This window comes from Burkholderia sp. NFPP32 (assembly GCF_900119325.1).
GTDB lineage: Bacteria > Pseudomonadota > Gammaproteobacteria > Burkholderiales > Burkholderiaceae > Burkholderia > Burkholderia pyrrocinia_C.
Genome location: NZ_FPJP01000011.1, coordinates 172631 through 229280 on the forward strand (window position 1 = coordinate 172631; position 56650 = coordinate 229280).

The window sequence follows — 56650 nt, forward strand, 5'->3', positions numbered from 1 at the left end:
TGCAGCCGTCGGCCGACAACGACCGTGTGCAGGCTCGCCTGCGCGGCATTCACGACACGCTTGCCGCGCACGGGCTCGCGGTGCGCCCCGTGCATCAGCACGAAGGCGCGGCCACGATCGCGTTCGGGCGGGCGAGCCTGCGCGCGATCGCCGACAGCGACGCGGCGACGCGGCCGACGGCCGTGATCTGCGGCAACGACGCGCTCGCGCTCGGCGCGTTGCTCGAGGCGCAGGCGCTCGGCATCGACGTACCCGCGCAATTGTCGATCACCGGGTTCGACGACATCGCGCTCGCGCGCGAGATCCGGCCGCCGCTGACGACGATGTGGGTCGACACCGATGCGATCGGGCGGCAGGCCGCGCATGCGTTGCTCGATGCGCTCGAGCACGGCGCAACCGGGCCCGGTCGAGCCGTCGTGCCCGAGTTGCGGATACGGGAATCGGTTGCACCGCCGAAGCAGGCGCAAGCGGGCGCATCGCGCAAAGAATGAAGACGCGTCGAGCGGCTCCGGCCGCCCCGCCCGCTCACTGCATCACGTCGATCGGCAGCGTCCTGTCGAGATTGTCGTGCCACGCCTGGATGGTCTTCGGCACGGTTTTCTTCCACGCCTGCGCGTTCGAGTAATAACGCATCCGGACCTTGTTCTGCGCATCGAACACGAGCAGCCCGATCCACAGATCGGTGCCGCGGCTCATCACGATCGCCGCGTTCGTCGTCGCGATGCCGCGCACCCAGTACGACTTCACGCGCGCGTCGAGCCCGTCGAGATCCTTTTCGTCGGCGCTGTCATTGACCATGTCGACGAGCGTCGGGTAGTCGGCGCCGAGCAGCTTGTGCGCGGTCGCGTTCTGCGTCGCGTCGGTCACGACCTTGAGGCTCAGCAGGTCGGCCTGCGGTTTGGCCTGGAACTGCGACGCGGTCACGTAGTCGCCCGCGTAGACGACGCCCGCGCCGGCGCCGCAATCGAAATCTCCACCCTGTTGCGTGACGCGGATGCGCCCGCCCTTCCGGTCGAAATCGAGCCGGCATTTGTCGTTGCGGTAGGTACCGCTGTCGCCGTGCAGCACGATGTCGCCGTCGAGCCCGCCGGTATTCGCGCCGTTGTTGGCACCCAGCTCGAAATGCAGCCGCGGCGCCGTGCCGGTGAACGTCAGGACGCCGCCGACCGACGGGTTGTCGCTCGTCAGGTACCGGGTCTGCTGCCAGCGATCGGCGGCAAGCGGCGTGCCGTTCAGGCTCGCGAGCCGTTCGCGATAGCGGTCGCCGAGGCACGGCGCTTCGGTGCCGCACTGGTCGCGCTGCTTGAGCCACTTCAACTGCGCGGCTTTCAGCCCGGCCGTATCGCCGCCTTTCGCGAGCGCCTTCTTCCATGCCGCCGCCAGATCGCCGTCGAGCTTCGACAGCGCGGCGTCCGCGCAGATCGTCTTCTCGGTCGGCGAAGCGGCCTTCGCGCAGTCGAAGCCGGCTGCATGCGCGGCGATCGGCAACAGCGTCAGCAGCACGGCCGCCGCGATGAATCGCAGGTGCAAGTACCGCGTATCACATGCGGGAATCGCGGCTTGCCCGCGCGCGTTCGATCGGTTCTGGATGGTCATCGGCTTGGCTCGTCGCTGGGTCGCGCGCCTGTAGAAGCTACCTGCACGCGACATTCAAGGTAAAAAACGCCCGGCCCGACATGCGACGCATGCCGTCGCCCGCCGCAGCGTAACCCGAATGCGCGACGCCGATCAATCGACGTTCGATGTCATCGCAACCGTTCCGGCGGCCACGCTGCATTGCACGATGCCGGCGCGCAATACGGCTTCCACGACGGCATCGATGATCCCGATTAACACCATTACGCCATCGCGTTCGTGCGCGGGTGCGGCAGGCGGCGCCTGCGCGGCATCCAACGTCGAAGCCGGTTACGGTGCGAGCAAACGTCAGCCGTCGAACGGCACCAGCTCGTAACTCGTGCTCCGGCCGCCGGACGACGAGCGAAGCAGCACACCGTGCTCGACGAGTTCCGTGATGTCGCGCAGCGCCGTGTCTTGCGAACACGTTGCGAGAGCTGCCCACTTGGTGGTCGTCAACTTCCCTTCGAAGCCGTCGAGCAAGCGATTCATGACCTTGACCTGACGCTCGTTCATCGCGAAGCCCGCACATCGCTGCCAGAAGCGCGCCTTGACCAGGACCGCGTCGAGCGTCGTGTGAGCGTGATCGACGGCCCTGCCGAGTGCATTCAAAAACCACGCGAGCCATTCGGTGACGTCGAGCGAACCGCGCTGCGTACGCTCCAGCACGTCGTAATACACGTCACGCTCGCGCTGGATTTGCGCCGACAGGCTATAGAAGCGCTGCGGACTCCGATCGGCGCGCGCCAGGACCAGATCCCCGAGCGCTCGCGCGATACGGCCGTTGCCGTCGTCGAACGGGTGAAGCGTGACGAACCACAGATGGGCCAGGCCGGCGCGGATCAGTAAAGGCTCGACCGGCGCGGCATTGAGCCACGCGAGAAAGCGCCCGACCTCGTTCGCGAGACGCGCGGCGGGCGGTGCTTCGAAATGCGCGCGCTGTCGGCCGATCGGCCCGGACACGACCTGCATCGGCCCGCTCGCATCCGTACGCCATGCGCCGACCGCGATCCGCGACATCCCGGAATAGCCGGTCGGGAAAAGGGCTGCATGCCATCCGAACAGACGGCTTTCGGTGACCGGCGTCGCCGAATGGGTCGTCGCATCCAGCACCATGTCGACCACGCCCTCGACGTGGCGATCGACCGGCGCCAGTGCGCCGATATCGACCCCGAGCCGGCGTGCAATCGACGATCGGACCGATGCGACGCTCAGGTTTTCGCCCTCGATGGCGCTGGTCTTGACGACGTCCTCCGTCAGCGCGACCAGGCTGGCCTCATCGCGCAGCGCCAGGCCGATATCCGCCAGCCGCCCGGCCAGCATGCCTTGCGCACGGCTGACGTCGGCGAGTGACGTGGCGAGTGCCGGGAGGTCGAAGCGCCATGCGGGCCAGTCGGCCGCCTCCCAGATGAAGGTGCAATCTCCGCTCATGATGCGGAGATTATCCCACCGATTCACCGCAGGGCTCAATATTCTCCGCAATTCATGCGGAGAATAACGCCTCTATTCACCGCACCTCGCCCGCTACCGCCGCCTGCCCGCCCCGCCCTTCGCCGCCGGCGCAGCCTCGCCAAGCCGTTCCGCGAGAAACCCGATGAACGTGCGCAGCGTGACGAATCCTTCGCGGTGCTGCGGAAACACCGCATTGAGCGTGATCGGCGCCGGCGCATACGCTTCGAGCACCGGCACGAGCGCGCCGCTGTCGAGCGCCGCGCCGACGATGAAGTGCGGCAGCAGCACGATGCCGAGCCCCGCGATTGCCGCGTCGCGCACCACTTCGCCATTGTTCGCGACGAGCGGCCCCTGCACGTCGAACGTCCGCGCCGCGCCATCGACGCGGAATTCCCAGCCGACGCGCCGCTCGCGCCCGTACAGCAGGCACGTGTGGCCGGCGAGATCGGCCGGTGTTTCGGGCGTGCCCTGCCGCTTCAGATAGGCAGGGCTCGCGCACGCGATCATCCGCCACGCGCCGAGCGGGCGGGCGATCAACGTCGAATCCTCGAGCGAGCCGATCCGCAGCACGAGATCGAAGCCCTCGCCGATCAGGTCGACGCGCCGGTCGGTCAGGTCGAGGTTCAGCCGCACGGCCGGGTGCGCGGACAGGAATTCGGCGATCAGCGGCGACACGTGCGTGATCCCGAACGACAGCGGCGCGCTGATCTTCAGCGAACCGTGCAGCTCGGTGCTGCGCACCGACATTGCCTGCTCGGCGTCGGCGATCTCGGCAAGAATCCGCTGCGCCCGCGCATAAAACTCCTGCCCCGATTCGGTCACCGCGAGATTGCGCGTGTTGCGGTGCAGAAGCCGCACGCCGAGCGACGCCTCCAGCGCCATCGTGCGCCGGCTGACGAACTGCTTGGACAGCATCAGCTGGTCGGCCGCCGCCGTGAAGCTGCCCGCGTCGACCGTCGCGACGAAGATCCTCAGATCGTTGAGTTCCATATTGTCCACTCCATAGCGACAGTCATTATCTCTACAGCCATTTATTTGTCAAATCGATTGACCTAAGATTCATCTCAACGAACGGCCGGACCCACTTCCGAGGCCCGGCGACTTCAAGGACAGAAATCATGATCGAAATCCGTGCAGCAAACCAACGTGGCCGTGCGGAGCATGGCTGGCTCAGCTCCCGTCATACGTTTTCGTTCGCGAATTACTACGATCCGAAGCAAGTCGGCTTCTCCGACCTGCTCGTGATCAACGACGACCGCGTCGCACCGGGCCGCGGCTTCGGCACGCACCCGCACCGCGACATGGAGATCCTGTCGTACGTGCTCGACGGCGCGCTGGAACACAAGGACTCGATGGGCACCGGATCGGTGATCGTGCCGGGCGACGTGCAACTGATGAGCGCGGGCACGGGCGTGCGCCACAGCGAGTTCAACCACTCGCCGGACGCGGGGGTCCACTTCCTGCAGATCTGGGTCGGGCCGGCCGAAAAGGGTGCCGAGCCGCGTTATCAGCAGACGAACGTCGCGGCCGACGAAAAGCGCGGCAAGCTCACGCTGGTCGTGTCGCCGAACGGCGACGCCGGTTCGCTGAAGATCCGGCAGGACACGCGGATCTACGCGGGCCTGTTCGACGGCGATGAGCGCGCGACGCTGGAACTGGCACCGGACCGCTTTGCTTACGTGCACGTTGCACGCGGCAGCGTGACGGTCAACGGCGTGACGCTCGGCGAAGGCGACGGCGCGCGCATCCGCGGCGAACAGGCGCTGACGCTCGCCGACGGCAACGATGCCGAAGTGCTGGTGTTCGACCTGCGCCCGGTCGAAGTGACGGCCGAGTGGGCATAACACCCGTTCGGGAAACCGGGCCCCGCCGAACGCGGGGCCCTTTTAATCGGAGATTCGCATCATGGCCAAGGTACTCGTTCTTTACTACTCGTCCTACGGGCACGTCGAAACGATGGCGCAACACGTCGCGGAAGGCGCGAAATCGGTGCCCGGCGTCGAGGTCGCGCTCAAGCGCGTGCCGGAAACGATCCCCGTCGATCAGGCCAGGGCGATCGGCGTGAAGGTCGACCAGGCCGCACCGGTCGCCACCGTGGACGAACTCGCCGATTACGATGCGATCATCTTCGGCACGCCGACCCGCTTCGGCAACATGGCCGGCCAGATGCGCACGTTCCTCGACCAGACCGGCGGCCTGTGGATGAAGGGCGCACTCGTCGGCAAGATCGGCAGCGTGTTCGCGTCGACCGGCACGCAGCACGGCGGCCAGGAAACGACGATCACGTCGTTCCACACGACGCTGCTGCACCAGGGGATGGTGATCGTGGGCGTGCCGTATGCGTGCAGCGGGCTCGTCAACATGAACGAAATCACCGGCGGCACGCCGTACGGCGCGACGACGCTCGCAGGCGCGGACGGCAGCCGCCAGCCGAGCGCGAACGAACTCGAAATCGCGCGCTACCAGGGCAAGCACGTCGCGGAACTCGCGAGCAAGCTCGCGTCGTAACGCGTCGCGCCATCCGGGAATCCGCCGGCCGCACACGGTCCGGTATTCCCGGGAAACCGCACACGAACGGACGGCGCCGGGGCAACCCGGCGCCGTCCGTTCGTGCGTGTTTGCCGGCCGTTACTGCCCCGACGCCGGCGCGGCGGGCGCCGCCTTCGTCGCGGGCGCCTTCTGCACGGCGTTCTGCGGATAGTTGCTCTGGTCGTTGGTCAGCCGGTAGCCGCTGCCGGTGCCGATCGCCTTCAGGTCCGACGCGTGGCGCGCCCGGGCCGCCTTGCGTGCCGCCTTCTTCTGCGCCTTGTCGAGCTGCTTCTGCGTCGGCGCGGACGCCGGATCCTGCGCGTATGCCGCCGGCGCGGCGGTCAACAGCAGACCGAACGACGCCGTTACTGCTGCTGCCACTGAAACCACGCGAGATTTCTTCATGGCCGGATCTCCTTGTCGATTGTTGGTTGTGGGTCGAATATCAGCGCGCACGCGACGGCTTGCGACGACGGCGCCGATGCAACGTTAGCCGATCGCTGCGCAAATGTCCGTGTGCGTTCCTGAATTTTCCTGATAACGACAGCGATACATGCGCGCCGGGCACGCCGTCGTGTCGCCATGCCGTCCGCGCCCATCAGGGAAACCGATAACCCTGCGCTCAGACCCAGCGCGACAGCACCGGCAGCAGGATCGGCACGACGAACGCCGTCAGCACGCCGTTCAGCCCCATTCCGAGCCCGGCGAACGCGCCGGCCTCCTCGCTGACCTGGAACGCGCGCGCGGTGCCGATCCCGTGCGACGCGACGCCGAGCGCGAAGCCGCGCACGGCCGGCTCGTCGATCCGCAGCGCGTTGAGGATCCCGCGCGCGCACACCGCGCCGAAAATCCCGGTCGAGATCACGAGCACGGCGGTCAGCGACGGAATGCCGCCGATCTCCGCGGCGACGGCCATCGCGATCGGCGTCGTCGCCGATTTCGGCGCGAGCGACGCGATCGTCTGGTGCGATGCGCCGAACAGCGCGGCGATGCCGACCGCCGACACGATCGCTGTCAGCGAGCCCGCGAGCAGGCCGACGAGCAGCGGCAGCGCGCTGCGCCGCAGCTTCGACCACTGCCGGTACAGCGGCAGCGCGAGCGCGACGGTCGCGGGGCCGAGCAGGAAATGGACGAACTGCGCGCCTTCGAAATAGGTCGGATACGGCGTATGCGTGATCGTCAGCAGCACGACGATCAGCGCGACCGCGATCAGCACGGGGTTCGCGAGCGGGTTGAAGCGCGCCCGTGCATAGACGGCCTGCGCGAACAGATATGCGATCAACGTGATGGTCAGGCCCAGCAGCGGGGTCGCCGCGAGATAGACCCAGATCGCGCCGAGTTTCGGGAAGGCCGTCATTGCGTGCGCTCCGCGGTGCCGTCCGCGCGGCGCTGGCGCCGCAGCAGCGCACGCGTGACGAGCGCCGTCACCGCGATCGCGAGCGTGGTGCTCACCGCCAGCGCGACGACGACCGCCACCGCATCGCCGCGCACGCGGTCGGCCGACACCATGATGCCGACGCCGGCCGGCACGAACAGCAGCGACAGGTGGCGCAGCAGCTCGAGCGCGGTCGGTTCGATCGCGTCGGCCACCTGCGGACGCAGCATCACGAAGCCGAACAGCAGCAGCATGCCGATCACCGGGCCCGGCACCGGCAGGGCGAACAGATAGGACACGCCTTCCCCTAGACACTGGAAGACCAGCAAGACCGCGAACGCCTGCAGCATGAACCGCTTCTCCCGAAGTTGGCCGCGAGTCCGCGCGGCCGCCGGGCCGGCGGCTTGCGGCGCCGGCGTGAACGATATGCGCGATCGTATCAACAATGCATGCGGCTGGTCGCGACGGCGCAATCGCACGATTGCGAGATCCCGGTTCCGCCGTTTCAATCCGGTCGGATCAGCCAGGAGAGCGGGCGGAACCGGGCGAGACGAAGGAGCGATCGCGCGACGGTCCGGACGCGAGTGGCGTCGCCATTCACCACGCCCGTCGTCCGCATGCACAAACGGCGGGCATGAGCCCGCCGCTTCGTCGTTCGCATTCGAATGCATTCTTTCGAATTCGAATGCCACCCGCCACGTTACTTCAGCCGAGTCGCGATTTCATTCGCCAGCGCCTTCGTCGCGGCCTTCGTCGGTGCATCCGCAGCCAGCGCGTTCAGCAGACCGAAATCATGAATCGTGCCGTCGTAGCGCGTGGTCGTCGCGTCGACACCGGCCGCGTCGAGCTTGCGGCCGTATGCTTCGCCTTCGTCGCGCAGCACGTCGAACTGCGCGACCTGGATCAGCGCGGGCGGCAGGCCCTTCAACTGCGCGGTGCTCGCACGCAGCGGCGACGCGTAGATGTCGTTGCGTTGCGCTTCGTTCTTCGTGTAGGCGTCCCAGAACCACTTCATCATCGGCCGCGTCAGGAAGTGACCCTGCTGATACGCGTTGTACGAGCCCGTATTGAAGTCGTGGTCCGTGACGGGCCACATCAGGCCCTGGAAGCGGATCGCGGGGCCGCCCTTGTCCTTCGCCATCAGCGACACCACGGCCGCCATGTTCCCGCCGACGCTGTTGCCGACCACCGCGAGGCGGCTGCCGTCGACACCGATCTCCGCGCCGTGCGCGGCTACCCACTTCGTCGCCGCATACGCCTGGTTGATCGCGACCGGGTAATGCGCTTCCGGCGAGGGCGTGTAATTCACGAATACCGCGACGGCGCCCGACTGCACGACGAGATCGCGCACGAGGCGTTCATGCGTCGGGAAGTCGCCGAGAATCCAGCCGCCGCCGTGGAAGAACATGAACACCGGCAGCGTGCCGGTCGCGCCTTGCGGGCGAACGATCGTGATCGGCACCGACAAGCCGTCCTGCTCGATCGTGCGGTTCGACACGTCGATGCCCGACAGGTCGACCTTCGCGCCGTTCTGCGCGTCGACCAGCACCTGGCGTGCCTTCGCGGGGCTCAACGTTTCGAGGCCGGGGCCCTTCTGGCCGTTCAGCGCGGCGAGGAACCCGCTCGTCGCCGCGTCGGGCCGGACGGCTTCGGCGCCGGCGGCGAATGCGGCGGACGCGGTGGACAACGTGGCTGCAACAGCGGCGGCGATCAGCAGCGGCTTGACGATCTTCATGACGAAACTCCTTGGCATAACCGGTGAATGGCGATCAATGGTTCGTAGTACGTGCGATCAGACGAGCGTCAACGTGACGTCGATGTTGCCGCGCGTCGCGTTCGAGTACGGGCAGACGACGTGTGCACGGTCGATCAACGTTTGCGCGGCGTCGCGATCGAGGCCCGGCAGCGAGATCTTCAGTTCGACTTCAATGCCGAAACCGTTCGGGATCGCGCCGATGCCGACGCTGCCTTCGATGGCGGCATCCGCGGGGATCGCGATCTTGTCGCGGGCCGCGACGAACTTCATCGCACCGATGAAGCACGCGCTATAGCCGGCCGCGAACAGTTGCTCGGGGTTCGCGCCTGCGCCGCCCGCGCCGCCGAGTTCGCGCGGCGTGGCCAGCTTCAGGTCCAGGCCGCTTTCGGGCACCGTGGCACGGCCGTCGCGGCCGCCGGTGGCCTTTGCATGGGCGCGGTACAGCACTTTTTCGATCGACATGACAGACTCCTTTTCAATCAGTGAATGAAACAGCTTTCCAACCCGGGACCGCGCGCCGGCAGCTTGGCCGCCGGCGTCACGTTTGTTTATCTACTCATAGATAGATAAACATCCCCAAAAAATGCAGGCGGGTGGATCCACCTGCTCCGATCATCTATCTACCAAAAGATAGATAACAAAACCCAACAAAAGGCGGCGAACCGCCTGACCGCTTGCCCCGTCCGTCAGGACCGGGTTTTCCAGACGGCCTCGACATCCTCGAGACGCGCCCGTGTGTGAAACAGCCGGCTAGCCAGCACGCTGCCCTGGAACGCCGCGTACAACGCGCGCGCCGCCGTTTCGGGCTTGCCGCTGAACTGCAGCGTGCCTTCCTTCGCGCCCTGCGCCAGCAATTCCGCAAGCCAGTTCTCGTTGGCCTTGAAGAATGCCTGCACGGCCTGCCGCACGTTCTCCGGCAACGATTCGATGTCGGCCGCGAGCATCCCGCACAGGCAGATCTGGTTGCCGTCGCCGAGCGTCCGGCCGAACAGCTTCGTGTACAGGCTCAGCTTCACGTCGGCCGGCAACGCCGGATCGATCGCCCGCATGGCCGCGAGGACTTCGTCGCTGTAGGCCGCTACCGCTTCCAGCACGAGGTCGTCCTTCGACGGGAAATAGTAGTGGATGCTCGACGTCTTCACGCCCACCAGGTCGGACAGGTCTCGATAGCTGAAGCCGTTGTAACCGCGCAGCATCATCAGCGTGATCGCGTGGTCGAGAATCTGTTCGCGGACGGTCGGTTTCGTTTCCATGGATCGAACTTTATCTACTCATAGATAGACAGTCAAGGACTTTTTTTGGGGCGGGATGAAAAGTCGCGAAAGCCCGGCGGTGCGGGCACGCGCCGCCCCGCCCAGCCGCGGCTGCTTACAACCGGCCTGCAGCCCGATCGAATCGATGCGACACTCGCAGCCGGGCGACGCGACCACGACGCAATCGTCGGTCGGTACGGAGTGCGCGCCAGCACCCCGACATCGCGTCGCGCCCGGCACCTGCATCACCGGCCCGCCCGCTGCGTCGGACCGAATAAGGAGAACAGTCGATGTACTCGTGGTTTGAACGGCGCCTGCCGACTTTCCCGCTCGAAGATCCCGTCACGCCGCCGAAGGGATTCTTTTCGTTCGTCTGGGCGTGCACGAAAGGCGCCCGCGGCTGGATTCTGCTGATCGCGCTGACGTCGGCCGCGCTGGCCGCGTACGAAGCCGCACTGTTCGCGATGATGGGGCGCGTGGTCGACTGGCTGTCGTCGTCGGCGACGCCGGCGGAGTTCGGCGGCCGCCACTTCGGCACGCTTGCCGGCTTCGCGGCGATCCTCGTCGGCAGCGCGCTGCTGATCGCGCTGCACACGATGGTCAAGCACCAGGTGCTCGCGATCAACTTCCCGATGCGGCTGCGCTGGCTGTTTCACCGGCTGATGCTCGACCAGAGCCTGTCGTTCTATGCGAACGAGTTCGCCGGCCGCGTGACGACCAAGATCATGCAGACCGCGCTCGCCGTGCGCGATGCACTGTTCATGTCGGTCGACGTCGTGATCGGCGTCGCCGCTTACCTGATCGGCATCCTCGCGCTTGCGGCGAGCTTCGACTGGCGGCTGATGATTCCGCTCGCGCTGTGGGCGCTCGGCTATGGCGCGGCGTGCGCGTTTTTCGTGCCGCGCCTCGGCGCCGTCGGCAGCCGGCAGGCCGACGCGCGCGCGCTGATGACGGGCCGCATCACCGACGCGTATTCGAACATCACGACCGTGAAGCTGTTCTCGCATACGCGGCGCGAAGCCGACCACGCACGCCGCGCGATGGAAGCGTTCAAGGCGACCGGCGACGCGCAGATGCGGCTCGTCAGCGCGTTCGAGATCGTCAACCACCTGCTGTCGACGCTGCTGCTGGTCGGCTCGACCGGCCTCGCGCTGTATCTGTGGATGCATGGCGAAGCGAGCGCGGGCGTCGTCGCGGCCGTGATCGCGATGGCGCTGCGCCTGTCGAGCTATTCGCACTGGATCATGTGGGAGATGACCGAGCTGTTCGAGAACGTCGGCACGATCCAGGACGGCATCAACACGCTGACGAAGGTGCGCAGCGTGGTCGACGCGCCCGATGCGAAGCCGCTCGCGGTGCAGCGCGGCGGGATCGTGTTCGACAACGTGCAGTTCGCGCACGAGGACAACGACCGCGCGGTGTTCGACGGGCTGAACCTGACGATCCGGCCGGGCGAGCGGATCGGCCTGATCGGCCGCTCGGGCGCCGGCAAGTCGACGCTCGTGAACCTGCTGCTGCGCTTCTACGACGTGGGCGGCGGCACGATCCGGATCGACGGGCAGGACATCGCGCACGTGACGCAGGACAGCCTGCGCAGCGCGATCGGCATGGTCACGCAGGATACGTCGCTGCTGCACCGGACGATGCGCGAGAACCTGCTGTACGGTCGACCCGATGCAACCGAGCGCGAAATGCAGGACGCGGCCGCGCGCGCGGAGGCGGCCGAATTCATCGACCGGCTGCGCGACCGCCACGGGCGCAGCGGCTACGACGTCGAGGTCGGCGAGCGCGGCGTGAAGCTGTCGGGCGGCCAGCGGCAGCGTGTCGCGATCGCGCGCGTGATGCTCAAGGACGCGCCGATCCTGGTGCTCGACGAAGCGACCAGCGCGCTCGATTCCGAAGTCGAAGTCGCGATCCAGCGCAGCCTCGACACGCTGATGAGCGGCAAGACGGTGATCGCGATCGCGCACCGGCTGTCGACGATCGCGGCGATGGACCGGCTGATCGTGCTCGACGAAGGACGCATCGTCGAGGAAGGTACGCACCAGCAACTGCTGCAGGCGGGCGGCATCTACGCGGCGCTGTGGGCGCACCAGAGCGGCGGGTTCCTCGGCGAAACGGCGGAAGCGGAGGGGGCGGAGCAGTAGGCGCCGCGTCGAAACGCCAGGCGTCGTGCCCAATAGCGCAGACGCCTGAAAAGGCCCGCCTCTGCCGCATCGGTTGCCAACACAACCATACGGCGGCAGCCCGAGCGGCGCGCCGCCTCATAACGATTCGAAGATTTGTTGGTTCCCTCGACGATGCGCTGTCCGTATCGTTCACCGACTCGTCAGACAAATCGACCAACGGGGGAATCCGACCATGAAACGAATCCGCTCATTCGCACTGCTCGCGCTGCCGGCCGCGCTCTGCGCCGCCGGCGCGCATGCGCAAAGCAGCGTCACGCTGTACGGCATCGCCGACGCGGGCATCGCCTACGTGCACAACGCGCAGAACGCGAACGGCGGCAACGCGTCGAGCCTCGTCAAGTTCAGCAGCGGCAACCTGTCGGGCAGCCGCTGGGGGCTGCGCGGCATCGAGGATCTCGGCAGCGGGCTGTCCGCGCTGTTCCAGCTCGAGAACGGCTTCAACATCGGCACCGGTGCGCTCGGCCAGGGCCAGCGCGAATTCGGCCGCAAGGCCGTCGTCGGCCTCGCGAGCAGCACGTACGGTACCGTGACGCTCGGCCGCCAGTACGATCCGGTCGTCGATCTCGTGCAGGGCCTGACGCAGGACAACTACTTCGGCGGCGTATTCGCGACGCCGGGCGATCTCGACAACTACGACAACAGCCTGCGCGTCAGCAACTCGGTGAAATACACGAGCCCGCTGGTCTCGGGCTTCCAGTTCGCGGCGCTGTACGGCTTCGGCGGCGTCGCGGGCGCCACCGGCAACGGCCGCACGTACAGCTTCGGCGCGAGCTACGCGAACGGCCCGCTGTCGCTCGGCGCCGGATTCTTCTACGCGAACGGCGGCTCGACGGTCGCCAACGGCGTGCGCACGTGGTCGAGCAGCTCGGACACGCTGTTCAATACCGTGATCAACCAGGGCTTTTCGAGCGCGAAGTCGATCCAGATCGTGCGCGTGGCCGGCCAGTACGTAGCCGGGCCGGCGATCTTCGGCCTCGCGTATTCGAACACGCAGTACGGCGCAGACACGCTGTCGGCGTTCAGCCAGAACGCGAAGTTCAACAACGGCTCGGCGTTCTTCAACTGGCAGTTCTCGCCGGCGCTGCGCGCGGGCGTCGGCTACAACTACACGTCGCTGACGGGCCCGGCTTCCGCGCACTACAACCAGGTCAACCTCGGCGCGGACTACGCGCTGTCGAAGCGCACCGACCTGTACGCGCTGTTCGGCTACCAGAAGGCAAGCGGCAACACGCTCAGCGCGAGCGGCGCGACCGTGAAGGCCGCCGCGTCGGTCGGCTCGTACGGCGTGAACTCCGGCACCGATACGCAGGAACTCGCGATCATCGGGATTCGCCACAAGTTCTGATCGCGACGTCGCTTCGCGCGAACCACGCAGGCGCGCACCATGGTGCGCGCCTGCGCCATTTACGCTGACATCGCAGCCGGCACGCATCTGTATCGCTATTTCGAACTCGACGTCGCGCGGCCGAGTATCCCGCACGGAGAGGCGTGGTACGAACGGCTGAAGGCGCGGCCCGCGTATCGCACGCACGTGATGATTCCGTTCGACGAACTGCGCGGGCGGCTCGATTACCAGGTGGCGGGCAGGCATTGGAGCCGCTTGTTGGAAGGTTGTAAGAACAACGGCGTATTTTCCGACCGGTACGCCCACCGGATGCATGCGCATCGCCGCGACGATTCTCGTCCCGGTACGGGTCATCGCGGACCAACCACACAGGCAATGTGATGAGCGCTCAAGACGTCCCGGCCGACTTCGCGTTCGAGCCGGACAAGGCGGTTGCCGTACATCGAAACGCCGGTCTGGACGCGTTGCGGGCCTGCCTGACGTTACTGGTGGTATTTCACCACTGCGCGATCACGTACGGCGCGATCGGCGGGTGGTACTACCACGAGGTGGCAGCGGGCCCATCCGTGGAATCCGCGCTGCTGACGCTGTTCTGTGCGATCAACCAGGCGTTCTTCATGGGCCTGTTCTTTTTGCTGGCGGGTTACTACACGTCGGGGTCCATCGATCGCAAGGGCGCCGCCCGTTTCCTGGCGGACCGGTTTCTCAGGCTTGGCCTGCCTTTGCTGGTGTACGGCTTTCTGATCGGCCCCGCGACGATCGCACTTGCACGGTCGGGCGCGGGCCATCCGTTTGCCGATACGTTGGCCCGCCTGTGGCGGAAAGGCACGTTCGAGAACGGTCCCATGTGGTTCGCCGAGGCGTTGCTGATTTTCAGTGCGGCTGCAGCGCTCTGGCGCATCGCCTTCCCGCGCACCGCGGATCGCGACACGGGCCATACGGTCCGGCAACCCTTTCCGTCCGACAGGACCTTGGCCGCCGCGGCATTGCTGACGGGCAGCGCGGCACTGGCGTTGCGGTCCCGATGGCCGGTAGGTGTCAATGTATGGGGGCTTCAGCTCGGGTACTTCGCCAGCTATGTCGTGTTGTACGCAGCCGGTATCCGGACCGCCCGCGTGCACTGGATCGAGCATCTGCCGGCGCGACAGGTCGGCCGGTGGTGGCGCGTCGCGCTGCTGGCGCTACCTGTCTTGCCGCTCGCCTACCTGCTCGCGAAGCACGTTCCCGAATTGCGCGGCCGTCCGCAAGCGGTTGTCTACGCATTTTGGGAACCGCTGGTTGCGTGGGGAACGATACTGTTTCTCGCTGGATATTTTCAGCGACGTTTCGATCGACTGACGAGCGTGTGGCGGCCACTGTCGCGACGCGCGTACACCATTTACATCATCCATCCGCCCGTGCTGGTGGCAGTCGCCCTCGCGTGGAGAAACGTGCCGGCGGCCCCGCTCCTGAAGTTCGCCGTGACCGGCTGCGTCGCTTGCGTCGCGTGTTATCTGATTGCCGGCCTCCTGCTTCGATTGCCGAAGCTCGAGTCGATCCTGTAAAGACAGACATTCGCGACGCGTGCACAACAGGACGCGCGATCCCGCCGGAAACGCAGGCCTAATGGCGCCGCATTCCGCCAGCCCCGCTCATGCCACCGAACCGATGCATGCCGCCGAACCCATGCCCGCCGCCGCCGAGGAACGGGCCACGGTGAAAGCCTGCGCCCATCGGCACGCCGAAGCGGCGATGATCCATCTGATTGAAGTGATCGAAGTGGTGGAAATGACGGAAACGATCGACGAAGACGAAGCTCACGCCCGCGCCGATGAAAAGCGGCGGCCCCCAATACCACGGGTCGGGATACGGATAGGCCGCTGCCGGGTACCACAGCACGCTGCCGTCGTCACTTTGCACGATCCGCCATGTGCCATCGCTTTGCAGGCACGCCCGCCCCACGATTTGCTGTTCCGTGCCGTCGATGTCCGCTTGCGCGACGACCGCGCGGCAGCTTGTGCCGTAGTCCGGTAATTCGTCGTCCATTTGCGCAAGGACGGGCGCGGAAAGGCCAAGACAGACGATGCCAATCCCGAATCGAAACATGTTGCACATGATCGGCTCCTGCATTGTTGCCCCGACCACTTGCCCACCGGCGTCACGGGCGGCGCCCGGCACACTGGATTGCTTGCGCAAGATTCATCGCGCGGCGGTAACGGGCCACCGCTTCGTATCGGGTCTCCTGACGGCTAAACGAAGCAGCACGCCCGGTTATTCCAGGGGTCGGGATGCGAATGACGGAAGCGGGAGCCGTCGGCAATCGTTGCGGCGGTCGGCGTCAAACCGAGCGTTTGACGACGTGGTAGACAACCGCTGCCGTCACCCCGAATACCAGATGGGCCACCAGCGTGATCGCGCCGCGAACCGGGATGAACCATGGGAAGATCGCCGTGAAGGCGTGCAGGTTGACGCCGTACAGGATGAGCCCGAACGCGCCGCCTGCGAGAAGCGCGGACCCGAGCGACATGTTCCGGACCACCTTCGCCAGCACGGCTGCATAGGCAAGCGAGAGAGCGGCATGCACGAGTGTCGCGACACCCATGACCAGCGGATCGAAGCCGGCGGACGTGCCGACCACGCTGCGCCCCATCACGATGGCTGCCGTCAGGCGCGCGTCGCGAAGCAGGTTCCGAACGGCGTCATCGCCGGCGATCGACCAGAGCAGCAGCTCGATGACGGTCGACCCGACAGCCGCGCCAAACGCTGCCCAGAGAATCGGGACCGGACTGGTTTGTTTCAATTGGCGTCCCCATCACGACCGGCCGATGCATCGAAGCGGCGTGCGCCCCGTTCGCTCCGATTCCGATCGGGCAGCGTGTGCCCGCGATACCGAACCGGGCGGCCACGCAAAGTCAGGACACCCCTTCGCAGTCCGTCCAGTACGCAAACGGATCGCGATGTTTGGGATAGTGTTCGTCAAGCCATTTCAGCAATGTCGCGCGGGCATTGTCCATATCGGCTTTCAACGACGAGGTCGTCAATTCGTGCACTTCGATGGACTTTTCCCGATCGATCACGAAGCAGTTCCAGTCGGGACCGTCGAGATCCGGATCGTCGGACGCCTTCGACGACTTTCCCCAGCCGAATCCCTTGCGCGCGTCGATGTAGTACCGCGGGTTCACTTTCAGATACGACATCTCGCCGCCCTGCAGGCTGCTCTCCGCGCGCAGCACATCGTGTCCGTCGACGATCTGCGTGACTTCCGGAAGCCGGCGCGAGCGCCATCCGGCAGGCAGTTTTGCGATGGCCTGAACGCTGTCGTACGTCCCCCACTCGAGGCCCCACGCTTCGGCCATGCGCTTCATGAACGCGTCCGCGCCCGGATAGCCGCGCAACTGGATTCTGGTCGACAGCGTCACTTCAACCCGGCCGTCGGCGTCGGTGGACACCTCGTCTCCCGCCGCTTCGAACGGATTGCCCGGACGTGACGCACTCTTCGCGTCCGCGGGCGCCATGCCCGAGAACAGCTGATCAAACGCCGCACGCGCTTTCGACGACTTGTCTGGTCTGTTCATCGTGTACCTCCCGTGTATCCGTACGGCTGCAAAATTTCTCGATTTGCGTTCATCTCTCCAACCTCATCGTTTCCGCGGTCGCACTGTCGACGATCCCGCGGCCCATCTCCATGTATCCAGGCACGGGCCCCGAGCGCGCCGCCGAAGCAGGCCCCCTCGCCCCCACCACCTAACCCTGCTCCGCCAACGCCGCCCGCATCCGCTCCATCAACGCGAGCACCTCCGGCCGACTCTCCCCCTTCGCATGCACGAAGTGGTACGTGAGCAGCGAATCGACCTCGTGGCGGCTCACCCGAACGAGCTCGCTGCGCTTCAGATACGCGTCCGCGAGCGGCGTCCGCGCCAGCGCCACGCCGAGCCCTGCTTCGGCTGCCGCCAGCACCAGGTTGTAATCCTCGAAGCGGCGATCCTGCGCACGCGGCTTGAACGGAATGCCCAGCGCGTCGAACCAGGTGCGCCATCCGGTCACGTCGGAATCGTGCAGCAGCGGCATCTCGAGCAGCGCGGCATCGCCGTGCCGGCGGCGCGCCTTCGCCAGTTGCGCGGCGAGCCGCGGATGCGCGACCGGATAAAGCCGCTCCGGCATGAACGCGCGGGTTTCGAGCTGACGCCAGTTGCCGCGCCCATACCGAATCGACAGATCCGCTTCGCCGCCGGCGATATCCACGTTGCGAAGCTCGATGCCGAGTTCGATGCGCAACGCGGGGGCCTCGCTCTCGAGCGCATGCTGCCGCTCGAACAGCCAGAGCTGCGCGAATGCCGGCACCACGCTCATCCTGACCAGTCGCGGCGTACGCGGCGAGCGCCACTGGTCGGCCGCGCTGTCGATGATCGCGAACGCCTGTTCGATCCGGCCGACGAAGCGCTGCCCGTCCGGCGTCAGGCGCACGCCACGCGCATGACGTTCGAACAGCGCCATGCCCAGCCAGTTTTCCACGGCGGCCACCCTCCGGCTGATCGCGCCGTGCGTCACGCCGGAAACGTCGGCGGCCGCCAGGAACGAACCCTGACGTGCCACCGTGCAGACGGTCTCCAGGCTGGCAAGCGGCGGCCGCGGGCCAGGCGCCGACGCTGCAACCGGCAGTGCATCCGCAACCTGACGCGCACGCGCCGGACTATCGGCTCGCCGCCGAACCGAGCTGTGAGCCATGGTCATATCCGGATGTTGATCTGTGCGCTAGCTTAACATCTCGCAACATCGCACCATTGCCGCATGAATACCCTTTCCTCACCGTCGTCGCGCGGCGCGCGGCAACCGCTGGTCGCGGCAGGCGCGGTCGCGTTCACGATCGTGTCGTGGGCCTCCGCATTCCCGTTCATCCGGATCGGCCTGCACGGCCTCACGCCGCTGCAACTCGCGGCGGCGCGCTTTGCCACCGCCGCGTTGCTCGTGATCGCGTGGCTTGCGTGGCGGCGGCCTACGAGGCCCGCGAAACGCGACGCGTTGCGCTTCCTGGCCTGCGGTTTTCTCGGCATCGCACTCTATAACGCACTGCTCAATACCGGCGAGCAAACCGTGTCGGCCGGCGCGGCGAGTTTCATCGTGAACACGCTGCCGATCTTCACGGCGCTGCTTGCCGCCGTGTTTCTCGGCGAACGATTCAATCTCCGCGGATGGCTCGGTTCGCTGGTCAGTCTGGCCGGCATTGCGGTGATCGCGCATGGGCAGCCGGACGGGCTTGTCCTCGGTTCGGGGAGCACGCTGATTCTCGGCGCGGCCCTGTGTTCGGCCAGCTATTTCGTATTGCAGCGGCGGCTGATTCCCGTGTACGGCGCACTGCCCTGTGCCGCGTACACGCTGCTGGCCGGCGCGCTGCTGCTCACGCCCTGGCTGCCCGGCGCTCTCGCCACGCTCGGCGGCGCGTCACACGACGCGACGCTGGCGGTATTGATCCTCGGCGTATTTCCCGCGGCACTCGGTTACGCGACCTGGACCTTCGCACTCGGCTACTTCGGTGCGGCGCGCGCCGCCAACTTTCTCTATCTTACGCCAGCGGTAGCGACAGCCCTGTCGATGGTGCTGACGGGCGAACGGCCGGGCATCGAAACGCTGTGCGGCGGCCTGCTGGCGATTGCAGGCGTGGTCTTCGTCGCATTGCGCGGACGTTCGTAGGATCGCGGTTGCACCGGATGGCAATGCCGCCCCGACGATCCGAAAGCGTGGCGGTCCAGGCGAGCCCCGACATCTGCGGAGCCGGATGCACTGTCCGGGCAGTCGACCCGCGCCAATTCGTCGACACCGCCGGGCTTGACCGTTAGTTGCATATGAGAGGTGTCGCGCTCGATGAAACTTTTCCATGAACCCGAGTGCGCGATTGCGAGCGTCCAAACTGTGCAGACAAATCGACCGAACAGTTCCCGACTGACCGCGTATCAGTGTCCATGGCTTCACCCCTGCAACCGGCCGAATAATGGATGCGGCCGTAAGGCCATCGACAGCGAACCGCAGCCTGGCCAGCCACGTCGCGCGATTTCCCGGTATCCGGAACCTTCGAAATCCGGGCACCGAATCGGGCCGTGCCCGCCCCGTCACACGGTTCGCTGCAGCGCGCAAAATCGGCTTCGGATATATTCATACGAATTGCATGGCGCCGGGCGATAGCCCGCCCGCTCGCCCGGGCGGCCCGTCACACGGCCGGGCGCGATGCAAGTGAAGCCCATGATGGGTATGGAGACTCGTCCGATCGCCCCGGCCCGCAGCCGGCCGGTCGAGACGTCGAAGAAAGACATTCAATTCGGAGATGGCAGATGGAACGAAGCACTGTCGGCATGCGCTGCAAACCCCTGATCACCGTTGCACTGGCCGCCGCCGCATTCGCGGCCGCGTCGACCGCGATGGCCGACCAGGTCGTGAAGATCGGCAGCGTCGAACCGACGACGGGCGGCATTTCGCACCTCGGCAAGGACAACGAGAACGGCGCGCGCCTCGCGGTCGAGGAAATCAACGCGAAGGGGCTGACGATCGGCGGCAAGAAGGTCACGCTGCAGCTCGACGCGCAGGATGACGCGGCCGACCCGCGCCAGGCCACGCAGGTCGCGCAGAAGCTCGTCGACGACAAGGTCGTCGCCGTCATCGGCCACCTGAACTCGGGCACGTCGATCCCGGCGTCGAAGATCTACAGCGATGCCGGCATCGTGCAGATCTCGCCGTCGGCCACGAACCCGACCTACACGCAGCAAGGCTTCAAGACGACCTACCGCGTCGTCGCGACCGACGCGCAGCAGGGCCCGGCGCTCGCGAGCTACGCGCAGTCGAAGGGCGTGAAGAGCGTGGCGGTGATCGACGATTCGACCGCATACGGCCAGGGCCTCGCGAACGAGTTCGAGAAGAAGGCGAAGGCGCTCGGCCTGAAGGTGCTGTCGCACGATGCGACCAACGACAAGGCGGTCGACTTCCGCGCGATTCTCACGAAGATCAAGGGCGAGAACCCCGACGCGATCATGTACGGCGGCATGGACGCCACCGGCGGCCCGCTCGCGAAGCAGGCGAAGCAGCTCGGCCTGCGCGCGAAGATCCTGTCCGGCGACGGCGTGTGCACCGACTCGCTGGCCGAGCTGGCCGGCCCGGCAGCCGACAACGTGCTGTGCTCGCAAGCCGGCGCGGCGCTCGAGAAGATGCCGGGCGGTGCGGCGTTCGTCGCCAAGTACGAGAAGCGCTTCAACCAGGGCATCAAGTTCGATGCGCCGTTCGCGTACGACGCGGTCTACATCGCCGTCGACGCGATGAAGCGCGCGAACTCGACGGACCCGGCGAAGATCCTCGCGGCGATGCCGGCGACGAAGTACGACGGCGTGATCGGCACGACGACGTTCGACGCGAAGGGCGACCTGACGCACGGGATCATCTCGATCTACGGCTACAAGACCGGCAAGAAGACCTTCCTCGACCAGGTCAAGATGTAACCCGCCAGTGTGCCGGCACGACGGGAACGCCACCCGTCGGCGCCGGCGCCGCGCGGGCCGATTTCTGAAACACGGAGACGAAGCAACATGTGTGCAATGGCGTATACCGAATTTCAGCAGGAGTTGAGAAAAGCGCAACTGACGTCGCGCGAGTTCGCGCGTCTGATCCGGATGAACGAAAGCTCGATCACGAACTATTCGAGCAAGGGCACGGTGCCCTCCCACCTCGCGGTCATCGCGAAGCTGATCGGCGCGCTGGCCGCGCACGAGATCGACTTCCGGCGCGTGATCCGGCAAATGCGGATCGAACCGAAACGGCCGCGCGGCGTCGGCACGTTTCCCGCGGCCGGCAAGCCGCGTGCGCGGAAGGCCGCGAAAGCCAATTCCTGACTACCCTTTCGCATGTGCCGATGGTGGCACTGAGATTGCCGCGCGACGCCGTCACACGGGCAATGCAGCACGCACCGCCCGATCGTCACCCCGCCGCACGAACGTGATCGAGCAGCGCCTGCAACGGATGACGCAACTGCGTCGACGACATGCGCTTCACCTGGCTGCGGCACGAATACCCGGTCGCCAGCGCCTCTCCTTGGTCCTCCGGCGCATCGACGTGCGCGGCCCACGACTGCGAATAGATCGTCTTCGACGTCTGCAGGTTGCGCGCCTCGTGCCCATACGTACCGGACATCCCGCAGCACCCGGTCGCCTGAACCTGCAAACGCAGCCCGCGCCGCGCGAACACCTGCGCCCATTGCTTGCCGCTGTCGGGCGCATTGGTCTTCTCGGTACAGTGCGGCAGCAGCCGGTATGTACGGGACACGCCGTCCGCGCCGGCTTCCGGCAGCGCCTGCAGCAGCCATTCCTGCGGCAGCGCGACCTTCGGCACATCGGTGAGCCCCGTCACCTTCAGGTATTCCTGCCGATACGTGAGCGTCATCGCCGGATCGAGGCCGACCAGCGCGACACCCGACTGCGCGAGCGCGGCAAGCTGCACGGCATTGCGGATCGCCGCCTTCTCGAACGCCCGCAGAAAACCCTGCACATGCAGCGCCTTGCCGTTCGGCGCGAGCGGCGCGAGCCACACCTGAAAACCCACGCGCGCCGCCAGCTCGATCAGCGTCGCCAGTTGCTCGGTATCGAAATAGCGCGTGAACGTGTCCTGCACGATGACGACGCTGCGCGCGCGCTGCGCGTCGCTCAGCGCCGCGAGCGCATGCGGGTCGGCCGGCTTCACGCGCCATTGCCGGATCACGGCCGCGAGATCGAAGCGGCTCAGCAGCGGGCTGTCGACCATGCCGACCTGCCGCTCCAGCAGCGTGCGCACCCACCCCGCGCGCATCAGCCCGTTGTACAGCGCGGGCACCCGCGCCATCCACGGCATCGTGAATTCGAGCGAGCCGATCAGGTAGTCGCGCAGCGGCCGCCGATAACGACGGTGATACAGCTCGAGAAAACGCGAACGGAACTCGGGCACGTTGACCTTGACCGGACACTGTCCCGCGCACGACTTGCAGGCGAGGCACCCGGCCATCGCGTCGTACACCTCGTGCGAGAAATCGGCCGCGCCGCTGCGCGCGGCGCGGCTGTTGCGCCAGCGGGCGGCAACGCCGCTCAGGAACGGCTGCCGCGCGCGCGCCGCCGCGACGACGTCGACGCCGGCCTGTCCTTGCAGGCGCAACCATTCGCGCATCAGCGAAGCGCGCCCCTTCGGCGAATGCACGCGTTCGCGCGTCGCCTTCCACGACGGGCACATCGCGTCGTCCGGATCGAAGTTGTAGCACGCGCCGTTGCCGTTGCAGTGCACCGCGGTGCCGTAGCTCTGCCACACGCGCTCGTCGATCTGCCGGTCGTGGTCGCCGCGCGTCGGTACTTCGTCGATCTTCAGCAGCCGCATCGCGTGGTCCGGCGGCGTCGCGATCTTGCCCGGGTTGAACTGGTTGTGCGGATCGAACGCGGCCTTCAGTTGCTGCAGCGACGGATACAGCTCGCCGAAAAACGCCGGCGCATATTCGGAGCGCACGCCCTTGCCGTGCTCGCCCCACAGCAGGCCGCCATGCCGCTGCGTGAGTTCGGCCACCGCATCCGACACGGGCCGCACCAGCGCGGCCTGCCGCGAATCCTTCATGTCGAGCGCCGGACGCACGTGCAGCACCCCCGCGTCGACATGGCCGAACATTCCGTACTGCAGCCCGTGGCCGTCGAGCAGCGCGCGGAATTCGGCGATATACGCGGCGAGGTTCTCGGGCGGCACCGCGGTGTCCTCGACGAACGGCTGCGGACGCGCCTCGCCCTGCACGTTGCCGAGCAGGCCGACCGCGCGCTTGCGCATCGCATATACGCGCTTCACCGCATCGTCGCCGGCCGCGAGCGTATGGCCGAGGCGCTCCACGCTCGTATCGGTGCGCAGGTGGTCGACGAACGCACGCACGCGCGCATCGACGTCGTCAGCATCGTCGCCGCTGAATTCGATCAGGTTGATGCCGAGCGTCGGGCGCCGAGCGTCGTCCTGCGGAAAATACTCGGCCACGCTGCTCCACACGAAGTCCTTCATCGCGAGCATCAGCACCTTCGAGTCGACCGTCTCGATCGACAGCGGCTTGTGCTCGATCAGTGCGCGCGCATCGCGCAGCGCGTCCATGAAGCCCGCATAGCGCACGTTGACCAGCACCGAATACTTCGGGATCGGCAATACGTTGAGCTTCGCCTCGACGACGAAGCCGAGCGAACCCTCGGCGCCGCACAGCACGCTGTTCAGGTTGAAGCGGCCGTCGGGTTCGCGCAGGTGTGCGAGGTCATAGCCGGTCAGGCAGCGATTGAGCTTCGGAAACTTCGCTTCGATCAGCGCCGCCTTGTCGTCGCTGATGCGCCGCGCGGTGCGGTAGACCTTGCCGACACGGTCCTGCCGCGCACAGCGGCGCTCCAGTTCGTCGTCCGCAAGCGCGCCGCTGTGCAGGTGCTCGCCGCCCATCAGCACGATGTCCAGCTCGAGCACGTGATCGCGCGTCTTGCCGTACGTGCAGCTACCCTGCCCGCTCGCGTCGGTGTTGATCATCCCGCCGACGGTCGCACGGTTCGACGTCGACAGCTCCGGCGCGAAAAACAGCCCGTGCGGCTTCAGCGCCGCATTGAGCTGATCCTTGACGACGCCCGCCTGCACGCGCACCCAGCGCTGCTCGACGTCGATTTCCAGGATCCGGTTCATGTTGCGCGACAGGTCGACGACCACGCCGTCGGTCAGCGACTGCCCGTTGGTACCCGTGCCGCCGCCGCGCGCCGCCACCGCGACATCGCGATGCGCGGGTTCCGCGAGCAGCCGGGCCACCAGCCGGACGTCGTCGGCATGCGCGGGACAGATCACCGCTTGCGGCAGGCGCTGGTAGATCGAGTTGTCGGTGGCCTGCACCGTTCGGTTCGCGTGGTCCGCGCGGATTTCCCCGGCGAACCCGGCGGCCTGCAGCGCGGCGAGAAAGTCACGGTACGCGTTCGCGGGCGGGCTGGCGGGACGGGGCAACGGGGCGATCGACATGGGATAAAGGCGCAAGGTGGGTGAACCGGCGTGCTCACGTGCTTCGAAACATGAGTTTTGAGCAAGTTTCCACGCAACCGGGAATTCCAGTATCTTTGTAAATTCCGCGAGAAACAAACGAATTCTCGCCCGGCGAATATTGAATAAAACTCATGAATTATCGTCGCCTCACCCCGTCGATGTCGCTGCTGCTCGTGTTCGAGGCAGCCGCTCGGCACGAAAGCTACACGCGCGCAGCCGAGGAACTGTCGCTGAGCCAGAGCGCGATCAGCCGGCAGGTCCAGACGCTCGAGGATCAGCTCGGCGTGCCGCTGTTCCGGCGCGAAGGCCGCTCCGTGAAGTTGACCGAAGTCGGGCGCCGCTACTTTGTCGAGCTGAGCGGCGCACTGGGGCGCATCCGCGGCGCGACACTGCAGGCCATGTCCCACCAGGCAGGCGCCGGCACGCTGCGGCTCGCGACCTTGCCGACGTTCGGCTCGAAATGGCTGCTGCCGCACCTGCACGACTTCTACGCCGCGCATCCGGGCGTGACCGTGCATCTTCATTCGCGGATCGGCGCGATCGATTTCCTCAACGACGACCTCGACGCGGCCATCACCGTCGGCGCGGACGACTGGCCCGGCCTGCACGCGCATCGGCTGTACAACGAGTTCCTGATCGCGATCGCGAGCCCCGATGCGGGCAGCCGCAAGGCCGGCGCGCGCTCGCCGGCCTGGGCCGCGAAACAGACGCTGCTGGGCGTGACGAGCAACCAGCAGGCATGGGCCGAGTGGTTCTCGCACTATCGGCTCGATCATCGCCAGATGCGCATCGGCCCGAGCTTCGAGCTGACGTCGCACCTGATCCAGGCCGTGCGGGCCGGGATGGGAATCGGGCTGGTGCCGAAGGTGCTGGTGGAAGACGAGTTGAGCCGCGACGAGCTCGTGTCGATCGGCGACGCGATTACGAGCCAGCGCAGCTATTACCTCGTCTACCCGCCGGGAAACGAGACGCTGCCGTCACTCGTCGCGTTCCGCGAATGGTTGCTGAAATCGTGCTGAAATGCCGCCGGCAACGTGCCGGTCACGCGCGCCATTCGCCGAGAATCTGCTCGGCGAGGTAGTCGCATGGCGGGCGCGCGGACTGCGCGCTGCGCGCGAGTACGACCTCGAGCTCCCCCAGCGGCGGCAACCCGTGGCTCTCGGAAAGCTGGACGAGGTGATCGGGAATGCAGCAGCGCGCCAGCGGCGCGACGGCAAGCCCGGCCTCGACCATGCTGAGCAGCCCGAGGTAGCTCGGGCTTTCGTATGACATCCGGAACGGGATGCGCTTCCGGTTCAGCGCCTTGATCGCGTGATCGCGCGCCATGCTGCCGCCGTGCGTGAAAAACGCCACCGGCAGCGGCCGCTCTTCCCATACATTCCGCTTCGGCGACCCGGTCCAGACGATCGGCTCCATCCGGATCAGCTCGCCGGTCACGCCCTTGATCCGCGTGAGACACGCGAGGTCGACCGTGTTGTCCTTCAGCATCGGCACGAGCGCGCTGCTCGGCTGGCCGATCACGCGCACTTCCACGCGCGGATGCATCGCCGCGAATTTGCCGAGCACCTGCGGCAGCAGCGACGAAATGTAGTCGTCGGGCACGCCGATCGTCACGCGGCCGCGAATCTCCGGGCGCACGACCGATGCCCACGCCTCGTCGCGCATCGCCAGCATCCGGCGCCCGTATTCGGCGAGCGTCATGCCGTCGTCGGTGGCCGTCACGTTGCGCGTGTCGCGGATGAAAAGCGGCTTGCCGAGCGCGTCTTCCAGCGCCTTGATCTGCATGCTCACCGCCGACGGCGACCGATGCACGGCCTGCGCGCCGTGCGCGAACGATCCGGATTCCGCGACGGCCACCACCATCGCCAGCACATCGAGGTCGAGCTTCTTCATTTCATTCAGATAATCTGATCAATCGATTCAGTTTATCCCGTTTTACTGTTCGCCTCCACGGTCGGACAATGAATCCCGTCAGCACTCGTTGCAGGAAGCGGAAAACATGCATACGTCCGGATCGCTCTACGGATTTCTCGTCATCGGCGGCATGCTCGCGGTCACGCCGGGGCCGAACATGGTCTACGTGATGTCGCGCTCGATCGCGCAAGGGCGCGCGGCCGGGCTCATTTCGCTGGCCGGCGTGATGATCGGTTACCTGTTCTACATGTTCGGCGCCGCGTTCGGCATCACGACGCTGTTCATGAGCGTGCCCTATGCGGGCAGCGTGCTCGGTGCGGTCGGTGCGGCCTACCTGCTGTACCTCGCATGGCAGGCGGTCAGGCCCGGCGGGCGTTCGCCGTTCGAGGTGCGGGCGCTGCCGAACGAGCAGCCGCTGCGGCTGCTGGCGATGGGCGCGACGACCAGCGTGCTGAATCCGAAGCTCGCGATGCTGTTCGTGTCGCTGCTGCCGCAGTTCATCGACTACCGGCAAGGCAGCGTGTTCGGCCAGTCGCTGTTTCTCGGTTCACTGCTGATCGCCGCGTTCGCATCGGCAAACGGGCTGGTGGCGATCTGTTCGAGCAGCATCGCGAAATTCCTGCACGGGCGCCCGACGCTGCTGCTCGCGCAGCGCTGGGCAATGGGCCTCGTCCTCGGCAGCCTCGGCGTGCAGATGGTTGTCGATGCATCGAAGATGGCTGGCGTGGCGTGAGTGCCGCGCTGGGGCAGCGCGGGCTCCCGCATCCATCACACGGCCACCGCCTGCCGCTGCGCCTCGAGTTCGCGCACGAGCGGCAGCACGCGCCGGCCGAAGTACTCGACTTCCTCGATGAAATGCAGGAACCCGGCCAGCACGAGATCGACGCCGATCGCCTTCAGCGCGACGATCCGTTCCGCAATCTGCTGCGGCGTGCCGATCAGGTTCGTGCGGAAGCCGTCGTTGTACTGCACGAGATCCTCGAACGTGGATTTCGCCCAGTTGCCCTCGCCTTCCGGCGACGCCTTGCCGGCCTCTTTCACCGCATCGCCGAACGCATGCACGGCTTCGACGTGCGCGTGCCGGACGATGTCGTCGAGCACGGCCCGCGCCTCTTCCTCGGTGTCCCGTGCGATCACGAACGCGTTGACGCCGATGCGCACGCGATGATTGTTCGCGGCCGCCTTCGCGCGGATATCGTCGATCTGCGCCTTCAGGTTCTCCGGCGTATTGCCGTTCGTGAAATACCAGTCGGACACGCTCGCCGCGTTGTCGCGCGCCGCGCGCGAGCTGCCGCCCTGGAAGATTTCCGGATGCGGTTTCTGCACGGGTTTCGGGCTCAGCGTGTAGTCGTTGAAGCGGTAGAAATCGCCCTTGAACGTGAAGTTGTCCTGCGTCCAGATGCCCTTCAGCGCCTGAATGAATTCCTTCGAGCGCCGATAGCGCTCGTCGTGCTCGAGCCACGGCTCGCCGATCGCGGTGAATTCGCCCTTGAACCAGCCGCTCACGACGTTGATCGCGATGCGTCCGTTCGAGATGTGATCGATCGTCGCGAGCTGCTTCGCGACCACCGCCGGATGCCACGGCCCCGGCAGGATCGCGGCGAGCACCTTGAGCTTCGTCGTCGCATGCAGCAGCGCCTGGCTGAACGACACCGACTCGTGCTGGTATTCGGCGCCGTAGCCGGCCGTGAAGCGGATCTGGCTCAGCGCATAGTCGAAACCGGCCGCTTCGGCCGTGCGTGCGAGTTGCTGATTGTATTCGAGGCTCCAGTCGGTGCGCTGCTCGATCGTGCTGACGACGAGGCCGCCGCTGACGTTCGGTACCCAGTAGGCGAATTTGACGCCATCGGCGGAAGAGTCGGTAAGGCTCATGAAGGTGTCCTGGTCGAAGGGGAAACGGAAACGGCCTACGCAGCCGCGGCGGAAAGCGCATGCGGACGCAGTTGCGGCACGGCGCGTTCCACGGCGAGCGCGATGCGCGCGCGCAGCGCCGGATTCGCGATTTCGTATCGGTCGAAATCGCTTTCGGATGCGTACACGCCGATCGGCAGCGTGCGCGCCTGGAAGAAGCTGAACAGCGGCCGCAATTGATGATCGATCACGAGCGCATGACGCTCGCTGCCGCCGGTGGCGGCGAGCAGCACGGGCACGTCGACGAGCGCGTCGTGACGCACGAGGTCGAACAGGTGCTTGAAGAGGCCCGTGTATGACGCGCGATACACGGGGCTCGCGACGACGAGCGCATCGGCCGTCTCGATCGCGCGGATCCGCGCTTCGAGGTCAGCGGGCACCTGCGCGCGCGTCAGTGCACCGGCCAGCCGGCCGCCGATCTCGCCGAGTTCGATCAGCCGCGTATCGATCGGCAGCGCGACGCCGAGCGCCGCGACGATCGCGTCGGTCAGCGCCAGCGTGCGCGACGGCCGTTGCAGGCCGCCCGATATCGCGACCACGTTGATGGCATTGCTCATCGGTTGCATTCCCATTGTCGAGTCGGGCGCCAACGCACCCGTCACGACATGGGTCCGCAAGGAGCGTGCCAATGCGGAGATCGCCATGAAAAGCAATCGTCTGCATGACGAAATGCGTCGCGATCGACGGCCTGTCGCGGCATATTCGCCGATCGCCGCATGTCGATAAGCGTGCCAGCCGGCGCATCACAACCATATTCCGCAGCGAGATGAATCACGGAAAACAGCTGTGCTGATTCGCTGCTTCCTGATCAGCAGCACGGTGTATGTCGTGGGCGTCTTTCCATTTCGGCTTGGAATCCGCAACGCACGCGGCACCCGTTCGCAGCGATCGCGCGCCGCCGCAACGCGGCACATCGCTGCAGCAGTGTCGAAACCGATGCTTTATCAACGTCCGCGCGCCACAATTCGCTTCACCGAACGACATCGCATTGCGCAACTGCATCCAGCGCAGCAATCCGGCATTGGTTATCAGAAATCGATGTTTCCCGCGTGGCGCAAAACGTTGAACACTCTGCTGAATACGCAGCACCCGGGCAGCAATGTCCATCGTGGCCTGACCGATCCGTGCAGCGACCCGATGCCTACACAGCCATGACATCCCATTCCGTATCGCCTCGCGCGGCCGACCTGCGCGTCGTCACGCCGTCCAGCGACGAACCGGGCGCGTCTGACGCCCGGCAAACAGCCGAACGCCTCGCGCCCGTCCTCACGCTGCCCGACCGGCCTGCGCTCGCGACGTCGATCCGCACCCGCGCGCAGGTGTTCGTCGATCCGCGTTCGGTCGCGCTGCTCGAACGGATTCGCCTCGTCGCACCGAGCGACGCGAACGTGCTGATCGTCGGCGAGACGGGCACCGGCAAGGAACTGATCGCGCGCCACGTGCACAGCCTCAGCCGCCGCAACAACGGGCCGTTCATCGCCGTGAACTGCGGCGCGTTCTCCGAAACGCTGGTCGAGAGCGAACTGTTCGGCCACGAGAAAGGGGCGTTTACGGGCGCGTTCAGCGCGAAACCGGGCTGGTTCGAAGCCGCGAACGGCGGCACGCTGTTTCTCGACGAGATCGGCGACCTGCCGCTGTCGATGCAGGTCAAGCTGCTGCGCGTGCTGCAGGAGCGCGAGGTCGTGCGGCTCGGTTCGCGCACGAGCACGCCGATCGACGTGCGCGTGGTCGCCGCGACCAACGTCGACCTGCAGCAGGCGGTCGCGACCGGGCATTTTCGCGGCGACCTGTTCTACCGGCTCAACGTCGTGCAGCTCGCGGTGCCGACGCTGCGCGATCGGCCGGGCGACATCCTGCCGCTCGCGCGCCACTTCTTCGACGACTACCGCAGCCGCCTCGGCTACGGGCCGCGCAGCATCGATCCGCGCGCCGAGCGCAGGCTCGAGGCGCACGGCTGGCCCGGCAATATCCGCGAACTGGAGAACGTGATCCATCATGCGCTGCTCGTAAGCCGCCACGATTCGCTGCAGGACACCGACCTGCACATTGCATCGCCGTGCATGCCGGCGGCCGCCGCGCGCGCGCCGAATTCGTCCGCCGCCGCGCAGGACGCGCTCGAACGCGCGCTGCGCGACCTGTTCGACGACGGGCACGGCAACCTGTTCGAACGCATCGAGGACACCGTGATGCGCGTCGCGTTCGAGTTCAGCCACCGCAACCAGATCCAGGCGGCGCGGCTGCTCGGCATCAGCCGCAACGTGCTGCGCGCGCGGCTGATTCGCGCGAAGGAGATCGCGGCGGCGAAGTAGCGGCGTCCCCTGGGCGGACCATCGCTCGCCCCGGCACGGCACAATCGCGCCCGCGATCCGTGCAGCGACGTCCCGACCTGATGTATCGTGGCGCGAAGCGCGCGCCCGTCGCCGCATCCGGGCGGCGATGCCGACCCTGCCTGCGACAGGGCACCCGCACGAACATCCGCTGCACGAAAGCCGTCCGGCGCCCACGCGGCCCGACCGAGCCCCGTTCACCCGTCAGGAACCGTCGCCATGAAGAAGCTTGTGAACCGCCCGTCCGATGTCGTGCGAGAAATGCTGGAAGGCATCGCGCGGCAGTCGCCGCATCTCGCGATCCTCGGCGACGAGCTCGTGCTCGTCCGCCAGCCGCTGCCCGAGCCGGCGCAACGGCCCGTCGCGATCCTCTCCGGCGGCGGCAGCGGCCACGAGCCCGCGCATGGCGGCTACGTCGGCGAAGGGATGCTGAGCGCGGCCGTGTGCGGCGAAGTGTTCACGTCGCCGTCCACCGACGCCGTGCTCGCCGCGATCCGCGCGAGCGCCGGCCCGAACGGCGCGCTGCTGATCGTGAAGAACTACACGGGCGACCGGCTCAATTTCGGGCTCGCCGCCGAACTCGCGCGGGCGGAAGGCATTCCGGTCGAGACCGTCATCGTCGCCGACGACGTGTCGCTGCGCAGCCGTGTCGAGCGCGGCCAGCGGCGCGGGATCGCCGGCACCGTGCTGATCCACAAGCTCGCCGGCGCGGCCGCCGCGCGCGGGCTGCCGCTCGCCCGCGTCGCGGGAATCGCGCGCGACGCGGCGGCCGAGCTCGGCACGATGGGCGTCGCGCTCGACGGCTGCACGATCCCGGGCGCCGACAAGTCGGGCTTCAGCCTCGCCGATCACGAAATCGAGCTCGGCCTCGGCATCCACGGCGAGAAAGGTGTCGAACGCCGCGCGCCGCTGCCGGCCGACGCGCTGGTCGACACGCTGCTGTCGAGCATCGTCGCCGATCTCGTGCTCGACGGCGGCGAGCGCGTCGCGCTGTTCGTCAACGGTCTCGGCGCGACGCCGGACATGGAACTCGCGATCGTGCTGCGCGCCGCGTACGACAACCTGAGCCGGCGCGGCATCGTCGTCGCGCGCGCGTGGGCCGGCACCTTCCTGTCGGCGCTGAACATGCCCGGCTGCTCGATCTCGGTGCTGCGGCTGAACGAAGAACGCGCGGCGCTGCTCGACGCGCCGACGCAGGCGCGTGCATGGCCGGGCGGCGGTGCCGTGAATGCGCACATCCGCGTGGCTGCGGCCGACTCGCACGACGCGCCGCTGCCGCCGCTCGACGCGGCCGGCAGCGCATGGGCCGCGCGCCTGCAGCCGGCGCTGCACGCGGTCGCGCAGACGCTGATCGATCACGAGCAGACGCTGACCGACCTCGATGCGGCGGCCGGCGACGGCGATCTCGGCGCGAGCATGCTGCGTGCCGCACAGGCGATTCTCGAATTGCCCGAAGCCGTGTACGGCACGCCGGCCGGTGCGCTCGCGGCGCTTGGCGCCGCGTTGCGCCGTGCCATTGCAGGCAGTTCGGGACCGTTCTATGCGACCGCGCTGCTGCGCGCGTCGCGCCGGCTGGCCGATATCGCGGAGCCGTCGGCACGCGACTGGGCCGCGGCGTTCCGCGGCGCAGTGGATTCGATCAGCGAACTCGGCGGCGCGCACGCCGGCGACCGGACGATGCTCGATGCGCTGGTGCCGGCCGCCGATGCATTCGACCGAGCGCTCGACGGCGATCGCGATCCCGCGAGCGCCTGGGCAGCGGCCGTCGAGGCCGCCGAACACGGCGCGCAGGAAACGGCGCGCATGACGCCGCGCGCGGGGCGTGCGAGCTATCTCGGCGAGCGCGCGATCGGCACGCCGGATGGGGGGGCCGTTGCGGTGTCGTACTGGGCGCGCGCGTTGCAGCCGCACGTGCGGTAAGCGCAAACGCGCCCGGGCGCGCCGGGCGCTATCTCGTCCGCCCGGGCAACAGCGTCGCCGATGAATGGAGGGAACCCAGAGCGTGCGCTATGCAACGGTCGCCGTAGCCTGCATCGTCAGCCAGCCATCCTGATCCTTCGCCCACAGCTCGATCGTCCCGCCGTCATCCGACGGCTTGCCGCACAGCGTGAACGGCTGCCCGTCGAAGGCCGGGCGCACCGCGCGGAACGCAAAGCTCGCGAGCGTCGCGTCGGGCCGTTCGCGATGCACGAGATCGACGAGCAGCGTCGCGATCAGCGGGCCGTGCACGACGAGCCCCGGATAACCTTCCTCCTGCGTCACATAGCTGCGGTCGTAGTGGATGCGGTGACCGTTGAAGGTCAGTGCCGAATAGCGGAACAGCATCACGGCGTCGGCGGCGACGATGCGCGACCACGTTTCGCCCGCGGGCGCCGCGATCGGCTTCGGCGCGCTCGCGCCCGGCTGCGGCGCGTCGCGATAGACGATGTCGTGCTCTTCCTCGACGCACAGCTCGCCGTCGCACTCGATCCGGTGCTGCACCGTCACGAACACGAGCCGGCCGCTGCGGCCCGTCTTGTCCTCGATGTTCGCGATCGTCGATTCGCGCGTCGCGCTGCGCCCCGCGCGCAGCGGCGCGTGAAACGTCAGGCGGCCGCCGGCCCACATGCGGCGCGGCAGCGGCACGGGCGGCAGGAAGCCGCCCCGCTTCGGGTGGCCGTCGGGGCCGACTTCGGCCATCGGCGCGACCGGCAGGAAGTAGAGCCAGTGCCACAGCGGCGGTACGACATCGCCGGGCGACGGGCGGTCGAGCGTGGCGGCCAGCGCGTTCAGCGGGAATGCGGTGATGTCGTCGTCGAGCGTTTCGGTCTTGCCGAGCCACGCGTCGATCGACGCCGCGTCGGCGGGCTGGGAAGATGAGGTCGACACGTGTGAAGTCTCCGATGCGGTTGCAATGGTCCTAATATGCACGCCGCGCGCCGTTTCGCGAACCCTCGCTCCGCATTTTTCCCGACGCGCAGCCCTGCCCGACGGATATCGTCCGACTATTCGATATAGTCGCCGCACCTGCCGCACGCGCCTCCCGGACACCGACCTTACAGCTTGACCATCGCCGGCACGCTGCCTAAATTGCTTCAAACGGGCCGGCCGGACCACGCGCGACATGACACGCGGGTGACAACAAACCGATAGTTTGCTATCGAATGTTTTTGCCCCTATCATCTCGCCCATGACCAATCTGCACGACCTCCGCCTCGCCGTCAGCAGCCTGCTCGTGCTGTCCGCGCGCAAGTGGCGCCGTACCAGCGACGGCGTGCTGAACGCGTACAACGTATCCGAAGCCTGCGCGACGCCGCTGTTGATCGCCGGCCGCCTCGGCGAAGGCGTACGGCAGGGCACGCTCGCCGAACACGTCGGCATCGAAGGGCCGTCGCTCGTGCGCCTGCTCGACCAGCTGTGCGCGGCCGGCCTCGCGCGCCGTGACGAGGATCCGCACGACCGGCGCGCGAAAACGATCTCGCTGACGGCCGCCGGCCGCGCGGTCACCGCGAAGATGGAGAAAGACCTGCGCGTGCTGCGCGCACAGGTGCTCAAGGGCGTCACGCGCGCCGACCTCGAAACGACGCTGCGCGTGCTGAACGCCTTCAACGCGTCCGACGCGACGCAGCCCGCGCCGCACCCGCCCCACGCCGCCGATTCCGCGTCATGACCTATCCGAGCCTTCGCGACTGGCTGTTCTCGGGCAAGACGTTCGCCGCGTCGATGCTGGCGCTGTACCTCGGCCTGTATTTCCAGCTGCCGCGCCCGTACTGGGCGATGGCGAGCGTCTACATCGTGTCGAACCCGTTCGTCGGCGCGACGCGCTCGAAGGCGCTGTATCGCGCGCTCGGCACCGCGCTCGGCGCGGCCGCCGCGATCTTCTTCGTGCCGCCGTTCGTCGAAACGCCGATCCTGTTCAGCATCATCGTCGCGACGTGGTGCGGCACGCTGCTCTACCTCGCGATCTCCGACCGCACCGCGCGCAGCTACGTGTTCATGCTCGCCGGTTATACGATGCCGCTGATCGCGCTGCCGACCGTGACCGATCCGTCCACGGTATTCGACGTCGCGATCGCGCGCACCGAGGAAATCGTGCTCGGTATCGTGTGCGCGAGCGTGGTCGGCAGTGCCGTGTTCCCGAACCGGCTCGCGCCGACGCTGATCGAGCGCACCGACGCATGGTTCAAGGACGCCGCGTTCTACGGTCGCGAGACGCTGTCCGGGCATATCGCCGGCAAGGCGCTGTCCGCGTGCCGGCAGCGCCTCGCGACGACGATCACCGGCCTCGAATTCCTGCTGAGCCAGTTGGGTTACGACCATGCGCATCCGAGCATCCTCGCGCGCGCGCAGGCGCTCGCGGGCCGGATGCAGTTGTTCCTGCCGCTGATGTCGTCGCTCGCCGATCCGCTGATCGCGCTGATGCGCGACCTGCACGTGCGCCCGCCCGCGCTCGACGCGCTGCTGGCCGACGCCGCGAAGTGGTTCGACGCACCGCTGCCGGCCGTGAAATCCGGCGCCGACGGCGACATGGCGCATGATCCGGTCGCGGACAATCTGCGCGAGCGCATCGCCGCGCTGCAGCCCGCCGACAGTGCACTGACGAGCTGGGACGGTGCGCTGCTGTCGAATGCGCTGTGGCGGCTGCGCCAGGTCATCGACATCTGGCAGGACTGCCGCTCGCTGCGCGCGCTGATCGCGAACGAGTCAGGCGTCTGGCAGCCGCGCTACCGGCACTGGCGGCTCGGCGGCACCGAACGCTTCTTCGATCGCGGGATGATGCTGTTCTCCACGCTGACCGTCGTGCTCGCGATCGTGTTCGCGTGCTGGCTGTGGATCTCGTCCGGCTGGCACGACGGCGCGGCCGCCGTCACGCTCGTGGCCGTATCGTGCAGCTTCTTCGCCGCGCTCGACGAGCCCGCGCCACTGGTGTTCAAGTTCTTCCTGTCGACGGCCGCGAGCGTCGTGTTCGCGGGCCTGTACCTGTTCGTCGTGCTGCCGCACGTGCACGACTTCGCGATGCTCGTGCTGATGTTCGCGGGCCCGTTCATCCTGATCGGCACGCTGCTGCCGCGCCCGCAGTTCAACATGGTGACGATGCTCGTCGCGGTGAACACGGCCACCTTCATCAGCATCCAGAGCGCATACGAAGCCGATTTCTTCGTGTTCCTGAACAGCAATCTCGCCGGCGTTGCCGGGCTGTTGTTCGCGTACCTGTGGACACGCGCGACGCGGCCGTTCGGCGCGGAACTCGCGGTGCGGCGCCTGCTGCGCTCGGGCTGGGAGGACGTCGTGCGCTCCGCATCGACACAGCCGCTCGACGACCAGCGCAACCACGCATCGCGGATGCTCGATCGCGTCACGCAACTGCTGCCGCGTCTCGGCGCATCCGACGACCACCGCCACCCGTCGATCGAAAGCTTCCGCGACCTGCGCATCGCGCTGAACGCGCTCGACCTGCGCCGCTCGCGCCGCCGGCTGTCGGGCGACGTGCCCGACGCGATCGATCGCGTGCTCGCCGGCGTCACCGACCACTACGCGCGCTGCGCGGCCGCGAACGCGCGCCAGCCCGCGCCGCCGGCGCTGCTCGCGTCGATCGACGACGCACTGCACCGCGTGGCCGGCCGCAACCTGCCGGGCACCGCACCGGCCGACGGCGGCACGGCGCCGGCCACGCCCGCCACGCACCGCCGGCTGCGCGACACGCTGCACGCGCTCGTCGGCCTGCGCCTGTCGCTGTATCCGGCCGCAGCCGCACAAGCGCCGCAGGCCCCGGGCGGAGCACGCGCATGATCCGGCTTTCCAACCTGTCCTTCCGAGCGCGACCATGATCGGCGAAATCGACATCTTCGGCGTATTCGTGCCGGCTCCGCTCGTGCTGATGCTGATCGCCTACCTGATCAACATCGTCGTGCGCGCGGTGCTCGAGCGCGTCGGCTTCTACCGCCTCGTCTGGCACCGTTCGATCTTCGACCTCGGCATCTACGTGTTCGTGTTTGCCGCTGTCGTGATCGTTTCCCATCATCTCGCGGCTACCTAACGTGAAAAAATCCTGGCTCTCGGCAGGGCAAATCCTGCTCACCCTGATCGTCGTCGTCGTGGCCGGCCTCGTGCTGTGGCGGATCATCAACTACTACATGTTCTCGCCGTGGACGCGCGACGGGCACGTGCGCGCCGACGTGATCCAGGTCGCGCCGGACGTGTCGGGCCTCATCACGTCGGTGCACGTCGCCGACAACCAGGAGGTCAGCCGCGGCCAGGTGCTGTTCGTGATCGACCAGGCCCGCTACACGCTCGCGGAACGGCTCGCCGAAGCGACGCTCGCGCAGCGCCGCACGACGCTCGCCCAGGCGAAGCGCGAATACGCGCGCAACCTGCAGCTCGGCAACCTCGTCGCAAGCGAGCAGGTCGAGGAAAGCCGCACGCGCGTCGAACAGGGCGAGGCCGCCGTCGCCGATGCGCAGGTGTCGCTCGACACCGCGAAACTGAACCTGCAGCGCACGACGATCGTGAGCCCGGTCGACGGCTACCTGAACGACCGCGCGCCGCGCGTCGGCGAATACGTGCCGGCCGGCCGCGCGGTGCTGTCGGTCGTCGACCGCAATTCGTTCCGCGTCGACGGCTACTTCGAGGAAACCAAGCTGCGCGGCATTCATATCGGCCAGCCGGTCGACATCGTCGTGATGGGCGAGCCGCATGCGCTGCGCGGCCACGTGCAGAGCATCGTCGCCGCGATCGAGGACCGCGACCGCACGCAGGGTGCGAACCTGCTGCCGAACGTGAACCCGGCATTCAGCTGGGTGCGGCTGGCGCAGCGCGTGCCGGTGCGCGTCGTGCTCGACGAGGTGCCCGACGACTTCCGGATGATCGCGGGCCGCACCGCGACGGTTTCGATGCGCGAAGCCGACACGCGCCGCCGCGACAACGCGAAGCCGGCTGCCGCCAGCGCGGCGTCGGCAGTCGCGCCGGTATCGACGGCTTCCGGTGCGGCCGCAAGGACGGCGGGAGCATCGCGATGAAACGGCACGGTCTGCGCCTCGCGGCGGCACTCGCGCCGCTCGCGCTCGCACTCGGCGCGTGCAAGTCCGTCGGCCCCGATTACACGCTGCCGCAGCAGGCCTATGTGAATGCACCGCTCGCGAACCATGCGCTCGACGACGCGAACGGCACGCTCGTGTCGCGCGACGCCGTGCCCGGCAACTGGTGGCAGCTATACGACGACCCCGTGCTCGACGAACTCGTGCGCGGCGCACTGAAATCGAACACCGACCTGCGCGTCGCCGCGGCCAACCTCGCGCGCTCGCGCGCGGCGCTGGAAGTCGCGAACGAACAGGGCGGGTTCTCGGGCGGCGCGGAGGCGGGCGTGCAACGCGCGCAGGAATCGGCTGAACAGTACCTGCTAGAAAACAAGCTGCCGGTCGTCAACGAAGGTGCGGTCGGCATCAACGTGTCGTACGAGATCGACCTGTTCGGCAAGCTGCGGCGCGGCGTCGAAGCCGCGCGCGCGGACAGCGAAGCCGTCAGGGCGGCCGGCGACCTGGCCCGCATCACGGTCGTCGCCGACGTGGTGCGGGCGTACGTCGAATCGTGCTCGGCCGGCGACGAGCTGGCGATCGCGAAGCAGTCGCTCGCACTGCAGAAGCAGCGCGTCGCGCTGTCCCAGCGGCTGCGCGATGCCGGGCGCGGCAACCAGACCGACGTGACGCGCGGCGTGACGCAGGTGCGCACGCTCGCCGCCGATATCCCGCGCTTCGAAGGCCGCCGCAAGGTCGCGCAATACCAGCTCGCCGCGCTGCTCGCGCGCTCGCCGGCCGACCTGCCGAAGGCCGTCGCCGAATGCGAACGCCTGCCTAAGCTGCGCCAGCCGATTCCGATCGGCGACGGCGCCGCGCTGCTGCGCCGTCGCCCCGACGTTCGCGAAGCCGAGCGGCAGCTTGCCGCGGCAACCGCGCGAATCGGCGTGGCGACCGCCGCGCTGTACCCGTCGATCAGCATCGGCGCGTCGGCCGGCTCGGTCGGCCTCGCCGCCGACCTGTTTTCGTCCACGACCAATCGCTGGTCGTTCGGACCACTGATCAGCTGGTCATTCCCCGTCAACGGCCAGCGTGCGCGTGTACGCGAAGCCGAGGCTGCGACGGGCGGCGCGCTCGCGCACTTCGACGGTGTCGTGCTGAACGCGCTGCGCGAAACGCAGTCGAGCCTCGCGACCTATGCCGCCGACGTGCAGCGCACTGATGCGCTGCGCACGGCCTACGAATCGGCGCGCCATTCCGCCGACGAAACGCACCGGCTCTATGCGGCCGGCCGCGAGTCGTTCCTTTCCGACCTCGATGCGACGCGCACGCTGACGAGCGTGCAGGCGCAGGTCGCGGCGGCCGAGGGGCAGGTCGCCGCCGATCAGGTGCGGCTGTTCCTCGCGCTTGGCGGCGGATGGGACAGCGACAACGCGGCGACCGCGGGGGATACCCGGCCCGCCACCGCGCGTGCCGCCTCTGCCGCATCGCCCCCCGCGACGAACGAGTAATGGCCCCAGCGTCATAGATCTCGGTATATGGCGCCGGCTTCATGAAACGCCGTGCGCGAACGGGTTTTCCTGATTCGCGCCATGGCATCCGGAGAACGACGGACGCCCGCGTTGACGGTAAACTGCCCGATGCACTTCCATTCATCTTCCGCTGCCGCTCCGGTAGCGTCATCCCCTCGGAGAGTCACCATGCGAACCAGCGCCCGCAACCATTTCGCCGGCCAGATCAGCGCCGTCAAGCCCGGTGCCGTCAACGACGAAATCACGCTCCGCACGCAGGACGGCCTCGACATCGTCGCCGTGATCACTCACGGCAGCGCGGCTTCGCTGGGCCTCGCGGCCGGCACGCAGGCGTTCGCGCTCGTCAAGGCATCGTCGGTCATCGTGATGGTCGACGTCGACAGCAGCAAGGTGTCGGCCCGCAACTGCGTCGCGGGCACCGTATCGTCGATCGCGAAGGGTGCGGTCAATTCGGAAGTCGTGATCCAGGCCGCGGGCGGCGCCGAAATCGTCGCGATCGTGACCAACGACAGCGTCGATCGTCTCGGCCTTGCGAGCGGCACGGCCGCGGCTGCGATCTTCAAGGCATCGAGCGTGATCGTCGGCGTCGAGTGATCGCATGACGAGCGCCGCGATCGTGATCCGGTGTGCGCCGCGCATTCGCGCGGGTCGTGTCGCCCGGCCGTCACGCGAGTGCGCACGATGATCGCCGCACTCGATCACACCGAACCGCCCTCGCATGAACGGGCGTTGCAGTCGCTGCTGCTCGCGGCGGCCAACGCCGACACGCCCGACGCTCGCCTGTTCGGCGCCCTCGTTGCGGCACGCGCGCGCCGCAACGAACTCGGGCTGCTCGGCCTGTCTCATCCGCAGTTGGCTGGCCTGCTTGCGCGCCAGTTTCAGCGCCTGCCTTCCCCCGATGCCGCCGCACTCGTGTCGACGGTTGCGATGGCGCTGCTGCCATCCACCCACGCGGCATTCGTCGCGACGCTGCACGCACGGCTGATGGACGACGCGAATCCCGCTGCGACCCGCGACGACGCCGACTGCCTCGCGTCGATCATCGCGCATGCGTGCCTGCGCCCCGATCATCTGTGGCGCGACCTCGGGCTCGACGGACGCGATGCGGTATCGGCGATGCTCGATCGCTATTTCCCCGCGCTCGCCGCGCGCAACGTCGCTCACCTGCGCTGGAAAAAATTCCTCGCACAGGAAGTGGCTGCATCGCTCGGCATACCACCGGGGCCCGCCCCCGGATGCCCGGGCTGCGAAGATTTCCGCTTCTGCTTTCCTCACACGCGATAGCCGCCGCGGCGGCTGCGCTGCCCGCGCGTTTCGTCGCATCGCCAACCGGAGAAACCGCCTTGACCGACATTGCGAGCCCCAACCTGCCGTCGCGCGATTTCGAAACCACGTCCCGCTTCTACGAGAAACTGGGGTTCGTCGAAACGTGGCGCGACGACGGCTGGATGATCCTCAAACGCGGTGACCTGTTGCTGGAATTCTTTCCGCACCCCGAACTCGATCCGGCCGCGAGTTGGTTCAGTTGCTGTTTCCGGCTCGCGGATGTCGGCGCCTTCTTCGACGGCATGCTCGCAGCCGGCATTCCGGAGCAACGGACCGGCTGGCCGCGTGCGCACCGGCCGACACGCGAAGCGTGGGGCGGCACGGTCGGCGCACTGATCGATCCGGACGGTTCGCTGATCCGGTTGATCCAGACGGAAGACCAGGCACGCCCCCTGTCGCTGCCGCGATCGAGCGGCGATGGAAATACACGGGCGCACGATTCGACGCATGCCCCATAAACGGTTACCTTGCGATGCGCATCGCATGCGTCGGGCCGTTCATCGCTTACGACGCAGTCAATGCCGATGCCGGTGATGAATGTCCGGGAAATGCGCGTGACTATGCGTGATCGGCAGATGCACATGCGGATGCGTGTGCGGCTCGTTGCCATCGTACGGAAAGTCGTGCGTATGCTGGTGATGTTCGTCGTGCCGATGCCGGTGAGTATGCTCGAGCCGCTCGTGCGCATGCGTGTGTTCGTGCCGTTCGCGCACATGCAGCCAGATGCCGAGCGCCATCAGCGCGGCGGCGATCCAGAACGTCGCGGGCGGCAGCGCGGGCCAGATCAGCAGCGACAGCACCACACCGAACAGCGGCGCGATTGAAAAATATGCGCCCGTACGCGCGCTGCCGAGATGACGCAGCGCGACGACGAACAGCACGAGGCTGATCCCGTAGCCGCCGAGCCCCGTCAGCATCGCGGCGGCCGTGACCGGTACGGCGGGCAGCGTTGCACCGGTCGCCAGCGCGATGCCGATGTTCACGGGCCCGGCGATCAGCCCTTTCACGCACGCGATGACCATCGCGTCGTTCGCGGCGACCTTGCGGGTCAGGTTGTTGTCGATCGCCCAGCACAGGCATGCGCCGACGATCAGCAGCGCGCCGACCGGCACGCCTGCCCGGCCCGGTATCCACGACAGCAGCGCGCCGCCAGCGACGATCGCGACCATTCCGAGGAACACCTGCACATCCACGTTCTCGCGAAACACGACCCACGCGATGACGGCCGTCAGCACGCCTTCGAGATTGAGCAGCAGCGCGCTCGTCGCAGCCGGCGTGCTCGACAGCCCAAGCATCAGCAACGCCGGGCCGGCCACGCCGCCCGCAGCGATCGCGCCGGCCAGCCACGGCAGGTCGGCGCGCTGCAGCGGCGCGGCATCCGCGGCCGATGCGCGGCGGTTGCGCAACCCGCGCAGCAGGATCCCGATGCCGAGCCCGACGCCGCTGCCGAGATAGAACAGGCCGGCGACCATGAACGGCGACATTGCGCCGATCAGCGCCTTGGCGAGCGGTGTCGCGGCGCCGAACAACGCGGCCGCGGCGAGCGCGACGAGAATCGCGGAATGTCTCTGGTTCATGATCCGATTTGAATTGACGTAAAAAAACGGCGGCCGTGGCTTCGGGTCGGTTCGTGTCGGCGCAAGCCTCCCGCACCTTTCGAAGTGCAAGCCGCATCGCGCTGAACAACCTGCGCGTGGTGTCACGATCCAGCCGGATTATCGCTCGTCATCATGTCACGATGGCCGGACCGCGTCGTTCACATGCCGATCGACAATCCCGGTATCGCTATTTTAGGAAACCGAATTATGTGATTGAAGTGCCATCACAATCAGGCATGCGTACTATCCATGCGCAAACTTCAAAGTCGAAGCATCGCAGATGCGGCGCCGATTGACGGAATCTGTTCGTCCGGTTGCGTTGCCGGTCTGATGTCGCAGGGGGAGTGCCGGCGAGTCAACCGCCGGTGGAGGTAGTCCTGACCTGCCCCTTTCGAGGCAGGTCAGTCTGTCGTGTGATTCACAGCATGCGGCATGCATGCGGGTGAGCGCCGTACAGTCGACGGCGACGCGGTGCGAGTTACTCGTTTCCGGCCGTTTGCTGCTCGATCTGCTGCGCAACGTCGGTTTGAGCTTCCGCGTTCGCCGGTTCCGGCGCTGCTGCTGCGGCCTCGGCCTGCTGCTCGGCCTTCGGCTGCTGCTGCGCGCCCTTGGACGATTGCGCCGCACCCTTGCCGGGACGGCGTGCCTTCAGCCGACGCGCCCGTGCGGCGTCGTCATGCGTCACGCGCCCTGCTTCGTTGCCCTGCAGATCGACCCGCACCGCGTCTTCGACAAGGCACGACCAGTAGCGGTTGCCGCGGCACCACGTCGACATCGCTTCACGCAGTTCGGCTTCGTTGAGGCCCACGGCCTGAGCCTCGCGTGCGAGGTCGTCCCAGATGCCGACCTTGAGCGGTACTTTGGGGGCCGGATTCTTCGGGAACGCGCGCGGAAACTTCCGCTGCAGTTTGCCGATCGCAACGATGACCGGATCGACCGGCGCCGACGGCTTCGCCGAAGTGGGCTTCGCGCGGTGCTGCGCTTTGGCGCCGGCACCCGGTTTGGCCCCGCGGGCCGGCTGGTCGCCGGACTTCGGCTTCGCGCCGGCGTCCGTCGGCGCTGCAGGTCGCTTCGCGTTGCGCTCCTGCTTGGCCTTCGCTGCGAGCTGCGCCCGTAATTCGGCAAGTTGTTCAAAACCCATAAATTCAATCCACCAGGAATATAAGGTGTGGTTCGTGCGGCCATTCCGTGCGACGCAAAAAGCTTCGCCGCCACGCGTGCGACCCGTCTGCCGCCGATGCGGAACACTACGGGGCCGCATCGCGCACGCCACTCTGTTTTCAGGCACCCGGCCACGATGCCGGACAAGGCAGGAGGGAAGTATACCGGTACGCGCGACGGCCGGCTGACTCGCCGGTCTGCATTTGCCCGATCCAGCGTGCGGAAAATGCGTCCGCGCGGCCGCGTTGCGCATTATATGTATACGTTTCCGGAAGTCACGTCGTTCACAACCGTCGTCGAAAATCGGGCCAGTTGTGAGCGAAACGGTCGGCCCGACGGCGTTCGCTGATCGACGCCCGACGCGTGGTGTTACGCGTTGCGGAGCCGAAAAAGATCGTGCCGCGCGAGCGCATCGCCGGCCACGGCGACGATTCCGGATCGCGGACGGCATCCCGTCGGCTGCATGCGAATCGGCGATCGCGACAACGGGACGCACATGACGATGGATCGACGCAGCCTGTCGTGACATCCCGGTACGCCCATCGATTGCACCGGACCCATGCACGACTCGTTGCGTCCGCATCGATCGTGTGGCGTACGAAGATGCCGGAAAATGCGTAGTATGGCCGGGTCACCGTCGTCGGCAGCGTACCTTGGCCCGTACCTCGGCCCGTTTTGCGGCGTCCCCGGTCGGCCGGCGGCATCCCTCTTGCCTGCTAAAGAACCGGTTGTACGAAGCGGAGCGGATACATGGTTCTCCCACACGACATCCCGCACGACGGCATCACGCGCGAGGAGATTCACCATCGGCAGATCGACATGCGCGGTTATCGGCGCAGCGACGGCCTGTTCGAAGTGACGGCCTGCCTCGCGGACCGCAAGACCAGCGATTTCACGCCACCGGGCGGCACGCGAACGGTCGCTGCGCTGTCTCCGATCCACGATCTCGGCGTGACGCTGGTCTTCGACGCCGACATGGTCGTACGCGCCGTATCCACGTTCATCCGGTCGCATCCGTATGCGCAGTGTCCCGGCGGCGGCGACTCGCTGCAGGCGCTTGTCGGACTGAGCATCGGTTCCGGCTGGAACAGCGAGATCCGCAAGCGTCTGCCGTCCTGCGATACGTGCACGCATCTGAAGGAATTGCTCGGCCCGGTCGCAACCACGGCCTATCAGACGATGGTCGGCGTGCGGCGGTCGTCGCTCGACGCCCGCGACCGCGAAGGCAAGCCGCTCAAGATCGACAGTTGCCATGCGTATGGCGCGTCGCGCGATCTCGTGAAACGTCTTTGGCCCGAATACCACCAGCCTGTGCCGACGGCAAAAGGAAGCTAAGGTCCCGGCATTCGGCCGGTTCGACGTCTGCAGGATCGGTGACGCACATGGATGCGTGCGTTGTCTGCGCGGACCAGCGCCAATGCTGCCGGTCCGAAATCAGAAGACGCCCAGCGCGAGTCCGGCGGCAAGGCCCGCGCCGAGTTCGGCGCAGCGCGCACGATCATCGTCGTCGATCGTCTTCGGCGCGAGGATGCGCTCAGGCGTCTGCGCGTGCGTACAGACGATCAGGCCTGGCGCCACGTTCTTCAATCGCCATCCGGTCGCAATCCGGTCTATCTGGCGCAGCGCGTTCTGTCCGTCGCTTCCCGCGCAGATCATTGCCGCGTACGGACGGCCGTTCACGCGATCGAGCGCCGCGTAGTAGCAGCGATCGAAAAAGTCCTTCATCAGCCCGGACATCGACGCAAGATTCTCGGGCGTCGCAAACAGGTATGCGTCGGCGGCCAGCACATCGTCTGCACTCGTCGCGTCCGCGCGCTGCAGCCTGACGTCGATGCCGGGTTGCTCGCGCGCCGCGTCGGCCGCCGCTTCGGCCATCTGTTGCGTGCCTCCGGTCATCGTGTGATAGACGATCAACAGCGTCTTCATTCGTAGTCGCTCGCGTCAGGCTTCAGGTGGGTCGGGGTATCGCCGGTTTCCGCTGGATGGACAGTCGTCGCGTGTGTGGGGGCGGTTGTGCGTTCGCTCTTGCGGATCAGTCGGTTTGCCGGCTCAGCGATGCCAAGCGTGCATCGATCGCGTGCATGACATCGACCTCGATTCGCGCATGATCTTCCTGATGCGCGGTCAATCCGGCGCGACGCGTAATGCGTCGCCGTCGTCCGGACGCGCGTAGTACGCGAGAAACATGTCGGCGGCCGATTCCGCGACTTTCTGTTGCTCCGGCGCCGTGAGCGGCGGCTGGCCCATCGTCACCTGCGGCCAGAATGCGAATGCCTTCACGACACCATGCAACTGATGCGCGGCAAACACCGGATCGGTGACCGACAGGCGGCCGGCCAACGCTGCCGCACGCACCCAGACCGTCAGGTCTTCCTCGCGCTCGCCGAGGCGTTCGACCATGTCGCGCGCACGCTCCGGCGAATGGATGGCCGCGCCGATCGCGACGCGCGCAAGTACGAGAAACGCATCGTCGTTCAGCAGGCGCAATTTGCGCTCCAGCAAGGCGAGCAGTTGCTCGCGCAGCGGCACGTCGGTGCGATAAGTCGGTGAGCTACCGGTTTGGGTCGCATCCCACAGCTTGTGCAGGATCGCGGCGAACAACGTTTCCTTGCCGGGAAAGTGGTTGTAGACCGTACGCTTCGACACGTCCGCGCGCGCAGCGATGCGATCCATGCTGGTTGCATCGTAGCCGGCAGCGAGAAATTCCTCGATCGCCGCGTCGATGATGGCCGCACGCTTTCGATCGGTCAGGCGTTGAGGGAGAGAGCTGGTATCCATGTGGAAATTTTACACCGCTCAGTTTACTTATCCCGGAAATAAACTACACTGTTCAGTGCACTTTTTCTTCGGACGAACCAACATGGCATCGCCTCTCGTTTTGATTCACCGCATTCTGGGTTTTGCAGCCGCCAGGCGCGGCCGCGCGCTGTCCGGCGGTTCGCCGCAGCACAATGGCGAGCGCTTCAGCAATGTTGCGCCGCGTCCCGTCGAAGGTATCGGCAAGACGCTCGGGATCGCCTGGACGATGCTGTTCAACAAGTCGCGCAATACCGTGCCGGCTGGCGCGCTGCCCGTCGATTTGCTGACCCGCGCACAGCTTGACGCTGCGCCCGATCGCAGCCTGTACCGGCTCGGCCATTCGACACTGCTACTCAAGCTGCGCGGCGAATTCTGGCTGACCGATCCCGTGTTTGCCGAGCGTGCATCGCCGTTTCGGAATGTTGGCCCCAAGCGCTTCCATGCGCCGCCGATAGCGCTTGAAGATCTTCCGCCGCTACGCGGTGTGATCCTGTCGCACGATCACTACGATCACCTCGACCGCGAAACGGTGCTCGCGCTCGCGGCCACCACCGGCGTGTTCGTGACAACGCTGGGCGTCGGCGACCGCCTGATCGAATGGGGCGTCGACGCGAAGAAGGTCCGTCAGATCGACTGGTGGCAGAGCGTCGACGTGGCCGGCCTGACGCTGACCGCAACACCCGCGCAACACTTCTCCGGGCGCAGCCTGTTCGACGGCAACAGCACGCTGTGGGCGTCGTGGGTCATCGTCGACGACGACTTGCGTGTGTTTTTCAGCGGCGACACGGGCTACTTCGACGGGTTCCGTACGATCGGCGAGCGCCTCGGGCCGTTCGACGTGACGCTGATCGAAACGGGCGCATACGATGCGCAATGGCCGTACGTGCACATGCAACCAGAAGAAACCGTTCAGGCGCATATCGATTTGCGCGGACGCTGTCTGATCCCGATCCACAACGGTACATTCGATCTCGCGATGCATCGCTGGCACGAGCCGTTCGAGCGAGTAACGGCGTTGTCGATCGTGCGCGGCATCGAGTTGTCCACGCCCAGAATGGGCGAGCGCCTTGATCTCGACGAGCCGCATCGAGGCGAGCGGTGGTGGCGCACGGTAGACGAGCACGCGAACGCGGCAGCGGCAACGAAATCGCGCAGGTGGCAATTTTGCGCGTCGCAAGCGACGAAATAGGTTCGCCTGTCGTTACGTCTTTCGTGCGGAAGCGCGGCGGTGCCGCGTTTCCGGCCATCGCGTTTTCGGGGCAGTTGTTCATTGACGGCTTGTCTGCCGATACGATCACCTGAATCGGAAATGATGCACGCGGCGCCGCCCAATAGCTTCATTCAACAATACGAGGCACCGGTTGACCGACCGCGACAGCAGGCTTCGGCAAACGCGGGCGGATCGCATCTGCAAATTCGCACGCAAGTTTAGATAGTCGGCTCAATCTTCCATCATTACTTCCACCAGCTCACCGCCATGATCACCGCCATGAGCCCGCAGAAGAATAGATGTGACCTTGCGGTTCAACCGATTTGCAACGGCAGATGAGCCGTCGGTCGCCCCCAAGAATTCCACAACTCTTTGTAGTATCGCGCGATCGGTGAAAACCGTTGTCACGTGACAACTCGCGCCGGACATCAGATCAGTGACTCGGCGAGCGATCGTCATGCACCGGACCAACACTCACTGGACGTTGTCTACGATAGCGTTCGGCGCAAGATGTATCGAAAACCACCAATTACGTATCAATCACAACACAATTCACCGCCCAACTCCTGGACGGCTCAGTAGCGCATGAAAAATTCATGCGCCCCCCAATTCCAAGGAGGATCGGGCGTGTTTTGCGTGAAACAACATGAGGAATATTGCGCAAACCATTGCTGGATAAGGATTTCCGGCAGCGCCCCATTTTTTTTGAATGTTTCACGATTCAACTTGGTTGAACCGGTAGGCGACCTTTGGCGTGGGGATTTGCCTTCATTCCTGTGCCGACCGTTGTCAGACTGCTAATAGATATGGAATGCGGGATACGCCATTGCGCCGGTTGTAATGCTGGAAGATACAGCGAAACCTCGCACCCCTCCCCTGCCGGACTATGCGCGCACCACGTCGGCGATGGCCACATCATTAAATGGGGCCGTATCATGATGCGTTAATAATCGTCTGCCCTTGAGTGCGACTCACCAAGCGATCGGGGCATTCTGCCATCACGAGAATGCCGGGCATCGGCGCCGCCGGTCCTGGCGACCGGGACGAATGCCGCCTCAATCATCGGCAAAGACACTTGCCTCTGACGACTACGACGGCCGTCCTGCCGTTTTCTACGATGCCCGGGCTGCCTTTGTTGTCACGTGACAACTTCTCGGACAGAACATATACCAACCAAACGCTGCAACCGGAACTATCTATAAATTCGATCCGCTTTGATCCGCTTGACGTATCTAAATTTGATCGATCGTAACCGTTATCGAGAAATTAGCAACGCCGCTGCGTTACAGCCTGGTTGCTTGTCACGTGACAACTCCCCAGGCAAGCAATCGAGCCAGCCACCGGCTTACGCTTACTATCGAGCGTTGATTGACATAACCGAAATCCACATCCCATTCGAATCAAGTTCTTCCTGTCGACACGCAGCATCAACTGCGACCAATTCCCGGCGACTTGTCACGTGACAACTACGTCCCTCGACGACATCCGCGAACCGGCCAATCAGATTCGCAAGGGGTTCTGTTAGCACCAAAGGCACTGCCATTCCACTAGTCTCTGCGATCGAGTTTCATCACGACGCCAATGACAGTCGAATTTCCTTCAACCCTTTGTGCATTCTTCGTGACCGCAATCGACAATTTTGTTTTTACTCGATCATCACTCACAATTGGTTCGTTAACCGTTCGACCTACTTGTCACGTGACAACAACAACGATCTCCAAGACATGCATCAAGCTGAACACTTTTCTGGACATTTCGATAACAACTGAATATATTACGCAAAACTCCTTGGAGGAATTTAATGGCTTTCAAGATCGCCGTCAGTAATCAAAAAGGTGGTACTGGAAAGACAACCATCTCCGTCAACATCGCGGCTGCGTTCGAGGCCGGTGGCAACAAGGTCGCGTTGATCGATGCCGACCCTCAAGGCACTTCCGTTCGGTGGGTGACGAGCGGTGAGAACACCTTGCCGATGACGGTCCTTTCGCTGGCCCCCGCCGGTCGTGGCATCGGCGGCGAGATCAAGAAGCAGGACGCAAACTTCGACGTGATCGTCGTCGACTGTCCGGGCAACCTCGAAGATCCGCGCATCGCGTCCGTGCTCGAAGTCGCCGACTTCTGCCTCGTGCCGCTGTCACCGTCGCCGGCGGACCTGTACAGCACCGTCGCGATGATTCGCATGATCGAGTCGATGCGAGCCGTTCGTAACCCGAATCTTTCTTCCGCATTAATGCTGAATAGTGTTAATGGAAAAACTAAAATGCGTGAAGAAATTTTAAAAATTCTAAGGGCTGAAGAAATAGGGGAGCATTTGCTCGACAGCCAGATCGCCCAACGCGAGGTCTACCGTCAGACGTTCGCACTCGGCACCACGATCCATCATCACAATCGATACCTGAAGGGGCTGAAGGAAGCCCGTGCGGAAATCGAAAGGCTGGTCACGGAAATGGCCCAATACATCGCGTCGACGCGCGCTACCGGAGCGGCCCATGGCTAAGGACACATCGAAAGACAAGAAGCCGACCGGCAACCTGCATCTCGCGGCCGGCCTGTTGCGCGGGCTCGCGCAGGAAAACGCTGCACTGGAAACCCGCTTGCCCGAGCCGCCGGCTGCACCGAACGTCGTCGACGCGACGCCCGCCGCCGCGCCCCCGGCCGCGGTCGCACCCGCCGGCACACCGGATCTTGGCGCACCGCAGAAGGTACTGGTCAAGGACTGCATCCCGAACCCATTCAACCCGCGCGTGTTCTATTCGGAGTCGAGCCTGCACGAGCTCGCGCTGACGTTGAAACGGGAAGGGCAGATCGAGCCGATCAAGGTCACGCGGCTCCCGGAGTTTCCCGGCAAGCTCGTTGTGATCGACGGGCAACGCCGGCTGCGCGCGACGAGCATCAACGGCGACGAAACCATCAACGCCACGTTCCGCACGGACCACACGCCCGAGCAGCTCTATACGATCGCGTATCGGGCGAACCACGATCACGAACGCCAGACGATCTTCGACGATGCGGTCGCATGGAAGCGTCTCCTCGACGAGAAGGTCTTTCAGGACCAGAACACGCTCGCGGAGAAGATCGGCAAGGACAAGGCATCGATCAGCAAGACGCTGTCGCTCAACGCACTGCCCAACACGCTGCTGGAGCGGATGGCCAGCGCGAACGACGTGGTCGGCCTGCAGGCAGCGTACTTCCTGAAGCTGATCTTCGAGCGCCTGGGCGAACCGACGGCCGACCGGCTGCTCACGGCCGTGATCGATCGGAAGAAATCGGTCCGCGATCTCGAGAATTTCCTGCGTGCGCAGAGTGACGACAACAAGAAAGCGGGGCGCACGCGCTACAGCGTTCGTCACGACTTCGCGCTCGAATCGCAAGCGATCGGCCAGTTGAAGACCTACCCGGACGGGCGTCTGGACCTGCAGCTCAAGGGCGTCGACACGTCCCACCAGGAAGCGCTCGCCGACAGGCTCAAGACCGTTATCGACGCCTACGTCGCCGAGCTGGCAGCCGCCACGCAAAAGTAACGCGCCCAAGCAAAAGGCCTCGCATCCGCGTTGCGCCGCGCAACCGGACGATGAAGTCCGGCGCACGACGCCCGCCCGGTTGCGAGGCCTTGTTCAGTTGCTTGCGAGACTGCTTTTGAGCAGGAATTCCAGCAGGTCGTCCGAGGTCGGTTCGCCCCAGGTATCCAGCGCCAGCCATCGGAAAAAGCTGGTCTGCGCGAGCTTGCTCGCCTTCTTCTTCGGCGACAGCGTGAGATCCTTCGAGCCCGCCACCGTCTCGTTGTAGCGATCGATCAGCTTGGTCTGGTCGTCGATCTCCAACTCGCGGAAATACGCACCGGCTTCCTCGACCTTCGCCGCCAGATATTTGTCGCGAATCTGCTCCTGCTTGCTCTGCGCGGATTCCTTCGCCGGTGCGGCCGCTTCGGTTCCCTGCCCGTCGGCCAGCGTGTAGCCGTGCGTCAGCGCCTTGCGGAAATACGCGGCCACGTTGTCGACCGGCGCCGCGTTCTTCTTCGTAGTCCGATTGAGTGTATAGGCAATCGCCGCCTTGATGCGCTGCACGCCGTATTGCGTGATCAGCCGGCGGGCTTCCGAACGCGGAATGCCGAACTTCGCGACCTCCTCGACCAGCGCTTCGTTCTTGACGTCGCCGTCTTCGACCGTATCGGCACTCTGCTTGCGCGTCACCTTGAACTGAACGGCTTCCACGCTGCGGCCGGACTTGTGTTCGATCAGCTCGAGCGTGTGATCCGATACTTCGTTCACCTCCTGAATGCACGGCACCAGGACCTTGCTCTTGAACAGCTTGTATTCCTTGTACGACTGCGACGCTTTGTCCTGGCCGAGAATGAGGTCGCGGAATTTCGGCAGCGGAATCTTCGCGGTGATGCCGATCCCTTCGTAGCGCACCGTGTTTTCCCACAGCGCGAGCGAGTGTGAGCGCCGGAATTCGCGGGCGATCCGCATATCGATCAGCGCGTAGATTTCCGGATTGAGCAGCTCGCTGCGAATCTGGTCGGAGAAGCTGTACTTCAACACCGATTGCTCGAGCTCCGCGCCCGCGAGCAGGCCCGACGCTTTCCAGACCGTCGAACGGTCCGCGGCCAGGTAGTCCCAGTTGACGACGGTACTGATCAGCGAGTTGACCGTGTCCTTCACGTACTTCGTGTTGTTGCTGTTCAACCCGCTCTCGTGCGAAAGCGAGGCGATCGAGATCGAGAAGCTCGTTCGACCCGGCTCGAACGCCTCCTGCCGAAGCGCGTTCTTGATCAGCGAGCTGAACATCTTGCGCTGCTGCAGACCGATCTTTCCCGACTTGGGCGCGATATGAATCGCCTGGACCGCCTTGCGCAGCAAGTCGGGAGGCTCGGGTGTCTGAAACAGTGAAACCTGTTTGTCTGAGCCTTTGCTTGCGGGCTTGCGCGGCATCGTGATGTCCGGATAAGGTGACCTTGTTGAGAGCGGACTTTATACCTTCTCACGTCGCAGAGCAACGCCCTCGCTCCAGCATCACTTGCAATATCACGGCTAACCTTCAGATGCAAAAGGGAAATTCGTGATGAAGCAATCTGCGCGGGGCCCCATATCCATCTACCTTTTGGCCAAAAAACCTCCCACAAGAAGCTACCTTTCGGGTCCGGCTACAGAAACCCGGCACGAGATTTGCCCTAGGGAAGGTACCCATCCATGGGGGCAAACGAGCGGAATCGCGATCGACGACCGGATTCGTGATGCCTTGCAACACGCGGCCGTTTTTCTCCCATAACGTGCTACCTTCATCGACTCCCATGGACGGCTACCTGTCGGCAGCCTTCGACATGGGCGATTGCGTTACTTTCGGCCTCGAAGGGAGAAATCGCTCCCATAAACGGCAACCATTCGGTTATCCCATAAAAGGTTACCTGTCCGCGACATCGATCCTGTCTATGGGAGCAGCCAGCAGAGGGGTCCTGGTGAAACACGCTCGACCGGCCCGATTGACCACCCATAAACGGTTACCATCGAGAGACACCATAAACGGCTACCTGAAAAAAATCACTGTGGACGCAAGCACTTACGGATCAAAAAAAACGCCCCATAAAAGGCTACCTGCCTGCGTTCCCATAGACGACTACCCATCTCGTTTTCAGGCTGATTTCCCATAACCGGGTACGCTTGCCCCATATCCACAGCCCCGATTCCCCACAACCCGGTACCCAAAACCCCAAATCCACAGACCTGAAACCCCAAACCCTTCCACCTGTGCTCCCATAAATGGGTACCGAACACCGGTCAAAGCCTTGTGGAATAAGGCTGTGAGCCGTCTAAAAGTAGTTAAAGAAGTAAACGTGGTTTACCAAAGATGTAAACACACGTGTGCCGTCACAGAAAGACAAGCCCCATAAACCGCTACCCATGGGATCTGTCCATGGTTCGTCAAGCATCCCGCTGCTTCGATTCAGGCCTGCTGGACAGAGCCTGAGGCCTTGATGGAACAAGGCCTCAGGCCCGACAAGGTTTCCCGGGGAGGTGAGTGCCCACTCACAACACCTAAAAGTAGAAACCTATGGGAGGAAATCGGGCGGAGATCACCGGTTTCCGCATTCAGGTTCCCATCTATGGGACCGAAAAGCCGGGGCCGCGACGACCCGCGCTCCTGTGATCGACAGCCAAATCGGGCCAGCGACCGAACGCACGAACATTGTCAGTTTCACCCACAGCAGTTCGAAATCACCCTGGACGGCACGCGAATGGTTTTTTGTACTCATGCTTCCCGTTCTGTGGACAAGTTTTTTGCCGGTCGTCTATCGACGCTTTTCGTTACATTTAGCCTGTGGACTGTGCACAGAGGAAATAGACGCGGCTTGCTTCTCCGCCCCGAGGTCCCGCAACTTTCTACCTTTGGATCGACCGAAGAGTAACGCTGTGCTCTTGAATGGCAACCAGAGGCCAACATAGCCTCCCGGAAGCAAAAGTCGCCTCGCTTCACCAAGGCGCACAGGTCGCCGGCTTCTGGGCCGATCTCGTGAGAGTTACGAGCCAACGTGAAGATGCGGCCGCTGAAGAAGCTCACCGCAATCGAATTCGAATAACGATCCCGAACATTCTCACCGTCAGAAACTTCCTGATCCCGGAAAAGCTCACCGGCGACGCGTCCCGCAGGTATATGCAAGCCGTGCAGCCACGGCATCCGCACGGGATACTCGACGGCCAAAATCGTCGAATGAAAAATCTGTGGCCCGCGCGCGTTGCCTGAAGTGTTCACGACCAGAGTCGGGCCGGCTGACAAGCGTTGTCGCGGCATCAACACGACGCGCAACGTGTGCCGGACGGAGTATCGCAATGCTTGTGCGGCTCCCCCCGCGCATTCGTGAGGGGGTTCCGGTCAACGTCCTCACCCTATGCCGAGCGTTTACCCATTTCGCTATACACACCAGACGACGCCGCCTTCCGGTGCGGTAACACGAGACGATCGCATCGGTCACCGGACGAACCGAATCGTGGTCGTTTATGGGAGAACCCGTCGCTGGAGCCTCGTCGAGCGGCAACATTGCACACGGATCGACAACTATTGCGGTGATTGCGCTTCGTGTGATGAAGATCACGGCAAGCATGAGCGTGCTGCTAACACCACCTATGAAACAGCAATCGGCATGCGAGCTAGACACGACGATACGAATGTCATCGGAATCGCAGCCTCGCATCACGCCATGTGATCGATCTTCATCACCGAAGCGTGCTGTACGTCCGACGTTTCCGCTGCCTCGACCGCGCGATCTTCACGCGCGCCGAAACGCGATGTACGTCCCTGTCTCTTCCGCGCGACGGTAGAGCAACGTCCACGTGTTCTCCCATACGTGTATCCCCAACTCCGTTTGCACGTTGGCGCCACATTTTTCACGACGCGGTTATGATGCACAGGTCCCGATCGCGACCTGACGACCGATCAGGACAGGGGCGGTATCTCGATGGTCTTTCCAACCGTGATAATCATCAGAAAAGAGAGTTCAGCGATGCGAATCCAGATCAGAAAACTCACGCTGGCTGCTACCGCAGCCGCGTTCCTGTTCGGCTCGGCAGTTCCTGCATTTGCCCAGACCGACGCCGCCAGCACGCCTCCTGCACAGGACGCCAAGGCGGCGAAGAGCCAGGCACGCAAGGCGGCCAGGGCTCAACGCAAAGCGGAGCGCAAGGCTGCGCGCGCGAAAAACACCGCCGAGCTGAAGAAACTCGAAGACGCCGGTTACAAGCCGGCGGCCAACGACCCGAACTATCCGCAGAACCTGCAGAACGCGGAGAAGAAAGCCGCCGGCGCAAGCCAGTAAGCGCCGTTCGGCGGCAAGCCGCGGTACGATCCGCGGCTTGCCCTGTGCATCGCGGTCACGCGATGCACGTCAAAAACAGAATGCCGCTCATGAACGAGCGCAAACCCGATCCGCGCATTTGTGCTATTTGATTCGGAATCCTGCATTGAATGGCGGGCACGACCGGCAGGTCGATACGGTCAGTGCTGCGCGCCCGATGCGGCTGCGTTCCCCGTCACCTTCAGCCAGTCCTTGAATGCATGCACGGCCTCGTCGTCCGCGCGCGCGGACGCCACATACGTGAAGTAGCGCCACGGCGGCAGGGCCGGTTCGCTGAACGGCTGCACGAGCCGGCCTTCGGCGATGTCGTCCGCGACGAGCGCGATCGGCCCCATCGCGACGCCGAGTCCGTCGAGTGCGCCTTGCAGCGTCAGGTAGAAATGCTCGAGCGTGAGCGAATGTCGCGGCACGAGATTCGGATGCCCGGCCGCCGCGAGCCATTCGGGCCACATGCCGGGATAGGTCGCCGCGTGCAGCAGCGTGAAGCCGGCGAGATCGGCGGGCGTATGCAACGGCCGGCCTTCCAGCAGCTTCGGCGCACACACCGGCAGCCGGACTTCGGACAGGAATTCCTCCGCGACGTAACCGTCGATGGCTTGCGGGCCGCCTCGAACGATCAGGTCGACCTTGTCGCGCAGTTTCTCGATCGGCTCGTTCGACGTCGACAGCCGTACCTCGATCGTCGGATGGGCGACCTGGAACGACGACAGCTTCGGCACGAGCCAGCGCAACGAAAACGTCGCGGGCGCGCTGACGCGCAGCACGCGCTGCTGCGCGTGGCCGAAGTGCTGCGCGGTGGCGAGCGCGATCCGGTCGAACGACGCACCGACTTCGGCGAGATACGCGCGGCCGGCGTCGGTCAGTTCGACCCGCCGGTTGTGGCGTTCGAATAGCGGCCGTCCGAGCCACGCCTCCAGTTGCTGCACGTGCCGGCTGATCGCGCCGTGCGTCACGCACAGCTCGTCGGCGGCAAGCGTGAAGCTGCCGAGTCGGGCGGCTGCTTCGAACGCGCGTAGCGAATTCAACGGAGGAAGACGTCGGGCCATTGCATCGTTTCGCGTGAAATTTACTCACGCGATAGTTCAGGTTTAATCGTTTGATCGGGCGATCCAGCTCCGCCAATATGGCACACAAACGGCCGGCTCGGCCGAACGAGTGTCTGAATTTCTCACATGGAGTGCGGAGCATGCCGAACGTGGTGGTCGTGGGTGCCCAATGGGGTGACGAGGGCAAGGGGCGCGTCGTGGACTGGCTGGCGGCTCAGGCCGACCTCGTCGCACGCTACAACGGCGGCCACAACGCGGGCCATACGCTGGTCGTCGGCGGCAAGACGTACAAGCTTGCGCTGCTGCCGAGCGGCATCGTGCGCGGCAAGCGCGGCGTGATCGGCAACGGCGTGGCGCTCGATCCGGAAGCGCTGCTCGCGGAGATCGCGCGGATGGCCGAGCTCGGGCTATCGGTGACGCCGGACAACCTGTCGATCGCCGAGAACGCGACGCTGGTGCTGCCGATTCACCGCG

General features: G+C 65.6%; 54 protein-coding genes and 2 pseudogenes (2 of these 56 cut by a window edge). 30 read left to right on the plus strand and 26 right to left on the minus strand.

Going from position 1 to position 56650, the window contains the following annotated elements:
- A protein-coding gene (locus tag BT264_RS21285) for a LacI family DNA-binding transcriptional regulator (RefSeq protein WP_072440404.1) crosses the window boundary here: on the plus strand, positions 1-491 show its 3' portion. It extends 601 nt beyond the left edge of the window; the window shows 491 of its 1092 coding nt (coding positions 602-1092); the start codon falls outside the window, past its left edge; the stop codon is at positions 489-491.
- A 34-nt stretch (positions 492-525) separates the two neighbouring features.
- Here BT264_RS21285 and BT264_RS21290 read toward each other — a convergent pair whose 3' ends face one another.
- The 4 genes from BT264_RS21290 to BT264_RS21300 form a co-directional block, all read right to left on the minus strand.
- On the minus strand, positions 526-1596 hold the full coding sequence (locus tag BT264_RS21290; RefSeq protein ID WP_083534148.1) for a lysozyme inhibitor LprI family protein: 1071 nt from the start codon (positions 1594-1596) through the stop codon (positions 526-528).
- Between the two features lie 132 nt (positions 1597-1728).
- The gene (locus tag BT264_RS38475) at positions 1729-1893 is read right to left on the minus strand and encodes a hypothetical protein (protein WP_177318391.1); all 165 of its coding nucleotides are present in this window, start codon (positions 1891-1893) and stop codon (positions 1729-1731) included.
- A 30-nt stretch (positions 1894-1923) separates the two neighbouring features.
- Entirely contained in the window at positions 1924-3045 is a 1122-nt protein-coding gene (locus tag BT264_RS21295; protein ID WP_072440402.1) for a Fic family protein, read from the minus strand.
- A gap of 93 nt (positions 3046-3138) precedes the next feature.
- Complete coding sequence (locus BT264_RS21300; RefSeq protein WP_072440400.1) at positions 3139-4056, minus strand: LysR family transcriptional regulator; 918 nt, start codon at positions 4054-4056, stop codon at positions 3139-3141.
- Between the two features lie 128 nt (positions 4057-4184).
- On the opposite strand from BT264_RS21300, the gene BT264_RS21305 reads away from it, so the two are divergent.
- A complete protein-coding gene (locus tag BT264_RS21305; RefSeq protein ID WP_072440399.1) occupies positions 4185-4910 on the plus strand; it encodes a pirin family protein in 726 nt (241 codons plus the stop codon).
- A gap of 61 nt (positions 4911-4971) precedes the next feature.
- Complete coding sequence (gene wrbA / locus BT264_RS21310; RefSeq protein WP_034182519.1) at positions 4972-5574, plus strand: NAD(P)H:quinone oxidoreductase; 603 nt, start codon at positions 4972-4974, stop codon at positions 5572-5574.
- A gap of 120 nt (positions 5575-5694) precedes the next feature.
- Here the strand turns inward: wrbA and BT264_RS21315 are convergent, their stop codons facing one another.
- From BT264_RS21315 to BT264_RS21340, 6 genes are all read right to left on the minus strand, one after another.
- Positions 5695-6000 carry a hypothetical protein gene (locus tag BT264_RS21315; RefSeq protein ID WP_072440397.1) on the minus strand — a complete coding sequence of 102 codons (306 nt, stop codon included), beginning with the start codon at positions 5998-6000 and terminating at the stop codon, positions 5695-5697.
- A gap of 217 nt (positions 6001-6217) precedes the next feature.
- A complete protein-coding gene (locus BT264_RS21320) occupies positions 6218-6952 on the minus strand; it encodes an LrgB family protein (protein ID WP_034182521.1) in 735 nt (244 codons plus the stop codon).
- Positions 6949-7320 (minus strand): CidA/LrgA family protein, encoded by a 372-nt coding sequence (locus tag BT264_RS21325; protein ID WP_034182620.1) that lies wholly within the window; start codon positions 7318-7320, stop codon positions 6949-6951. The genes BT264_RS21320 and BT264_RS21325 overlap by 4 nt, the downstream gene beginning before the upstream one ends.
- 350 nt (positions 7321-7670) lie before the next feature.
- The gene (locus tag BT264_RS21330) at positions 7671-8705 is read right to left on the minus strand and encodes an alpha/beta hydrolase (protein WP_072440396.1); all 1035 of its coding nucleotides are present in this window, start codon (positions 8703-8705) and stop codon (positions 7671-7673) included.
- Positions 8706-8762: 57 nt separating this feature from the next.
- Positions 8763-9188, minus strand: coding sequence for an organic hydroperoxide resistance protein (locus BT264_RS21335; protein WP_072440394.1), 426 nt, complete (start codon positions 9186-9188; stop codon positions 8763-8765).
- Between the two features lie 224 nt (positions 9189-9412).
- Complete coding sequence (locus BT264_RS21340; protein ID WP_072440392.1) at positions 9413-9979, minus strand: TetR/AcrR family transcriptional regulator; 567 nt, start codon at positions 9977-9979, stop codon at positions 9413-9415.
- A gap of 290 nt (positions 9980-10269) precedes the next feature.
- On the opposite strand from BT264_RS21340, the gene BT264_RS21345 reads away from it, so the two are divergent.
- From BT264_RS21345 to BT264_RS21360, 4 genes and pseudogenes are all read left to right on the plus strand, one after another.
- Entirely contained in the window at positions 10270-12126 is a 1857-nt protein-coding gene (locus BT264_RS21345; protein WP_072440391.1) for an ABC transporter ATP-binding protein, read from the plus strand.
- A gap of 214 nt (positions 12127-12340) precedes the next feature.
- A complete protein-coding gene (locus BT264_RS21350) occupies positions 12341-13513 on the plus strand; it encodes a porin (RefSeq protein WP_072440390.1) in 1173 nt (390 codons plus the stop codon).
- Between the two features lie 63 nt (positions 13514-13576).
- Positions 13577-13738 (plus strand): annotated as a pseudogene (locus BT264_RS21355) (glutathione S-transferase); the annotation flags it as partial.
- Positions 13739-13893: 155 nt separating this feature from the next.
- The gene (locus BT264_RS21360) at positions 13894-15057 is read left to right on the plus strand and encodes an acyltransferase family protein (protein ID WP_177318390.1); all 1164 of its coding nucleotides are present in this window, start codon (positions 13894-13896) and stop codon (positions 15055-15057) included.
- Positions 15058-15115: 58 nt separating this feature from the next.
- Here the strand turns inward: BT264_RS21360 and BT264_RS21365 are convergent, their stop codons facing one another.
- The 4 genes from BT264_RS21365 to BT264_RS21380 form a co-directional block, all read right to left on the minus strand.
- On the minus strand, positions 15116-15607 hold the full coding sequence (locus BT264_RS21365) for a hypothetical protein (protein ID WP_072440643.1): 492 nt from the start codon (positions 15605-15607) through the stop codon (positions 15116-15118).
- 223 nt (positions 15608-15830) lie between these two features.
- Positions 15831-16292: a sodium:proline symporter gene (locus tag BT264_RS21370; protein WP_072440388.1), complete on the minus strand. Its 462-nt coding sequence runs from the start codon at positions 16290-16292 to the stop codon at positions 15831-15833.
- Between the two features lie 112 nt (positions 16293-16404).
- Positions 16405-17067 carry a nitroreductase gene (locus BT264_RS21375; RefSeq protein ID WP_072440387.1) on the minus strand — a complete coding sequence of 221 codons (663 nt, stop codon included), beginning with the start codon at positions 17065-17067 and terminating at the stop codon, positions 16405-16407.
- Between the two features lie 169 nt (positions 17068-17236).
- Positions 17237-18223 carry a LysR substrate-binding domain-containing protein gene (locus BT264_RS21380; protein ID WP_072440386.1) on the minus strand — a complete coding sequence of 329 codons (987 nt, stop codon included), beginning with the start codon at positions 18221-18223 and terminating at the stop codon, positions 17237-17239.
- A gap of 57 nt (positions 18224-18280) precedes the next feature.
- Between BT264_RS21380 and BT264_RS21385 the strand changes: the two genes are divergently transcribed.
- The 3 genes from BT264_RS21385 to BT264_RS21395 all read left to right on the plus strand — a co-directional run bounded on the left by BT264_RS21385 (position 18281) and on the right by BT264_RS21395 (position 21360).
- On the plus strand, positions 18281-19180 hold the full coding sequence (locus BT264_RS21385) for a DMT family transporter (protein ID WP_072440385.1): 900 nt from the start codon (positions 18281-18283) through the stop codon (positions 19178-19180).
- 635 nt (positions 19181-19815) lie between these two features.
- Positions 19816-20970 carry a branched-chain amino acid ABC transporter substrate-binding protein gene (locus BT264_RS21390; protein ID WP_072440383.1) on the plus strand — a complete coding sequence of 385 codons (1155 nt, stop codon included), beginning with the start codon at positions 19816-19818 and terminating at the stop codon, positions 20968-20970.
- An 87-nt stretch (positions 20971-21057) separates the two neighbouring features.
- On the plus strand, positions 21058-21360 hold the full coding sequence (locus BT264_RS21395) for a DNA-binding protein (RefSeq protein ID WP_072440381.1): 303 nt from the start codon (positions 21058-21060) through the stop codon (positions 21358-21360).
- Between the two features lie 85 nt (positions 21361-21445).
- Here BT264_RS21395 and BT264_RS21400 read toward each other — a convergent pair whose 3' ends face one another.
- Positions 21446-24496, minus strand: a complete 3051-nt coding sequence (locus tag BT264_RS21400) for a D-2-hydroxyglutarate dehydrogenase YdiJ (RefSeq protein ID WP_072440379.1) — start codon at positions 24494-24496, stop codon at positions 21446-21448.
- 152 nt (positions 24497-24648) lie between these two features.
- Between BT264_RS21400 and BT264_RS21405 the strand changes: the two genes are divergently transcribed.
- A complete protein-coding gene (locus BT264_RS21405; protein WP_072440377.1) occupies positions 24649-25536 on the plus strand; it encodes a LysR substrate-binding domain-containing protein in 888 nt (295 codons plus the stop codon).
- Positions 25537-25558: 22 nt separating this feature from the next.
- Here the strand turns inward: BT264_RS21405 and BT264_RS21410 are convergent, their stop codons facing one another.
- Positions 25559-26410, minus strand: coding sequence for a LysR substrate-binding domain-containing protein (locus tag BT264_RS21410; RefSeq protein WP_072440376.1), 852 nt, complete (start codon positions 26408-26410; stop codon positions 25559-25561).
- Positions 26411-26516: 106 nt separating this feature from the next.
- Here BT264_RS21410 and BT264_RS21415 point away from each other — a divergent pair, with 106 nt between their 5' ends.
- A complete protein-coding gene (locus BT264_RS21415; RefSeq protein WP_072440641.1) occupies positions 26517-27164 on the plus strand; it encodes a LysE family translocator in 648 nt (215 codons plus the stop codon).
- A 35-nt stretch (positions 27165-27199) separates the two neighbouring features.
- Here the strand turns inward: BT264_RS21415 and sfnG are convergent, their stop codons facing one another.
- Both sfnG and msuE read right to left on the minus strand, forming a co-directional pair.
- Positions 27200-28303: a dimethylsulfone monooxygenase SfnG gene (sfnG, locus tag BT264_RS21420; protein ID WP_072440374.1), complete on the minus strand. Its 1104-nt coding sequence runs from the start codon at positions 28301-28303 to the stop codon at positions 27200-27202.
- Positions 28304-28338: 35 nt separating this feature from the next.
- Positions 28339-28899, minus strand: coding sequence for an FMN reductase (gene msuE, locus BT264_RS21425; RefSeq protein ID WP_072440639.1), 561 nt, complete (start codon positions 28897-28899; stop codon positions 28339-28341).
- Between the two features lie 229 nt (positions 28900-29128).
- On the opposite strand from msuE, the gene BT264_RS39280 reads away from it, so the two are divergent.
- The 3 genes from BT264_RS39280 to BT264_RS21440 all read left to right on the plus strand — a co-directional run bounded on the left by BT264_RS39280 (position 29129) and on the right by BT264_RS21440 (position 32589).
- Positions 29129-29497: a hypothetical protein gene (locus BT264_RS39280; RefSeq protein ID WP_072440372.1), complete on the plus strand. Its 369-nt coding sequence runs from the start codon at positions 29129-29131 to the stop codon at positions 29495-29497.
- Positions 29494-30651, plus strand: coding sequence for a sigma-54 interaction domain-containing protein (locus BT264_RS21435; RefSeq protein WP_072440370.1), 1158 nt, complete (start codon positions 29494-29496; stop codon positions 30649-30651). The genes BT264_RS39280 and BT264_RS21435 overlap by 4 nt, the downstream gene beginning before the upstream one ends.
- Positions 30652-30888: 237 nt before the next feature.
- On the plus strand, positions 30889-32589 hold the full coding sequence (locus BT264_RS21440) for a dihydroxyacetone kinase family protein (protein WP_072440369.1): 1701 nt from the start codon (positions 30889-30891) through the stop codon (positions 32587-32589).
- Positions 32590-32676: 87 nt separating this feature from the next.
- On the opposite strand, the gene BT264_RS21445 is transcribed toward BT264_RS21440, so the two are convergent.
- Positions 32677-33537 carry an HTD2 family dehydratase gene (locus tag BT264_RS21445; RefSeq protein ID WP_072440367.1) on the minus strand — a complete coding sequence of 287 codons (861 nt, stop codon included), beginning with the start codon at positions 33535-33537 and terminating at the stop codon, positions 32677-32679.
- Positions 33538-33838: 301 nt separating this feature from the next.
- Here BT264_RS21445 and BT264_RS21450 point away from each other — a divergent pair, with 301 nt between their 5' ends.
- From BT264_RS21450 to BT264_RS21485, 8 genes and pseudogenes are all read left to right on the plus strand, one after another.
- Complete coding sequence (locus BT264_RS21450) at positions 33839-34318, plus strand: MarR family winged helix-turn-helix transcriptional regulator (protein WP_072440365.1); 480 nt, start codon at positions 33839-33841, stop codon at positions 34316-34318.
- A complete protein-coding gene (locus BT264_RS21455; protein ID WP_072440363.1) occupies positions 34315-36438 on the plus strand; it encodes an FUSC family protein in 2124 nt (707 codons plus the stop codon). Before BT264_RS21450 ends, BT264_RS21455 begins: the two co-directional genes overlap by 4 nt.
- Before the next feature lie 34 nt (positions 36439-36472).
- The gene (locus BT264_RS21460) at positions 36473-36685 is read left to right on the plus strand and encodes a DUF1656 domain-containing protein (RefSeq protein ID WP_034182541.1); all 213 of its coding nucleotides are present in this window, start codon (positions 36473-36475) and stop codon (positions 36683-36685) included.
- A 1-nt stretch (position 36686) separates the two neighbouring features.
- Positions 36687-37664: an efflux RND transporter periplasmic adaptor subunit gene (locus BT264_RS21465; protein ID WP_072440361.1), complete on the plus strand. Its 978-nt coding sequence runs from the start codon at positions 36687-36689 to the stop codon at positions 37662-37664.
- Positions 37661-39169, plus strand: a complete 1509-nt coding sequence (locus BT264_RS21470) for an efflux transporter outer membrane subunit (RefSeq protein ID WP_072440359.1) — start codon at positions 37661-37663, stop codon at positions 39167-39169. The genes BT264_RS21465 and BT264_RS21470 overlap by 4 nt, the downstream gene beginning before the upstream one ends.
- Positions 39170-39358: 189 nt before the next feature.
- Positions 39359-39784, plus strand: coding sequence for a TOBE domain-containing protein (locus tag BT264_RS21475; protein WP_072440358.1), 426 nt, complete (start codon positions 39359-39361; stop codon positions 39782-39784).
- Positions 39785-39871: 87 nt separating this feature from the next.
- On the plus strand, positions 39872-40474 hold the full coding sequence (locus tag BT264_RS21480; protein ID WP_072440637.1) for a nitrogen fixation protein NifQ: 603 nt from the start codon (positions 39872-39874) through the stop codon (positions 40472-40474).
- Positions 40475-40533: 59 nt separating this feature from the next.
- Positions 40534-40893: pseudogene (locus BT264_RS21485) on the plus strand (bleomycin resistance protein); the annotation flags it as partial.
- A gap of 138 nt (positions 40894-41031) precedes the next feature.
- Here BT264_RS21485 and BT264_RS21490 read toward each other — a convergent pair.
- Both BT264_RS21490 and BT264_RS21495 read right to left on the minus strand, forming a co-directional pair.
- A complete protein-coding gene (locus BT264_RS21490) occupies positions 41032-42093 on the minus strand; it encodes a DMT family transporter (protein WP_072440356.1) in 1062 nt (353 codons plus the stop codon).
- A 499-nt stretch (positions 42094-42592) separates the two neighbouring features.
- Positions 42593-43255, minus strand: a complete 663-nt coding sequence (locus BT264_RS21495; protein ID WP_072440354.1) for a ProQ/FinO family protein — start codon at positions 43253-43255, stop codon at positions 42593-42595.
- 770 nt (positions 43256-44025) lie between these two features.
- Between BT264_RS21495 and BT264_RS21500 the strand changes: the two genes are divergently transcribed.
- The gene (locus tag BT264_RS21500) at positions 44026-44610 is read left to right on the plus strand and encodes a DUF2889 domain-containing protein (protein WP_072440353.1); all 585 of its coding nucleotides are present in this window, start codon (positions 44026-44028) and stop codon (positions 44608-44610) included.
- Between the two features lie 99 nt (positions 44611-44709).
- Here BT264_RS21500 and BT264_RS21505 read toward each other — a convergent pair whose 3' ends face one another.
- Positions 44710-45201 (minus strand): flavodoxin family protein, encoded by a 492-nt coding sequence (locus tag BT264_RS21505; RefSeq protein WP_072440351.1) that lies wholly within the window; start codon positions 45199-45201, stop codon positions 44710-44712.
- Between the two features lie 198 nt (positions 45202-45399).
- The gene (locus tag BT264_RS21510) at positions 45400-46053 is read right to left on the minus strand and encodes a TetR/AcrR family transcriptional regulator (RefSeq protein WP_072440350.1); all 654 of its coding nucleotides are present in this window, start codon (positions 46051-46053) and stop codon (positions 45400-45402) included.
- An 82-nt stretch (positions 46054-46135) separates the two neighbouring features.
- Here BT264_RS21510 and BT264_RS21515 point away from each other — a divergent pair, with 82 nt between their 5' ends.
- Positions 46136-47263, plus strand: a complete 1128-nt coding sequence (locus BT264_RS21515) for an MBL fold metallo-hydrolase (RefSeq protein WP_072440348.1) — start codon at positions 46136-46138, stop codon at positions 47261-47263.
- Positions 47264-47515: 252 nt separating this feature from the next.
- Here BT264_RS21515 and BT264_RS38485 read toward each other — a convergent pair whose 3' ends face one another.
- Positions 47516-47692, minus strand: coding sequence for a hypothetical protein (locus BT264_RS38485; protein WP_218173354.1), 177 nt, complete (start codon positions 47690-47692; stop codon positions 47516-47518).
- A gap of 1393 nt (positions 47693-49085) precedes the next feature.
- On the opposite strand from BT264_RS38485, the gene BT264_RS21520 reads away from it, so the two are divergent.
- Positions 49086-49781 carry a ParA family protein gene (locus tag BT264_RS21520; protein WP_006759638.1) on the plus strand — a complete coding sequence of 232 codons (696 nt, stop codon included), beginning with the start codon at positions 49086-49088 and terminating at the stop codon, positions 49779-49781.
- A complete protein-coding gene (locus BT264_RS21525) occupies positions 49774-50805 on the plus strand; it encodes a ParB/RepB/Spo0J family partition protein (protein WP_072440346.1) in 1032 nt (343 codons plus the stop codon). Before BT264_RS21520 ends, BT264_RS21525 begins: the two co-directional genes overlap by 8 nt.
- A gap of 93 nt (positions 50806-50898) precedes the next feature.
- On the opposite strand, the gene BT264_RS21530 is transcribed toward BT264_RS21525, so the two are convergent.
- The gene (locus BT264_RS21530) at positions 50899-52215 is read right to left on the minus strand and encodes a replication initiation protein (RefSeq protein WP_072440344.1); all 1317 of its coding nucleotides are present in this window, start codon (positions 52213-52215) and stop codon (positions 50899-50901) included.
- 1486 nt (positions 52216-53701) lie between these two features.
- On the opposite strand from BT264_RS21530, the gene BT264_RS38490 reads away from it, so the two are divergent.
- Complete coding sequence (locus BT264_RS38490; RefSeq protein WP_143155752.1) at positions 53702-54022, plus strand: hypothetical protein; 321 nt, start codon at positions 53702-53704, stop codon at positions 54020-54022.
- 757 nt (positions 54023-54779) lie between these two features.
- Positions 54780-55091 (plus strand): hypothetical protein, encoded by a 312-nt coding sequence (locus tag BT264_RS21535; RefSeq protein ID WP_072440343.1) that lies wholly within the window; start codon positions 54780-54782, stop codon positions 55089-55091.
- A 179-nt stretch (positions 55092-55270) separates the two neighbouring features.
- Here BT264_RS21535 and gcvA read toward each other — a convergent pair whose 3' ends face one another.
- Positions 55271-56176: a transcriptional regulator GcvA gene (gcvA, locus tag BT264_RS21540; protein WP_072440341.1), complete on the minus strand. Its 906-nt coding sequence runs from the start codon at positions 56174-56176 to the stop codon at positions 55271-55273.
- Positions 56177-56316: 140 nt separating this feature from the next.
- Here gcvA and BT264_RS21545 point away from each other — a divergent pair, with 140 nt between their 5' ends.
- Positions 56317-56650, plus strand: partial view of an adenylosuccinate synthase gene (locus BT264_RS21545; RefSeq protein ID WP_072440339.1) — the 5' portion only. 965 nt of this gene lie beyond the right edge of the window; only the first 334 of its 1299 coding nucleotides appear in the window; its start codon is at positions 56317-56319; the stop codon falls past the right edge of the window.

Bases quoted from the DNA above. Each gene is read 5' to 3' on its own strand.
- gcvA (WP_072440341.1), bottom strand. From the start codon at position 56,176: ATGGCCCGACGTCTTCCTCCGTTGAATTCGCTACGCGCGTTCGAAGCA.
- msuE (WP_072440639.1), bottom strand. From the start codon at position 28,899: ATGAGCAATGCCATCAACGTGGTCGCGATATCGGGCGGCCTGCAACGG.
- BT264_RS21410 (WP_072440376.1), bottom strand. From the start codon at position 26,410: ATGAAGAAGCTCGACCTCGATGTGCTGGCGATGGTGGTGGCCGTCGCG.
- BT264_RS21365 (WP_072440643.1), bottom strand. From the start codon at position 15,607: ATGTGCAACATGTTTCGATTCGGGATTGGCATCGTCTGTCTTGGCCTT.
- BT264_RS21435 (WP_072440370.1), top strand. From the start codon at position 29,494: ATGACATCCCATTCCGTATCGCCTCGCGCGGCCGACCTGCGCGTCGTC.
- BT264_RS21390 (WP_072440383.1), top strand. From the start codon at position 19,816: ATGGAACGAAGCACTGTCGGCATGCGCTGCAAACCCCTGATCACCGTT.
- BT264_RS21455 (WP_072440363.1), top strand. From the start codon at position 34,315: ATGACCTATCCGAGCCTTCGCGACTGGCTGTTCTCGGGCAAGACGTTC.
- wrbA (WP_034182519.1), top strand. From the start codon at position 4,972: ATGGCCAAGGTACTCGTTCTTTACTACTCGTCCTACGGGCACGTCGAA.
- BT264_RS21530 (WP_072440344.1), bottom strand. From the start codon at position 52,215: ATGCCGCGCAAGCCCGCAAGCAAAGGCTCAGACAAACAGGTTTCACTG.
- BT264_RS21500 (WP_072440353.1), top strand. From the start codon at position 44,026: ATGGTTCTCCCACACGACATCCCGCACGACGGCATCACGCGCGAGGAG.
- BT264_RS21320 (WP_034182521.1), bottom strand. From the start codon at position 6,952: ATGACGGCCTTCCCGAAACTCGGCGCGATCTGGGTCTATCTCGCGGCG.
- BT264_RS21315 (WP_072440397.1), bottom strand. From the start codon at position 6,000: ATGAAGAAATCTCGCGTGGTTTCAGTGGCAGCAGCAGTAACGGCGTCG.
- BT264_RS21440 (WP_072440369.1), top strand. From the start codon at position 30,889: ATGAAGAAGCTTGTGAACCGCCCGTCCGATGTCGTGCGAGAAATGCTG.
- BT264_RS21525 (WP_072440346.1), top strand. From the start codon at position 49,774: ATGGCTAAGGACACATCGAAAGACAAGAAGCCGACCGGCAACCTGCAT.
- sfnG (WP_072440374.1), bottom strand. From the start codon at position 28,303: ATGAGCCTTACCGACTCTTCCGCCGATGGCGTCAAATTCGCCTACTGG.
- BT264_RS21385 (WP_072440385.1), top strand. From the start codon at position 18,281: ATGAATACCCTTTCCTCACCGTCGTCGCGCGGCGCGCGGCAACCGCTG.
- BT264_RS38490 (WP_143155752.1), top strand. From the start codon at position 53,702: ATGGCAACCAGAGGCCAACATAGCCTCCCGGAAGCAAAAGTCGCCTCG.
- BT264_RS21345 (WP_072440391.1), top strand. From the start codon at position 10,270: ATGTACTCGTGGTTTGAACGGCGCCTGCCGACTTTCCCGCTCGAAGAT.
- BT264_RS21495 (WP_072440354.1), bottom strand. From the start codon at position 43,255: ATGGGTTTTGAACAACTTGCCGAATTACGGGCGCAGCTCGCAGCGAAG.
- BT264_RS21520 (WP_006759638.1), top strand. From the start codon at position 49,086: ATGGCTTTCAAGATCGCCGTCAGTAATCAAAAAGGTGGTACTGGAAAG.
- BT264_RS21380 (WP_072440386.1), bottom strand. From the start codon at position 18,223: ATGACCATGGCTCACAGCTCGGTTCGGCGGCGAGCCGATAGTCCGGCG.
- BT264_RS21480 (WP_072440637.1), top strand. From the start codon at position 39,872: ATGATCGCCGCACTCGATCACACCGAACCGCCCTCGCATGAACGGGCG.
- BT264_RS21335 (WP_072440394.1), bottom strand. From the start codon at position 9,188: ATGTCGATCGAAAAAGTGCTGTACCGCGCCCATGCAAAGGCCACCGGC.
- BT264_RS21300 (WP_072440400.1), bottom strand. From the start codon at position 4,056: ATGGAACTCAACGATCTGAGGATCTTCGTCGCGACGGTCGACGCGGGC.
- BT264_RS21450 (WP_072440365.1), top strand. From the start codon at position 33,839: ATGACCAATCTGCACGACCTCCGCCTCGCCGTCAGCAGCCTGCTCGTG.
- BT264_RS21470 (WP_072440359.1), top strand. From the start codon at position 37,661: ATGAAACGGCACGGTCTGCGCCTCGCGGCGGCACTCGCGCCGCTCGCG.
- BT264_RS21325 (WP_034182620.1), bottom strand. From the start codon at position 7,320: ATGCTGCAGGCGTTCGCGGTCTTGCTGGTCTTCCAGTGTCTAGGGGAA.
- BT264_RS21360 (WP_177318390.1), top strand. From the start codon at position 13,894: ATGAGCGCTCAAGACGTCCCGGCCGACTTCGCGTTCGAGCCGGACAAG.
- BT264_RS21415 (WP_072440641.1), top strand. From the start codon at position 26,517: ATGCATACGTCCGGATCGCTCTACGGATTTCTCGTCATCGGCGGCATG.
- BT264_RS21340 (WP_072440392.1), bottom strand. From the start codon at position 9,979: ATGGAAACGAAACCGACCGTCCGCGAACAGATTCTCGACCACGCGATC.
- BT264_RS21400 (WP_072440379.1), bottom strand. From the start codon at position 24,496: ATGTCGATCGCCCCGTTGCCCCGTCCCGCCAGCCCGCCCGCGAACGCG.
- BT264_RS21505 (WP_072440351.1), bottom strand. From the start codon at position 45,201: ATGAAGACGCTGTTGATCGTCTATCACACGATGACCGGAGGCACGCAA.
- BT264_RS21330 (WP_072440396.1), bottom strand. From the start codon at position 8,705: ATGAAGATCGTCAAGCCGCTGCTGATCGCCGCCGCTGTTGCAGCCACG.
- BT264_RS21475 (WP_072440358.1), top strand. From the start codon at position 39,359: ATGCGAACCAGCGCCCGCAACCATTTCGCCGGCCAGATCAGCGCCGTC.
- BT264_RS21290 (WP_083534148.1), bottom strand. From the start codon at position 1,596: ATGACCATCCAGAACCGATCGAACGCGCGCGGGCAAGCCGCGATTCCC.
- BT264_RS21375 (WP_072440387.1), bottom strand. From the start codon at position 17,067: ATGAACAGACCAGACAAGTCGTCGAAAGCGCGTGCGGCGTTTGATCAG.
- BT264_RS21395 (WP_072440381.1), top strand. From the start codon at position 21,058: ATGTGTGCAATGGCGTATACCGAATTTCAGCAGGAGTTGAGAAAAGCG.
- BT264_RS21510 (WP_072440350.1), bottom strand. From the start codon at position 46,053: ATGGATACCAGCTCTCTCCCTCAACGCCTGACCGATCGAAAGCGTGCG.
- BT264_RS21350 (WP_072440390.1), top strand. From the start codon at position 12,341: ATGAAACGAATCCGCTCATTCGCACTGCTCGCGCTGCCGGCCGCGCTC.
- BT264_RS21405 (WP_072440377.1), top strand. From the start codon at position 24,649: ATGAATTATCGTCGCCTCACCCCGTCGATGTCGCTGCTGCTCGTGTTC.
- BT264_RS21515 (WP_072440348.1), top strand. From the start codon at position 46,136: ATGGCATCGCCTCTCGTTTTGATTCACCGCATTCTGGGTTTTGCAGCC.
- BT264_RS21295 (WP_072440402.1), bottom strand. From the start codon at position 3,045: ATGAGCGGAGATTGCACCTTCATCTGGGAGGCGGCCGACTGGCCCGCA.
- BT264_RS21535 (WP_072440343.1), top strand. From the start codon at position 54,780: ATGCGAATCCAGATCAGAAAACTCACGCTGGCTGCTACCGCAGCCGCG.
- BT264_RS21305 (WP_072440399.1), top strand. From the start codon at position 4,185: ATGATCGAAATCCGTGCAGCAAACCAACGTGGCCGTGCGGAGCATGGC.
- BT264_RS21490 (WP_072440356.1), bottom strand. From the start codon at position 42,093: ATGAACCAGAGACATTCCGCGATTCTCGTCGCGCTCGCCGCGGCCGCG.
- BT264_RS21460 (WP_034182541.1), top strand. From the start codon at position 36,473: ATGATCGGCGAAATCGACATCTTCGGCGTATTCGTGCCGGCTCCGCTC.